Annotated in this window: 57 protein-coding genes, 3 tRNA genes and 1 pseudogene (1 of these 61 running past the window's edge); 40 read left to right on the top strand and 21 right to left on the bottom strand. The window is 75.0% G+C overall.

Features of this window, described 5'->3' with window-relative positions; translation table 11 throughout:
* Window positions 1-317: 317 nt before the first annotated feature.
* Window positions 318-1,196 (bottom strand): FAD:protein FMN transferase, encoded by an 879-nt coding sequence (locus tag LPU43_RS07095; protein ID WP_229399449.1) that lies wholly within the window; start codon window positions 1,194-1,196, stop codon window positions 318-320.
* Window positions 1,197-1,418: 222 nt separating this feature from the next.
* Here LPU43_RS07095 and LPU43_RS07090 point away from each other — a divergent pair, with 222 nt between their 5' ends.
* Both LPU43_RS07090 and LPU43_RS07085 read left to right on the top strand, forming a co-directional pair.
* On the top strand, window positions 1,419-2,450 hold the full coding sequence (locus tag LPU43_RS07090; RefSeq protein WP_229399448.1) for a 3-isopropylmalate dehydrogenase: 1,032 nt from the start codon (window positions 1,419-1,421) through the stop codon (window positions 2,448-2,450).
* Between the two features lie 157 nt (window positions 2,451-2,607).
* Window positions 2,608-3,705, top strand: a complete 1,098-nt coding sequence (locus LPU43_RS07085) for a branched-chain amino acid aminotransferase (protein ID WP_229399447.1) — start codon at window positions 2,608-2,610, stop codon at window positions 3,703-3,705.
* Window positions 3,706-3,717: 12 nt separating this feature from the next.
* Here the strand turns inward: LPU43_RS07085 and LPU43_RS07080 are convergent, their stop codons facing one another.
* The 4 genes from LPU43_RS07080 to LPU43_RS07065 form a co-directional block, all read right to left on the bottom strand.
* Complete coding sequence (locus LPU43_RS07080) at window positions 3,718-4,461, bottom strand: tyrosine-protein phosphatase (protein WP_229399446.1); 744 nt, start codon at window positions 4,459-4,461, stop codon at window positions 3,718-3,720.
* Between the two features lie 66 nt (window positions 4,462-4,527).
* A complete protein-coding gene (locus LPU43_RS07075) occupies window positions 4,528-4,983 on the bottom strand; it encodes a PRC-barrel domain-containing protein (RefSeq protein ID WP_229399445.1) in 456 nt (151 codons plus the stop codon).
* 92 nt (window positions 4,984-5,075) lie between these two features.
* Window positions 5,076-5,606 carry an alkylhydroperoxidase, AhpD family gene (gene ahpD / locus LPU43_RS07070; RefSeq protein ID WP_229399444.1) on the bottom strand — a complete coding sequence of 177 codons (531 nt, stop codon included), beginning with the start codon at window positions 5,604-5,606 and terminating at the stop codon, window positions 5,076-5,078.
* Window positions 5,607-5,608: 2 nt separating this feature from the next.
* Window positions 5,609-6,169, bottom strand: a complete 561-nt coding sequence (locus LPU43_RS07065; RefSeq protein ID WP_229399443.1) for a peroxiredoxin — start codon at window positions 6,167-6,169, stop codon at window positions 5,609-5,611.
* 374 nt (window positions 6,170-6,543) lie between these two features.
* Between LPU43_RS07065 and cimA the strand changes: the two genes are divergently transcribed.
* Window positions 6,544-8,127 carry a citramalate synthase gene (gene cimA, locus LPU43_RS07060; protein ID WP_229399442.1) on the top strand — a complete coding sequence of 528 codons (1,584 nt, stop codon included), beginning with the start codon at window positions 6,544-6,546 and terminating at the stop codon, window positions 8,125-8,127.
* Window positions 8,128-8,172: 45 nt separating this feature from the next.
* Here the strand turns inward: cimA and LPU43_RS07055 are convergent, their stop codons facing one another.
* Window positions 8,173-9,219 carry an endonuclease/exonuclease/phosphatase family protein gene (locus tag LPU43_RS07055; RefSeq protein WP_229399441.1) on the bottom strand — a complete coding sequence of 349 codons (1,047 nt, stop codon included), beginning with the start codon at window positions 9,217-9,219 and terminating at the stop codon, window positions 8,173-8,175.
* 343 nt (window positions 9,220-9,562) lie between these two features.
* Between LPU43_RS07055 and LPU43_RS07050 the strand changes: the two genes are divergently transcribed.
* The 8 genes from LPU43_RS07050 to LPU43_RS07015 all read left to right on the top strand — a co-directional run bounded on the left by LPU43_RS07050 (window position 9,563) and on the right by LPU43_RS07015 (window position 16,596).
* Window positions 9,563-10,093 carry a hypothetical protein gene (locus tag LPU43_RS07050; protein WP_229399440.1) on the top strand — a complete coding sequence of 177 codons (531 nt, stop codon included), beginning with the start codon at window positions 9,563-9,565 and terminating at the stop codon, window positions 10,091-10,093.
* 176 nt (window positions 10,094-10,269) lie between these two features.
* Window positions 10,270-11,319, top strand: a complete 1,050-nt coding sequence (locus tag LPU43_RS07045) for an AAA family ATPase (RefSeq protein WP_229399439.1) — start codon at window positions 10,270-10,272, stop codon at window positions 11,317-11,319.
* The gene (locus LPU43_RS07040; protein WP_229399438.1) at window positions 11,316-12,356 is read left to right on the top strand and encodes a DUF58 domain-containing protein; all 1,041 of its coding nucleotides are present in this window, start codon (window positions 11,316-11,318) and stop codon (window positions 12,354-12,356) included. Before LPU43_RS07045 ends, LPU43_RS07040 begins: the two co-directional genes overlap by 4 nt.
* Window positions 12,353-13,312: a VWA domain-containing protein gene (locus LPU43_RS07035; protein ID WP_229399437.1), complete on the top strand. Its 960-nt coding sequence runs from the start codon at window positions 12,353-12,355 to the stop codon at window positions 13,310-13,312. Before LPU43_RS07040 ends, LPU43_RS07035 begins: the two co-directional genes overlap by 4 nt.
* 33 nt (window positions 13,313-13,345) lie before the next feature.
* A complete protein-coding gene (locus LPU43_RS07030; RefSeq protein WP_229399436.1) occupies window positions 13,346-14,206 on the top strand; it encodes a S1C family serine protease in 861 nt (286 codons plus the stop codon).
* 102 nt (window positions 14,207-14,308) lie between these two features.
* Window positions 14,309-14,734, top strand: coding sequence for an alternative ribosome rescue aminoacyl-tRNA hydrolase ArfB (gene arfB / locus LPU43_RS07025; RefSeq protein ID WP_229399435.1), 426 nt, complete (start codon window positions 14,309-14,311; stop codon window positions 14,732-14,734).
* Between the two features lie 63 nt (window positions 14,735-14,797).
* The gene (locus LPU43_RS07020; protein ID WP_229399434.1) at window positions 14,798-15,367 is read left to right on the top strand and encodes a GNAT family N-acetyltransferase; all 570 of its coding nucleotides are present in this window, start codon (window positions 14,798-14,800) and stop codon (window positions 15,365-15,367) included.
* An 89-nt stretch (window positions 15,368-15,456) separates the two neighbouring features.
* Window positions 15,457-16,596: a cellulose binding domain-containing protein gene (locus tag LPU43_RS07015; RefSeq protein WP_229399433.1), complete on the top strand. Its 1,140-nt coding sequence runs from the start codon at window positions 15,457-15,459 to the stop codon at window positions 16,594-16,596.
* Between the two features lie 10 nt (window positions 16,597-16,606).
* Here LPU43_RS07015 and LPU43_RS07010 read toward each other — a convergent pair whose 3' ends face one another.
* The gene (locus LPU43_RS07010) at window positions 16,607-17,479 is read right to left on the bottom strand and encodes a 3-methyladenine DNA glycosylase (RefSeq protein ID WP_229399432.1); all 873 of its coding nucleotides are present in this window, start codon (window positions 17,477-17,479) and stop codon (window positions 16,607-16,609) included.
* Window positions 17,480-17,525: 46 nt separating this feature from the next.
* A complete protein-coding gene (locus LPU43_RS07005) occupies window positions 17,526-18,947 on the bottom strand; it encodes a hypothetical protein (protein WP_229399431.1) in 1,422 nt (473 codons plus the stop codon).
* A 192-nt stretch (window positions 18,948-19,139) separates the two neighbouring features.
* Between LPU43_RS07005 and LPU43_RS07000 the strand changes: the two genes are divergently transcribed.
* From LPU43_RS07000 to LPU43_RS06985, 4 genes are all read left to right on the top strand, one after another.
* Window positions 19,140-19,943, top strand: a complete 804-nt coding sequence (locus tag LPU43_RS07000) for a fumarylacetoacetate hydrolase family protein (protein ID WP_229399430.1) — start codon at window positions 19,140-19,142, stop codon at window positions 19,941-19,943.
* A 126-nt stretch (window positions 19,944-20,069) separates the two neighbouring features.
* Window positions 20,070-20,141, top strand: a tRNA-Gln gene (locus LPU43_RS06995).
* A 126-nt stretch (window positions 20,142-20,267) separates the two neighbouring features.
* Window positions 20,268-20,340: transfer RNA gene (locus LPU43_RS06990), tRNA-Glu, on the top strand.
* A gap of 253 nt (window positions 20,341-20,593) precedes the next feature.
* A tRNA-Glu gene (locus LPU43_RS06985) sits at window positions 20,594-20,666 on the top strand.
* Window positions 20,667-20,853: 187 nt separating this feature from the next.
* Here LPU43_RS06985 and LPU43_RS06980 read toward each other — a convergent pair.
* Window positions 20,854-21,540, bottom strand: a complete 687-nt coding sequence (locus LPU43_RS06980; RefSeq protein WP_091671614.1) for an IclR family transcriptional regulator — start codon at window positions 21,538-21,540, stop codon at window positions 20,854-20,856.
* Window positions 21,541-21,589: 49 nt separating this feature from the next.
* Between LPU43_RS06980 and leuC the strand changes: the two genes are divergently transcribed.
* From leuC to LPU43_RS06965, 3 genes are all read left to right on the top strand, one after another.
* Window positions 21,590-23,032, top strand: a complete 1,443-nt coding sequence (gene leuC / locus LPU43_RS06975; protein WP_229399429.1) for a 3-isopropylmalate dehydratase large subunit — start codon at window positions 21,590-21,592, stop codon at window positions 23,030-23,032.
* Between the two features lie 17 nt (window positions 23,033-23,049).
* Window positions 23,050-23,637 (top strand): 3-isopropylmalate dehydratase small subunit, encoded by a 588-nt coding sequence (gene leuD / locus LPU43_RS06970; protein WP_229399428.1) that lies wholly within the window; start codon window positions 23,050-23,052, stop codon window positions 23,635-23,637.
* Between the two features lie 173 nt (window positions 23,638-23,810).
* Complete coding sequence (locus LPU43_RS06965; RefSeq protein ID WP_229399875.1) at window positions 23,811-24,503, top strand: HU family DNA-binding protein; 693 nt, start codon at window positions 23,811-23,813, stop codon at window positions 24,501-24,503.
* 319 nt (window positions 24,504-24,822) lie between these two features.
* Here LPU43_RS06965 and LPU43_RS06960 read toward each other — a convergent pair whose 3' ends face one another.
* From LPU43_RS06960 to cofC, 4 genes are all read right to left on the bottom strand, one after another.
* Complete coding sequence (locus tag LPU43_RS06960) at window positions 24,823-25,701, bottom strand: NUDIX hydrolase (protein ID WP_229399427.1); 879 nt, start codon at window positions 25,699-25,701, stop codon at window positions 24,823-24,825.
* Window positions 25,702-25,716: 15 nt separating this feature from the next.
* Window positions 25,717-27,984 (bottom strand): RNA degradosome polyphosphate kinase, encoded by a 2,268-nt coding sequence (locus LPU43_RS06955; protein WP_373321666.1) that lies wholly within the window; start codon window positions 27,982-27,984, stop codon window positions 25,717-25,719.
* A gap of 51 nt (window positions 27,985-28,035) precedes the next feature.
* Entirely contained in the window at window positions 28,036-28,233 is a 198-nt protein-coding gene (locus LPU43_RS06950; protein WP_229399426.1) for a cold-shock protein, read from the bottom strand.
* A gap of 78 nt (window positions 28,234-28,311) precedes the next feature.
* Window positions 28,312-28,968 (bottom strand): 2-phospho-L-lactate guanylyltransferase, encoded by a 657-nt coding sequence (cofC, locus tag LPU43_RS06945; RefSeq protein WP_308444909.1) that lies wholly within the window; start codon window positions 28,966-28,968, stop codon window positions 28,312-28,314.
* Between the two features lie 120 nt (window positions 28,969-29,088).
* Here cofC and LPU43_RS06940 point away from each other — a divergent pair, with 120 nt between their 5' ends.
* From LPU43_RS06940 to LPU43_RS06925, 4 genes are all read left to right on the top strand, one after another.
* Window positions 29,089-29,835, top strand: a complete 747-nt coding sequence (locus tag LPU43_RS06940; protein WP_229399424.1) for a lysophospholipid acyltransferase family protein — start codon at window positions 29,089-29,091, stop codon at window positions 29,833-29,835.
* Entirely contained in the window at window positions 29,832-30,839 is a 1,008-nt protein-coding gene (locus LPU43_RS06935) for an NAD(P)H-dependent glycerol-3-phosphate dehydrogenase (RefSeq protein ID WP_229399423.1), read from the top strand. Before LPU43_RS06940 ends, LPU43_RS06935 begins: the two co-directional genes overlap by 4 nt.
* A 7-nt stretch (window positions 30,840-30,846) precedes the next feature.
* Complete coding sequence (locus LPU43_RS06930; RefSeq protein WP_229399422.1) at window positions 30,847-31,959, top strand: cystathionine gamma-lyase; 1,113 nt, start codon at window positions 30,847-30,849, stop codon at window positions 31,957-31,959.
* A 299-nt stretch (window positions 31,960-32,258) separates the two neighbouring features.
* Complete coding sequence (locus LPU43_RS06925; protein ID WP_229399421.1) at window positions 32,259-33,050, top strand: putative protein N(5)-glutamine methyltransferase; 792 nt, start codon at window positions 32,259-32,261, stop codon at window positions 33,048-33,050.
* Between the two features lie 297 nt (window positions 33,051-33,347).
* Here LPU43_RS06925 and LPU43_RS06920 read toward each other — a convergent pair whose 3' ends face one another.
* Entirely contained in the window at window positions 33,348-33,548 is a 201-nt protein-coding gene (locus tag LPU43_RS06920; RefSeq protein ID WP_229399420.1) for a DUF397 domain-containing protein, read from the bottom strand.
* Between the two features lie 4 nt (window positions 33,549-33,552).
* Complete coding sequence (locus LPU43_RS06915) at window positions 33,553-34,398, bottom strand: helix-turn-helix domain-containing protein (protein WP_229399419.1); 846 nt, start codon at window positions 34,396-34,398, stop codon at window positions 33,553-33,555.
* Window positions 34,399-34,626: 228 nt separating this feature from the next.
* On the opposite strand from LPU43_RS06915, the gene LPU43_RS06910 reads away from it, so the two are divergent.
* The 3 genes from LPU43_RS06910 (at window position 34,627) to LPU43_RS06900 (ending at window position 36,390) form a co-directional block, all read left to right on the top strand.
* Complete coding sequence (locus tag LPU43_RS06910) at window positions 34,627-34,917, top strand: hypothetical protein (protein ID WP_229399418.1); 291 nt, start codon at window positions 34,627-34,629, stop codon at window positions 34,915-34,917.
* Window positions 34,914-35,129, top strand: a complete 216-nt coding sequence (locus tag LPU43_RS06905) for a hypothetical protein (RefSeq protein ID WP_229399417.1) — start codon at window positions 34,914-34,916, stop codon at window positions 35,127-35,129. The genes LPU43_RS06910 and LPU43_RS06905 overlap by 4 nt, the downstream gene beginning before the upstream one ends.
* A 163-nt stretch (window positions 35,130-35,292) precedes the next feature.
* Window positions 35,293-36,390, top strand: coding sequence for a D-alanine--D-alanine ligase family protein (locus LPU43_RS06900; protein ID WP_229399416.1), 1,098 nt, complete (start codon window positions 35,293-35,295; stop codon window positions 36,388-36,390).
* Between the two features lie 46 nt (window positions 36,391-36,436).
* Here the strand turns inward: LPU43_RS06900 and LPU43_RS06895 are convergent, their stop codons facing one another.
* Window positions 36,437-37,078, bottom strand: coding sequence for a DUF3515 family protein (locus LPU43_RS06895; protein WP_373321665.1), 642 nt, complete (start codon window positions 37,076-37,078; stop codon window positions 36,437-36,439).
* Window positions 37,079-37,312 (bottom strand): Lrp/AsnC ligand binding domain-containing protein, encoded by a 234-nt coding sequence (locus LPU43_RS06890; RefSeq protein WP_013732068.1) that lies wholly within the window; start codon window positions 37,310-37,312, stop codon window positions 37,079-37,081.
* Between the two features lie 173 nt (window positions 37,313-37,485).
* Between LPU43_RS06890 and LPU43_RS06885 the strand changes: the two genes are divergently transcribed.
* A complete protein-coding gene (locus LPU43_RS06885; RefSeq protein WP_229399415.1) occupies window positions 37,486-38,424 on the top strand; it encodes a thiamine-phosphate kinase in 939 nt (312 codons plus the stop codon).
* 28 nt (window positions 38,425-38,452) lie between these two features.
* Entirely contained in the window at window positions 38,453-38,920 is a 468-nt protein-coding gene (locus LPU43_RS06880) for a GNAT family N-acetyltransferase (RefSeq protein WP_229399414.1), read from the top strand.
* Between the two features lie 57 nt (window positions 38,921-38,977).
* Here LPU43_RS06880 and LPU43_RS06875 read toward each other — a convergent pair whose 3' ends face one another.
* Together LPU43_RS06875 and rpmB are read right to left on the bottom strand one after the other, a co-directional pair.
* A complete protein-coding gene (locus LPU43_RS06875; protein ID WP_229399413.1) occupies window positions 38,978-40,234 on the bottom strand; it encodes an ATP-grasp domain-containing protein in 1,257 nt (418 codons plus the stop codon).
* A 93-nt stretch (window positions 40,235-40,327) separates the two neighbouring features.
* Window positions 40,328-40,519 (bottom strand): 50S ribosomal protein L28, encoded by a 192-nt coding sequence (gene rpmB, locus LPU43_RS06870; protein ID WP_011905179.1) that lies wholly within the window; start codon window positions 40,517-40,519, stop codon window positions 40,328-40,330.
* A 199-nt stretch (window positions 40,520-40,718) separates the two neighbouring features.
* Between rpmB and fakA the strand changes: the two genes are divergently transcribed.
* The 11 genes from fakA to mutM all read left to right on the top strand — a co-directional run bounded on the left by fakA (window position 40,719) and on the right by mutM (window position 51,233).
* A complete protein-coding gene (gene fakA, locus LPU43_RS06865) occupies window positions 40,719-42,350 on the top strand; it encodes a DAK2 domain-containing protein (protein ID WP_229399412.1) in 1,632 nt (543 codons plus the stop codon).
* Entirely contained in the window at window positions 42,347-44,554 is a 2,208-nt protein-coding gene (recG, locus tag LPU43_RS06860; RefSeq protein ID WP_229399411.1) for an ATP-dependent DNA helicase RecG, read from the top strand. The genes fakA and recG overlap by 4 nt, the downstream gene beginning before the upstream one ends.
* Before the next feature lie 40 nt (window positions 44,555-44,594).
* Window positions 44,595-45,533 (top strand): serine hydrolase domain-containing protein, encoded by a 939-nt coding sequence (locus LPU43_RS06855; protein WP_229399410.1) that lies wholly within the window; start codon window positions 44,595-44,597, stop codon window positions 45,531-45,533.
* 216 nt (window positions 45,534-45,749) lie between these two features.
* Window positions 45,750-46,313 carry a 16S rRNA (guanine(966)-N(2))-methyltransferase RsmD gene (rsmD, locus tag LPU43_RS06850; protein WP_229399409.1) on the top strand — a complete coding sequence of 188 codons (564 nt, stop codon included), beginning with the start codon at window positions 45,750-45,752 and terminating at the stop codon, window positions 46,311-46,313.
* A complete protein-coding gene (coaD, locus tag LPU43_RS06845; RefSeq protein WP_229399408.1) occupies window positions 46,310-46,798 on the top strand; it encodes a pantetheine-phosphate adenylyltransferase in 489 nt (162 codons plus the stop codon). The genes rsmD and coaD overlap by 4 nt, the downstream gene beginning before the upstream one ends.
* Window positions 46,799-47,018: 220 nt before the next feature.
* The gene (locus LPU43_RS06840; protein ID WP_229399407.1) at window positions 47,019-47,516 is read left to right on the top strand and encodes an SPFH domain-containing protein; all 498 of its coding nucleotides are present in this window, start codon (window positions 47,019-47,021) and stop codon (window positions 47,514-47,516) included.
* Window positions 47,517-47,625: 109 nt separating this feature from the next.
* Entirely contained in the window at window positions 47,626-48,189 is a 564-nt protein-coding gene (locus tag LPU43_RS06835) for a YceD family protein (protein ID WP_229399406.1), read from the top strand.
* Window positions 48,190-48,194: 5 nt separating this feature from the next.
* Window positions 48,195-48,368, top strand: coding sequence for a 50S ribosomal protein L32 (gene rpmF / locus LPU43_RS06830; protein ID WP_229399405.1), 174 nt, complete (start codon window positions 48,195-48,197; stop codon window positions 48,366-48,368).
* A 135-nt stretch (window positions 48,369-48,503) separates the two neighbouring features.
* Window positions 48,504-49,457, top strand: coding sequence for a phosphate acyltransferase PlsX (locus LPU43_RS06825; RefSeq protein WP_229399873.1), 954 nt, complete (start codon window positions 48,504-48,506; stop codon window positions 49,455-49,457).
* Window positions 49,454-50,335 (top strand): ribonuclease III, encoded by an 882-nt coding sequence (gene rnc, locus LPU43_RS06820; protein WP_229399404.1) that lies wholly within the window; start codon window positions 49,454-49,456, stop codon window positions 50,333-50,335. Before LPU43_RS06825 ends, rnc begins: the two co-directional genes overlap by 4 nt.
* Window positions 50,328-51,233 (top strand): bifunctional DNA-formamidopyrimidine glycosylase/DNA-(apurinic or apyrimidinic site) lyase, encoded by a 906-nt coding sequence (mutM, locus tag LPU43_RS06815; protein WP_229399403.1) that lies wholly within the window; start codon window positions 50,328-50,330, stop codon window positions 51,231-51,233. The genes rnc and mutM overlap by 8 nt, the downstream gene beginning before the upstream one ends.
* 39 nt (window positions 51,234-51,272) lie before the next feature.
* Here the strand turns inward: mutM and LPU43_RS06810 are convergent, their stop codons facing one another.
* Together LPU43_RS06810 and LPU43_RS06805 are read right to left on the bottom strand one after the other, a co-directional pair.
* On the bottom strand, window positions 51,273-52,163 hold the full coding sequence (locus tag LPU43_RS06810; protein ID WP_229399402.1) for an endo alpha-1,4 polygalactosaminidase: 891 nt from the start codon (window positions 52,161-52,163) through the stop codon (window positions 51,273-51,275).
* A gap of 134 nt (window positions 52,164-52,297) precedes the next feature.
* The gene (locus LPU43_RS06805; protein ID WP_229399401.1) at window positions 52,298-53,647 is read right to left on the bottom strand and encodes a CAP domain-containing protein; all 1,350 of its coding nucleotides are present in this window, start codon (window positions 53,645-53,647) and stop codon (window positions 52,298-52,300) included.
* Between the two features lie 389 nt (window positions 53,648-54,036).
* On the opposite strand from LPU43_RS06805, the gene LPU43_RS06800 reads away from it, so the two are divergent.
* Together LPU43_RS06800 and smc are read left to right on the top strand one after the other, a co-directional pair.
* Window positions 54,037-54,231, top strand: coding sequence for a hypothetical protein (locus LPU43_RS06800; protein ID WP_229399400.1), 195 nt, complete (start codon window positions 54,037-54,039; stop codon window positions 54,229-54,231).
* A gap of 311 nt (window positions 54,232-54,542) precedes the next feature.
* Window positions 54,543-55,063, top strand: a pseudogene (gene smc / locus LPU43_RS06795) (chromosome segregation protein SMC); its annotated part runs 3,061 nt beyond the window's last position; the annotation flags it as partial.

The following is a 55,063-nucleotide window of genomic DNA, read 5'->3' as shown; positions in this document are numbered from 1 at the left end:
GACAGCGTGCCATCCCGGGGTGCGGGAAGTCACCGCGACCCCGCCCGTGGGCCGGGAGCGCGGCGGCGGACCGTCCTTCGGCGACGGTCCGGTGTGGAGACCCTTGCGTCGAGTTGCGTCGATTCGCTAGCGTACTCGTGCGGTTACTGGCTGAGTTCGGTCGTCGACCCGTCTTCGGGTGGCGAGGTCCGACTGCCCGCCCGGCCGGTCCGCACCCCTCGATTGCGCGAGCCACGCGCACTCGTCGCTGACCGGCCCCCACGATCGTTGCCGAGACCGTGGGGGCCGATCGCGGGTCACCCCGGAGCGGTCGGCGCTCAGCGCCGGCGGTGGGCGAAGAGCGCCCGGTAGTCGGAGCCGTCGCGGAACCAGGCCAGCCCGGCCGGGCCGGCGGCGTAGAGCGCGGTGGCGTAGGCGTCGGCCACGGCCAGGTCCGGCCCGACGACGGTGGCCGCGTCGAGCTGGCGGGCCGGCTCCCCGGTGTGCGGGTCGACCACGTGCCCCCGCCGCCCGGTCACCCCGGAGGTGCCCACCGCGCCGGCCGTCATCTCCAGCACCAGCGGGGCCCGGCGCGCGTCGGTCGGGTGGTGCACCGCGACCCGCCACGGGCCGCCGTGCGCGGCGTGGCCGCGCACCACGAGGTCGGCCCCGGCGAGCACGGCGTAGTCGTTGATGCCGGCGGCGCGCAGCCGGGCCGCCGCCCGCTCCACCGCCCAGCCGCCGAGCAGGCCGCCCGGGTCGAAGCCGCCGGGCACCGCCCACGCGTCGAACCAGCCGTCGGTGGCCGCGCGCATCGCGGCGCACCGGTCCACCAGGTCGGCCAGCGGAGGGTACGACTCGGGGCTGATCTCCTCCCGGCGCAGCCGGGAGACGAGGCTGTCGGGGCGGTTCGGGCTGTAGGTGAGGTCGATGGCGCGCAGCTCGGCGACGGCGTCGGCCAGCGCCGCGCCGACCGCCCGCCGGCCCAGCCGCTCGGGGGCGTTGAGCAGCAGGGTGTACTCGCCGCTGCTGGTGGCCACGGTGTGCCGTACGGCGATCCGGTCGGCGGGGGCGCTCGCGGCCGGGTCGGGGCGGTGGCTGCGGGAACCCAGGCGCAGGTCGGGACGGCGGCGGCCGGCGAAGGCCGACTGGTCGACCCAGCGGGTGCGCGGCTGCTCGTCGGCCCACCGGTGCCGGGGCTGTTGGTCGATGCGCATCTCGGCCGTTCCCTCCTGACGGCGCCGCAGCGCCGCGGCGTCTGCCGGTCCGGGCCCCCGTGACCCGGTCCTCATGGACCCTAGGCAGGGAAGTTGACCGCAGCATGAATCCTGCCTGGGAGCCTGCTGTGATTCCGCTTTCCCGAAATGTGGAAGGCTTGTACCGGGAGGCGGGACGTGGTCGTACGGTTGGGGGGACGACGAGGCAAGGGAGCTGAGGACGTGGCGCGCATCGCGGTGGTGGCCGGGGACGGGATCGGACCGGAGGTGGTCGCGGAGGCCCTCAAGGTCGTCGATGTCGTGCTCCCCGGGGTGGAGACCACCGCGTACGACCTCGGCGCGGCCCGCTACCACCGCACCGGCGAGGTGCTGCCGGAGTCCGTCCTCGACGAGCTGGCCGGGCACGACGCGATCCTGCTCGGCGCGGTCGGCGACCCGAGCGTCCCGCCGGGCGTGCTGGAGCGGGGCCTGCTGCTCCGGCTCCGGTTCGCCTTCGACCAGTACGTCAACCTCCGCCCGTCGCGGCTGTGGCCCGGCGTGGCCGGCCCGCTGGCCAACGTCAAGCCCGGCGAGGTCGACCTCGTCGTGGTCCGGGAGGGCACCGAGGGGCTCTACGCCGGGGCGGGCGGCAGCCTGCACCGGGACACCCCGGCCGAGGTCGCCACCGAGGAGAGCCTGAACACCCGGCACGGGGTGGAGCGGGTGATCCGCGACGCGTTCGCCCGGGCGGCCCGCCGCGAGCGGCGCAAGGTCACCCTCGTGCACAAGACCAACGTGCTGACCCACGCCGGGTCGCTGTGGGCCCGCGCCTTCGCCGCCGTGGCCGCCGAGCACCCCGACGTCGCCACGGAGTACCAGCACGTCGACGCCGCCGCCATGTTCCTGGTCACCCAGCCCCAGCGGTACGACGTGGTGGTCACCGACAACCTCTTCGGCGACATCCTCACCGACATCGCCGCCGCCGTCACCGGCGGCATCGGGCTGGCCGCCAGCGGCTGCATCAACCCCACCGGCGCGTACCCGTCGATGTTCGAGCCGGTGCACGGCTCCGCGCCGGACATCGCCGGCCAGGGCGTCGCCGACCCGGTCGCCGCCGTCCTCTCCGCCGCCCTGCTGCTCGACCAGCTCGGCCACGCCGACGCCGCCGCCCGGGTGACCGCCGCCGTCGGCGCGGAGCTGGCCGGGCGCGCCCCGGGCGCGTCGCTGCGCACCGCCGAGGTCGGCGACCGGCTCGCCGGGCACGCGGCGGCCTGACCCGACCCGCCCGCGCGGCGCGCCCGACGTCGGGCGCGCCGCAGGCCACACCCCGCCGGGTGGCGCTATCGGCCGCACAACGGTTGGGGGTAAGTTTCTCGCACTACCAACCGGCGTGCGCTCCCGCGCGCCGTCGTTCCGCAGGGAGGTCCGCGCGATGAGCGGTGGTGACATGCTCGACTTCGAGATCCGTCCGAATCCCGCGCCGGTATCCCCCGCCGACCGGGCCGCCCTGCTGGCCAACCCGGGCTTCGGCCGGGTCTTCACCGACCACATGGTCACCATCCGGTACGCCGACGGCAAGGGCTGGTACGACGCCCGCGTCGAGGCGCGCGCGCCGATCCCGATGGACCCGGCTGCCGCCGTGCTGCACTACGCGCAGGAGATCTTCGAGGGCCTGAAGGCGTACCGCACCGGTGACGGGTCGGTGACGCTGTTCCGCCCCGAGGCCAACGCCGCCCGGTTCGCCGCCTCTGCCCGTCGGCTGGCGATGGCGGAGCTGCCGCAGGAGACGTTCGTCGAATCGCTGCGCAAGCTCGTCGAGATCGACCGGGACTGGGTGCCCGAGGGCGACGAGGGCAGCCTCTACCTGCGCCCCTTCATGATTGCCAGCGAGGTCTTCCTCGGCGTCCGCCCGGCCAACGAATACCTCTACGTCGTCATCGCCTCGCCCGCGGGGGCGTACTTCTCCGGCGGGGTCAAGCCGGTGACGGTCTGGGTCTCGCCGGACTACACCCGCGCGGCCCCGGGCGGCACCGGCGCGGCGAAGTGCGGCGGCAACTACGCCGCCTCGCTGGCGGCCCAGGCCGAGGCGATCCAGGCCGGCTGCGACCAGGTCGTCTTCCTCGACGCGGTGGAGCGCCGCTTCGTCGACGAGCTGGGCGGGATGAACCTCTTCTTCGTCTACGACGACGACACCCTGGTCACCCCGCCGCTGACCGGCACGATCCTGCCCGGCATCACCCGCGACGCGGTGCTCACCCTGGCCGCCGAGGCCGGGCACCGGGTCGAGGAGCGGCCGGTGAGCTTCGCCGACTGGCAGGCCGACGCGGCGAGCGGCCGGCTGCGCGAGGTCTTCGCGTGCGGCACCGCGGCGGTGATCACGCCGGTCGGCGGGGTGCGCTTCCCCGACGGCGAGTTCCTGATCGGCGGCGGCGAGCCGGGCCGGGTCACGATGGCGGTGCGCCAGCAGCTCGTGGACATCCAGCGCGGCCGGGCCGCCGACCCGCACGGCTGGGTGACCCGCGTCCTGTAGGGACGGGCGGGGTCACCCGAGCAGGTGGTCGCGGAGCCCGGCGAGCTGGGCGTCGCTGACGCCCGCGTGCCGCAGGTAGCCCTCCGCCGAGCCGTGCCCCTCGCGCAGCTCGGCCAGGAACAGCGTCATCGCCTCGGCCGGGGACGCCAGGAACGGCGGGGGCACCTCCTCGGCGTCGGGCAGGGTGGCGGCCAGCCAGGCGGTGAACCGCGCCGACGCCCCGGTGCTGAGCGCGTAGTCGGCGGCGATGTCGGCGTCGCTCACCCCGAGCGCCGACAGGGTCAGCGCGCAGACGACGCCCGTGCGGTCCTTGCCGGCGACGCAGTGCACGACCACCGGGGCGGCGGCGCTGTCGGCGATCAGCCCGACCGCCTCGGCCAGCCCGGCGGTGCCCGTGCCGGCCAGGTCGGCGTACCGGTCGGCGAGGAAGCGGGCCAGGCTCATGCCGGGGGTGTACTGCGCCTCCGCCCAGGCCGCGTGCTCCGGGTGGATGTGCCGGTAGGCGAGCCCGGCCAGCTCCGGCACCCGGCCGTCGCGCGCCACCTCGGACGGGCGGCGCAGGTCGATCACGGTGCGGATGCCGAGGGCGGTGAAGGCGGCCTCGTCGGCCTCGGTGATCCGGTGCAGCGAGTCGGAGCGGTAGAGCCGGCCCGTGCGCACCCGCCGCCCGTCGTGGCCGGTCAGGCCGCCGACGTCGCGGAAGTTGAACAGGGCGGGGAAGGGGCCGGGGGCAGGGGTGTCGATGCCGTCGTCCACCCGGAAACGGTAACGGCCGGCGGGGCATTCCCGATGCCCCGCCGGCCGCCTACGTGCCGTCCTCCGTTACCGGGCGGTGCCGGGCGGGATCGACGCGTACGTGTCGTCGTAGTACCCGCCCAGCTTCTCCCGGTACGCCGGGTCGGTGCTGGTCTCGTCGTACTCGGGCGCGGCCTTGATCTGGTCCTTGTCCCGGTCGACGTAGACCTTCCGCTCGTCGTGGTCGACGTGGTTGACGGTGCCGGCCGGCAGCATGACCTTCTTGCCGAAGATCCACGGCCCGGTGTCCACCACGAGGTAGCTGGAGTTCACCTCGTGGCTGGCCCGGTCCACCTTGCCGATGCCGCCGTCCGTCGCCTCCACCTTGTAGCCCACCAGGTCGGTGTCGGTGACCCCGGACTCGTGTCGGTAGCTCCACGGGTCGAAGCGCCCGGCAGGCGCGCCGCCCGCGAAGGCGCCCTGACCCCCCTGGGTCAGCGGGTCCGGCGTCCCGTGGGTCGTTCGAGGATCGAGCCGCTCCATGGCGTCCACTCCCTTTCTCGACTGTTGGGGGATTGCCTGTCGGACCCTTTCGTACCCGGTGCGGGAATCGGTACACCTGTGACTCAGGTGACTCAGGCCAGCGCGGCCTCCGCGTCGAGCGTCACCGCGGCGGCGTGCACGACGGCGGCGATGCGCAGCCCCTCGTGCACCTGCTCCCGGGTGAAGCCGGCGGCCCGCAGCGTCTTCTCGTGCGACTCCAGGCAGACGCCGCAGCCGGTGATCGCCGAGACGGCGAGGCACCACAGCTCGAAGTCGCCCTTGTCGACGCCCGGCTTGGCGATGATCTGCATCCGCAGCCGGGCCGGCATCGTGGCGTACTGCTCGTCGCCGATGAGGTGCTTGGCCCGGTAGTAGACGTTGTTCATCGCCATGATCGCGGCGGCGCCCTTGGCCGCCTCGACCGCCTCCGGGGCGAGGTGCCCGGCCGTCTCGGCGGCGATCTCGCGCAGCACCACCGGGTTGCGGGCCGCGACGGCGCAGGCCAGGGCGGTGCCCCAGGCCTGCTCCGGCTTCAGCGTCGAGGTGCCGATGGTGGAGCCGAGGTTGAGCTTGATGTCCTTGGCGTACCCGGGCAGAGCCGCCTTGACCGCGTCGAGACCCATCGTCAGGCCCCGGCGCCCGCGAGCAGCTTGGTGGCGTCGAGGGTGCCGCCGCCCTTGTTCCAGTTGCACGGGCAGAGCTCGTCGGTCTGGAGGGCGTCGAGCACCCGCAGCACCTCGGAGACGTTGCGGCCGACCGAGCCGGCGGTCACCATGGCGAACTGGATCTCGTTGTCCGGGTCGACGATGAAGGTGGCGCGCTGGGCCACGCCGTCCTCGCCGAGCACGCCGCAGTCGATGCTCAGCTCGCGCTTGATGTCGCTGAGCATCGGGAAGGGCAGGTCGCGCAGGTCCGGGTGGTCCTTGCGCCACGCGTAGTGGACGAACTCGTTGTCGACCGACACGCCGAGCACCTGGGCGTCGCGGTCGGCGAACTCGCCGTTGAGCCGGCCGAACTCGGCGATCTCCGTCGGGCAGATGAAGGTGAAGTCCTTCGGCCAGAAGAAGACGACGCGCCACTTGCCCTGGTGCGACTTGTGGTTGATCGACTCGAAGGCCTTCTCGGCGTCGAGGGAGACGCAGGCGGTGAGTTCGTACTCCGGGAAGCGGTCACCGACGGTGAGCACAGAGTCCTCCTTGACAGCGGCGCGAGGCCGATAACTGGATCAATTCCAGATACTTCCCTAGGGGTGTTTTGGCACGACAGCGGCCGGGTGACTTGTGAAGTCGATCACCAGCGGTGTGTTGTCCGCGCGTGGGAGGGCTCGGTGCGGTATCGCCACTCTCCGTCACTATCCCGGCATGTGGATTGCGCCTCCCAGAAACCGGGGGCGGGTGGCAGAGTGGTGATCGTGACCAGCACCGTCGTCATTATCGGCACCTAGCGCGCCCGGCCCACCCCTCGCCGAGCGCGCAGACCTCCCGCATCCGCGGGGGGTCTTTTTGTTGGTCCCCCTCGCCGTCCCGCCCCCTCCCGCCCGTGCCCGAAAGGACTCTCCCCATGACGTTCCAGGTCTACGACACGACGCTGCGCGACGGCGCCCAGCGCGAGGGGCTCACCTACTCGGTGGCCGACAAGCTGGCCGTCGCCCGGCTGCTCGACGAGTTCGGCGTCGGCTTCATCGAGGGCGGCTGGCCGGGCGCGGTGCCCAAGGACACCGAGTTCTTCCGCCGGGCCCGCACCGAGCTGGAGCTGAAGCACGCCCTGCTCGTAGCCTTCGGGGCCACCCGCCGGGCCGGCGTCGCGGTCGCCGACGACCCCCAGGTCCGGGGGCTGCTCGACGCGCAGACCCCGGCCGTCGCGCTCGTCGCCAAGGCCGACCTGCGCCACGTCGAGCGGGCGCTGCGCACCACCCCCGCCGAGAACCTGGCGATGATCCGGGACACCGTGGCCCACCTCGTCGCCGAGGGCCGGCGGGTCTTCGTCGACGGCGAGCACTTCTTCGACGGGTACCGGCACGACCCGGCGTACGGCGCTGCCGTGGCGGAGACCGCGCTGGCCGCCGGCGCGGAGCGGTTCGTGCTCTGCGACACCAACGGCGGGATGCTGCCCTCCCGCGTCACCGCCGCGATCGCCGACCTGACCGCCCGCACCGGCATCGACCCCGGGCGGCTCGGCATGCACGCCCAGAACGACACCGCCTGCGCGGTGGCCAACACCATCGCCGCCGTCGAGGCCGGGGTCCGGCACGTCCAGGGCACCGCCAACGGCTACGGCGAGCGCCCCGGCAACGCCGACATCTTCGCCGTCGCCGCCAACCTCCAGCTCAAGCTCGGGCTGCCCGTCCTACCGGAGGGCTGCCTGGAGCAGATGGTGCGGGTCTCCCACGCCATCGCCGAGATCGCCAACATCGCCCCCGACACCCACCAGGCGTACGCCGGGGCCGCCGCCTTCGCCCACAAGGCGGGGCTGCACGCGAGCGCGATCAAGGTGGATCCGCTGCTCTACAACCACGTGGAGCCCACCGTGGTGGGCAACGACATGCGGATCCTGATCACCGAGATGGCCGGCCGGGCCAGCGTCGAGCTCAAGAGCCGCGAGCTGGGCCTGGACCTGGCCGGCCATCCGGAGACCCTGGCGAGGGTGACCAGCCGGGTGAAGGAGCTGGAGGCGGGGGGCTGGTCCTTCGAGGCCGCCGACGCCTCCTTCGAGCTGCTGGTCCGCTCCGAGCTGCCCGGCGCCGCCCCGGCCCGGCCGTTCGCCCTGGAGTCGTACCGGGTGATGGTCGAGCACCGCGAGGACGGCGCGGTGGTCTCCGAGGCCACCGTGAAGATCCGGGTGCGCGGCGAGCGGGTGATCGCCACGGCCGAGGGCAACGGCCCCGTCAACGCCCTCGACGAGGCGCTGCGCGTCGGCCTGGCCCGGCACTACCCGGAGCTGCGCGGCTTCGAGCTGGCCGACTACAAGGTGCGCATCCTGGAGGGCAGCCACGGCACCGGCGCGGTGACCCGGGTGCTGGTGGAGACCGCCGACGGCGCGGGCCGCGACTGGACCACCGTCGGCGTGCACCCCAACGTGGTCGAGGCGTCCTGGCACGCCCTCGTCGACGCACTGACCTACGGCCTGTCGCGCGCCCGCGTGTAAGGAGGGGCCCCTTCCTAACGCCTGGGGTAGAGAAGGGCTCCCTTCTCACCCACCGGCGGCCCCCGCCCCCGCCCCCGCCCCGTCGGCGTCCGCGCCGGCCGGGGCGGGCAGGCGCAGCTCGGCCAGGACCGCGCGGTGGTCGCTGCCCGGCACCCGGTGCGCCGACACCGACCGGACAGCGATCCGCCGGTCCACCAGCACGTGGTCGATCGTCACCGGCGGGATCGGGTCCCCGTCGTACGGGCCCCAGGTGCCGGTGAGCCCGGCGCCGGTGGCGTCGGCCGCGTCGGCGTACCCGGTGGCCAGCAGCGCGCGCAGCGGGGCGTGGTCGAGCGTGGCGTTGAAGTCCCCGGCGAGGATCGACAGCCCCGCCTCCGGGGTGGCCGCCGGCTGCGCCTCCAGGTCGGTGCGCCACGCGTCGACCTGGTCGACCGCGTACGGGGCGGACGGGTGGGCCGACTCGACCCGCACCGGCGGCCCGCCCGGGGGCGTCACCGTGCCGTACGCCTGGCTGAACCCCCAGCCACCGCGATTGTGCCGGACGCCGCCCCCGTCGATCGGAAAGCGGGCGTAGAGCCCGGAGCCGGTGGTGCCCACCTGCGGGTGGAGCTGTCGATGGGGCAGCAGCGCGGCGAGGCCCAGCCGGTCCAGCTCGGCCGCCGCGTCCGGGGTGAACTCCTGCACCGCCAGCACGTCGACCCGGCGGGCGCGGACGAGGTCGACCAGGGTGGCGGCGTCGGCCGCGCCGGCCAGCAGGTTGGCGGTGAGCAGCCGCAGCTCCGGCCCGCGCGCGGCCGGCTGCGCCGAGGGCAGCGCCCGGGGCACGACCACGCCGAGCAGCGCCATCGCCACCAGGGCCGCGACCGCCGCGGGCAGGCGGCGACGCAGCGCGAGCGCCAGCGCCGCCGGCACGAGCGCCCCGGCGGCGACGTACGGGGTGAAGGCGAGCGCCTGGACCCCGGGCCCCCGTTCGAGGCCGGGCAGGCGGACCGCCGCCCAGGCCAGCCCGGGTGCCACGGCGAGCCAGCACAGGGCCGTCCGGAGCCGCTCCCGGCGGCCGTTCACCGGCCCGGCATCGGTGGACGTGATCATGGCGGCACTCTAGCCGGACGCCGGACCCGCCGGTGGGCCGAAGGAGATCGCGAATTGTCGAGGGCTCACGTTTCGCAATTTCGGCGATGGCGTCGAGCGATTTCGTAACACGCTCAACGCTATTGACCAGCCGCTTTTACCGATGCTAGTTTCCCCTTGGTCCAGGGTCGACACTCTCGGTAGTAATAGCTGCTCAAGCCCGGTTTTGGCTCCCGTTCCCGATCATTGTCGGGCGTTGGGGGAAGGGTATTCCAGCGGGCTGTGCGGTGCGGCCCGGAAACAACCCGGCTCGTTGTCCGGCGAGCCGGTCGTGTCACAAGGTCACTAAAAAGGGGGACCTGTCATGGGCACTTTCATTTCCCGTAAGGCGGCGGCGGTCACGTTCGGCGTGCTGGCGCTGACGCTGGCCGGCGGCGGAATCGCCGCCGCCCAGCCGACGACGGCGGTCAAGCCCGCCGCCCAGGCCGGCCAGCCGGGCGCACGCCCGGCCGCGCCGTCCGGGCAGCCGGTGCCGACGCGGGCCGAGGCGGCGGCGGCCAGGGCGGCGCTGAAGAAGGGCGTGGGCGCGTCGTACATCGCCGGCTCGACGTCCTTCGCGGTCGTCAGCAGTGCCGGCGGGCTGCTGCGCGCGAACGACGCGGTCTCGGCGACCAGGTACGGCCCCGGCCAGTACCAGGTCGTCTTCAACCGCAGCCTGACCCGGGGCGCCTACGTGGCGACCGTCGGCACCACCACCGACTGCTGCATCCCAGCGGCGGGGGAGATCTCGGTGGCGCCGCGGCTCGGCACGCCGAACGGCGTCTACATCCAGACGTACGACCTGACGGGCGTCCCGACGGACGTGCCCTTCCACCTGGCCGTGTTCACCCCCTGAGCGCCGCCTTCGCGATGCCGGTCCCGCCGGGGCCGGCATCGCCCCGTGCGCGCCGTCCGCGCTGGTTCGCGGCGGGCGTCCCGGTCGGGGGGAAGATCCCGGTTCCGGTGCCGAAGGCCGCCCGAGTGGCGTAATTTCCGACGTTTGTCGGGCCACCCGCCCGGGAAGCAAGGACCGTGACGGACATCTCGGACACCCTGCCCGGCCCGCCCAGCCCGGTCGATCCGGACGCGACGGCCGCGGAGCTGGAACAGACCCTCTTCGAGGTCAAGCGCGTGATCGTCGGGCAGGATCGACTCGTCGAGCGCCTGCTCACCGCGCTGCTCGCCGACGGCCACTGCCTGCTGGAGGGCGTGCCCGGCGTGGCGAAGACCCTCGCCGCGCAGACCCTCGCCACCGTCGTCGGCGGCACCTTCTCCCGCATCCAGTTCACCCCGGACCTGGTCCCCTCCGACATCGTCGGCACCCGCATCTACCGGGCCTCGGCGGAGAACTTCGACGTCGAACTCGGCCCGATCATGGCCAACCTGGTGCTCGCCGACGAGATCAACCGGGCCCCCGCCAAGGTGCAGTCCGCGCTGCTGGAGGCGATGGCCGAGCGCCAGGTCTCCATCGGCGGGCGGAGCTGGCGGGTCCCCGAGCCGTTCCTGGTGCTGGCCACCCAGAACCCGATCGAGTCCGAGGGGGTCTACCAGCTCCCCGAGGCGCAGCGCGACCGGTTCCTCATGAGGATCGTCGTCGACTACCCGGGCGACGCCGACGAGCTGGCCATCCTGTACCGGATGAGCAGCGACCGGCCGACCCCCCGCCCGGTCCTCGACCCCGGCCGGCTGCGCGCGCTCCAGCGGCGGGCCGCCGACGTCTTCGTGCACCACGCCGTCGCCGAGTACGTCGTCCGGCTGATCGTGGCCACCCGGGACCCGGGCCGGTTCGGGCTGCCCGAGATCGCGCCGCTGCTGGCGTACGGGGCGAGCCCCCGGGCCACCCTCGGCCTGGTGGCCGCCGCCCGTGCCCAGGCGATGCTGCGCGGCCGGGAGTACGTGCTGCCCGAGGACGTGCGGGAGCTGGCGGTCGACGTCCTCGCCCACCGGCTGGTGCTCTCCTTGGACGCGGTCGCCGACGGCGTCACCGCCGAGTCGGTGGTCCACCGGCTGGTCGAGGCCGTGCCGCCGCCCCGGGTCGCCGCCCGGCACCCCGGGCAGCCGGCCGACCTGGCGGCGGCGTGAGGGGCCGCGCCGCGCCGACCCCGGCGGCCGACCCCACCCTGGCCGACCTGGCTCCCGACCGGCGGCTGCGCCGGCTGGAGCTGACCGTCGCCCGCCGCCTCGACGGGCTGCTGCACGGCCAGTACCGCGGGCTGCTGCCGGGCCCGGGCAGCGAGGCCGCCGGCAGCCGCGAGTACCGCCCGGGGGAGGACGAGGTGCGCCGGATGGACTGGGCCGTCACCGCCCGGACCGCCGTCCCGCACGTCCGCGAGGTCGACGCCGACCGGGAGCTGACCACCTGGCTGCTGGTCGACGCCAGCCCCAGCATGGAGTACGGCACCGCCGACCTGGACAAGCGCGAGCTGGCGGTGGCCGCCGTCGCGGCGATCGGCTTCCTGACCGCCGGCACCGGCAACCGCCTCGGCGCGCAGGTGCTCGGGCCGGACGGGCTGCGCCGCTTTCCCGCCCGGGGCGGGCGTACCCACCTGCTCGGGCTGCTGCGGGCCCTGCTGTCCGCCCCCCGGACCGCCGGCCGCGACGACCCCGGGGCCGCGCCCCCGCCCACCCTGACCGAGGGGCTGGCCGCCGTGAGCCGGGTCGCCACCCGGCGCGGCCTGGTCGTGGTGGTCTCCGACCTCCTCGACGGGCTGCCGGACGACCCGGCGGACCCGCCGCCCTGGGAGCCGGCGCTGCGCCGGCTCGCCGTCCGGCACCGGGTGCTCGTCGTGGAGGTCACCGACCCGCGCGAGCTGGAGCTGCCAGACGTCGGCCTGATCACCCTGGCCGACCCGGAGACCGGCCGGCGGCGCGAGGTCTGGACCGGCGACCGGCGGCTGCGCGAGCGGTACGCGGCGGCGTCCGCCGCCCAACGCGACCAGGTCCGCCAGGTCCTGCGCCGGTGCGGGGCGACCCACCTGCCGCTGCGCACCGACCGGGACTGGTGCGCCGACATCGTGCGGCACGTGCACGCCCAGCGCCGGCTCGCCCTGGCCCCGGCTGCCGGCGGCGGCGCGGGCCCGACGCCGCACCCCGGCGCGGCGCGGGGAGGTGCCCGGTGAACTGGCAGTCACCCGCCCGCCTCTGGCTGCTGCTCGGCGTCGTCGCCGTCGCGGTGGCCTACCTGCTGGCCCAGCGCCGCCGCAGCCGCTACGCCGTGCGCTTCACCAACCTGCGACTGCTCGACCGGGTCGCCCCGGACCGCCCCGCCTGGCGTCGGCACGTGCCGGCCGGCCTCTTCCTGGCCATGCTGGCGCTGCTGGTGGTGGGATTCGCCCGGCCCAGCGCCGAGGTCCGGGTGCCCCGGGAACGGGCCACGGTGATGGTCGCGGTGGACGTCTCCACCTCGATGCTCGCCTCCGACGTGGAACCGGACCGGCTCAGCGCGGCCAAGCAGGCCGCCGGGCGGTTCGTCGACGGCCTGCCCGACGAGTTCAACGTGGGGCTGGTGGCGTTCGCCGGCAGCGCGGCCGTGGTGGTGCCGCCCGGCACGGACCGGGAGAACCTGCACGAGGGGATCGAGCGCCTCGCCGAGGGCACCACCGGCGTGCAGGGCACCGCCATCGGGGAGGCCATCAGCACCTCCCTCGGGGCGGTGAAGGGGCTGGACAGCCAGGCGGCGAAGGAGCCGCCGCCGGCCCGCATCATCCTGCTCTCGGACGGGGCGAACACCTCCGGCATGGACCCGATGGAGGCCGCCGCCGAGGCGGTCGAGGCCGAGGTGCCGGTGCACACGATCTCGTTCGGCACCCCGTCCGGCTTCGTCGACCGGGGCGGACGCCCCATCCAGGTGCCGGTGGACGGGCAGACCCTCCGGGCGGTCGCCGACTCCACGGGGGGCCGCTTCCACGAGGCGACCAGCAGCGACGAGCTGCGCGCGGTCTACGACGACATCGGCACCTCGGTCGGCTACCGCAAGGAACGGCAGGACATCTCCGCCCGGTTCATCGGGCTCGGGCTGGTCCTGGCGATGGGGGCTGCGGCGGGCTCGATGCGGTGGTTCTCCCGGCTGCCCTGACCAGGCGGTGACGCAGACGTGAGGAGCGGACGGATGGCAGTGCAGACCGGACTGGGCGAGCCGCGCGGGCCGTGGTTCATCTCGCCCGACCTGGGCCCCGACGGGCGCGGCCGGTGGGACGTACCCGGTGGGGGAGCGGACGGCCGGCGGAGCTGGCGGGGCCGGCTGCTGGCCGCCGCCGGGGTGGTGGCGCTCTCCACCCTCTCCGGCGCGGCGGCCGGTGCCTGGGTCGCCGACCAGACCGGCGCGCCGGGACCGGCCGCCGCCGCGGCGGCCCCGGTGCCGGCGGAGCTGGTGACCGCCGCCGAGCGGACGGTGCCCGGGGTGGTGTCGGTGCTCGTCGGGGGGCGCTCCGGCGCCTCGGCCACCGGCTCCGGGTTCGCCGTCGACGACCAGCAGCACCTGATCACCAACGACCACATCCTCGCGAAGGGCGGTGAGGGGTCGGTCACCGTGGAGCTGCCCGACGGCCGGCGCTTCCCCGCCGAGGTCGTCGGCCGGGAACCGGGCAGCGACCTGGCGGTGCTCCGGGTGCCGCCCTCCGCCGGCCTGGCCCCGCTGCCGCTGGCCAAGCCGGGAGCCACGCGGGTCGGCGAGCCGGTGCTGGCGGTCGGCTCCCCGCTCGGGCTCGCCGGCACCGTCACCGCCGGCATCGTCAGCGCGCTCGACCGCCAGGTGCGGCTCGGCGCCAACCGGCACCGGGCCGTGCAGACCGACGCCTCCATCAACCCGGGCAACTCCGGCGGCCCGCTGGTCAACGCCCGGGGCGAGGTGGTGGGGGTGAACACCGCCATCGCCACCATCGACGGCAACGGCTCGATCGGCATCGGCTTCGCCATCCCGATCGACCGGGTGCGGCAGACCGCCGACACCATCATCGGCAAGGGCGGGTGAGCTGCGCGAACCCGCCGGACCGGGGGAGAGCGCGGGGGCCACCGCCCCCCGGTGACCCCGACCGCCACCCGCGCACCCGGTGCCGGGCGCTAGCCTCGGGGCGTGGACGACGGACTGCGGGTGACCGACCGGCTGGTCGTGCCGGCCGCCGAGCTGCGCGAGCGGTTCTCCCGCTCGTCGGGCCCCGGCGGGCAGGGCGTCAACACCACCGACTCGCGGGTGGAGCTGAGCTTCGACCTGGCCAACTCGCCGAGCCTGCCGGAGTCGCTGCGCGCCCGCGCCCTGCACCGGCTGGCCGGCCGGCTGGTCGACGGGGTGCTCACGATCGCCGCGAGCGAGCACCGGGCGCAGCTCGCCAACCGGGAGGCGGCCCGGCAGCGGATGGCCGCGCTGCTGCGCGAGGCGCTCGCCCCGCCGCCCCCGCCGCGCCGCCCGACCCGCCCGTCCCGGGGGGCCAAGGAACGCCGCCTCGCCGACAAGAAGCGCCAGTCCCAGCGCAAGCGGGACCGCCGCGTCGACGGCGACTGACCGGCCGGTGCGCGGGCGAAACCGGAGGCGGTGGGGCGCGACCCGGCCGTAGGGTGGCCGCTCGTGAGCACCGAACCGGCACCCGACCTCTCCGTCAAGCCCATCCTCACCGGGGAACTGGTGGTCCTGCGCCCGTTCGTCGACGACGACGTGGCGACCTTCCGCGCGGCGCTCGCCGACCCCGAGGTGTGCCGGCTGACCGGCAGCCCGGTCGAGGAGCCCGACGAGCGGCGGCTGCGCGACTGGTACGGCAGCCGCAACGCGCAGACCGACCGGCTCGACCTGGCCGTGGTCGACCGCGCCACCGGCGGCTGCGTCGGCGAGGTCGTCCTCAACCAGTTCGACGAGCGGAACCGGAGCTGCAACTACCGCACCCTGTTCGCCGCGAGCGGCCGGAACCGGGGGCTGGGCACCGAGGCCACCCGGCTGATCGTCGGGTACGGCTTCGAGCGGCTCGGCCTGCACCGGATCGCGCTGGAGGTGTTCGCGTTCAACCCCCGGGCCCGGCGGGCGTACGAGAAGGTGGGCTTCGTCGCCGAGGGGGTGCTGCGCCAGGTGCTGCGCGACGGCGACGACTGGGTCGACGCCACCGTCATGTCGATCCTCGCCCCCGAGTGGCCCGGAGGCCGTTGAGCGGAACGCGGAGATCTGGTGGAATGACCCCGGGAGCACAACGGGCCGTCACCGACCACTTCACGTCACGTGACAGGAGTCCCTCCACCATGCTCCGAAATCCCTTCCTCTCCGCCCTCCTCGCCGGCCTCGCGGCCGTCCCCCTCACCCTGCTGGTCGGGCTGGTCGCCGCCGAGCCCGCCCGGCCGGCCGCCGCCGAGCCGGTGCGGATCATGCCGCTCGGCGACTCCATCACCGGCTCGCCCGGCTGCTGGCGCTCGATCCTGTGGAACCGGCTCCGGTCCGCCGGCCACACCGACGTCGACTTCGTGGGCACCCTCGGCCCGCAGGGCTGCGGCCAGCCGTACGACGGCGACAACGAGGGCCACGGCGGCTACCTGGTGACCAACGTCGCCAACCAGAACCTGCTGCCCGGCTGGCTGGCGGCCACCGACCCCGACGTGGTGCTCATGCACTTCGGCACCAACGACGTGTGGAGCAACATCGCGCCGGCCACGATCCTGGCGGCCTACTCGAAGCTGGTGGACCAGATGCGGGCCGGCAACCCGGCGATGCGGGTGATCGTCGCGAAGATCATCCCGATGGCCCCCGCGACGTGCGGCGAGTGCGGGCAGCGGGTGGTGGCGCTCAACAGCGCGATCGACGGCTGGGCGGCGGGGAAGGGCACGGCCACCTCCCCGATCGTGGTCGTCGACCAGTGGACCGGGTTCAGCACCGCCTCCGACACCTACGACGGGGTGCATCCCAACGGCGCGGGCGACCAGAAGATGGCCGACCGCTGGTTCCCGGCCGTGGTCGCCGCCCTCTCCGGCGTGACGCCGACCGCCAACCCGACGGGAACGCCGACGGCCTCGCCGACCGCCTCCCCGAGCCGGACGCCGACGCCGGGCCCCACCACCACCCCCGACACCAGCCCGGGGCCGGGCGCGGGCTGCGCGGCGGCCTACCGGATCGTCAACCAGTGGCAGGGCGGCTTCCAGGGCGAGGTGACCGTCCGCAACACCGGCCGGGTGGCGCTGGGCGGGTGGACCGTCCGCTTCGCCTTCGCCGACGGCCAGCGGATCACGCAGGCGTGGAACGCCGACGTGACGCAGAGCGGGACCGCCGTCACCGCGCGGAACCTGGGCTGGAACGGGACGCTCGCCCCGGGCGCCGAGGCGACCTTCGGTTTCCTCGCCGGCGCTGGCAGCGTCAACCCCGTCCCGCAGGCGGCCTGCGCCGCCGGGTGACCGGGCCGGGTCAGCCGTCGCCCAGCGCGGCGAGCAGGCGGGCGCGCAGCACGGCGGCGCGCTCGGCGAAGTCGCGCTGGGCGGCGGCGTACTCGGCGCGCCCCTGCGCCGTCTCCACCCGCACCGGCGGGTAGCCGAGCGCGGCCAGATCGTACGGGCTGGCCCGCATGTCCAGCGTGCGGATCTCGCGGGCCAGCGCGAACGCGTCGGCCACCAGCTCGCCGGGCACCAGCGGCGAGAGCCTGTACGCCCACTTGTAGAGGTCCATGTTTGCGTGCAGGCAGCCGGGCTGCTCCAGCTCGTGCTGGCGCTCCCGGGTCGGGGCGAGCACGTTCAGCGGACGGGCCGGCGCGGTGAAGAACCGGAACGCGTCGAAGTGGCTGCACCGCACGCCCCGCTCCTCGACCACCTCGGCGGTCCGCGCCGGGCTGAGCCGCAGCGGCCACGCGTTGTGGCGCACCTCCTCCTGGGTCTGCCGGTAGACCATCGCCCACTCGTGCATCCCGAAGCAGCCCAGGTGCGCCGGGCGGGCGGCGGTGGCCGCGAGCAGGGCCCGGATCCAGTCGACCGATTCGGCCCGCCGGGCGCGTACCGCCCCGGTGTCGAGGGTGAGCCCGGCGGCCGTGGCCCGATAGTCCCGGCCGAACTCGGCCGGGTCCGCGCCGCGCAGCACCATCCCCGCGCCCGGGTGCCAGCGGCGCAACTGGGCGGGGCGGTGCGAGTAGTAGGTGAAGAGGAAGTCCTCCACCGGGTGCTTCGCGCCGGTGCGGCGGCGGGCCAGGTGCGGGGCCAGCCAGGCGTCGACCCGCTCCTCGTGGGCCCGCCGCCGGGCCTGCCAGTCGGCCAGGTCGAGCGGGGCGGCGGGGGCGAGGGCGGCGGTCACCGATCCAGCGTACGACCGCCGCCCGCCCGATCCGTCGGGCCCCGCGTCAGGGCACGTCCACCCGCACCCCGGCGGAGAAGACGCCGCTGCGCAGCTCCAACTGCTCCGGCCGGTCCCGGCCGTCGACGGTGAACACCAGCGGCAGCACCAGCCGAGTGCCCGCGGCCAGGGGCTGGGCGAACACGTCCCGCCCCTGGTTGGCCAGCCGGGTCGCGGGCTCGTCGGTGCTGACCCAGGCGCCGCCCGGCAGGTACGCCCGCTGCATCTGCCCGTGCCACGTCTGCTGCTGGGGCGTGAGGTTGCGCACCCCGACGGTGGCGTGGCACTGCCGGCCGGCCGGGGGCGGGGTCGACGGTTCCGACTGAGCCGACGGGTCCGACGGGGCCGCCGGGGTGGACGGGGTCGCCGGGGTCGCCGGGGTGGACGGGGTGGACGGGGAGGCTGGGGTGGCCGGGGTCGACGGGCAGTTCACCCGGTAGACGGTGAACTCCAGCGCCTGCTCCCGCAGCGGCACGCCGACCGCCCCGGTCGTGCTGCTGCCCACCCACGCGCCGCTCGTCGGCTGGCTGTCGGTCTCGATCGCGGACACCCGCCGGGTGGCGGTCAGGGTCGCGGCGGCGACCACGCCGGCCAGCACCGCGAAGGCCGCGCCGACCAGCAGCCACACCGGCGGCCTGCGCCGACGGCGGACCCCGGGGACCGGCGCGGCGGACCTCGGCGGCGACGGGCGGGCGGGGCCCGCGCCCGCGAGCCGGGCGGCCGGGTCGACGCCGGTGGCGACGGCCCCCGTACCGGCCCCGTCGCCGGGGCGGGCGCGGCGGCGGCGCTGCCACCACCAGAGCCCGCCGAGCGTGAGCAGGAGCACCACCGCCAGCGCGGCCAACAGCACCGGGGGCCGCTGCCACGCCGGGGCGTCGGTCGCCTCGGCCGCCGGCACCGGGCTGCCGCTCCAGGTCGCCGTCGCACAGTCGTACGGCCGGTTGCCGTCGCTGGCGAAGGCGCAGGCCGGCGCGGTCACGGCCCGGCCCGGCGCGGTCGCGTTCAGCGCGGTGTGCAGGGTCGTGGTGCTCCGGGCCGGGAGCATGAGCTGCCAGGTCACCTCCGTGCTGTCGGCGGACCGGGCGGCCCGCCCGCCGGGCGTGACCCAGGACGCCGACGTCCCGGCCGGCAACTCCTGCCGCACGGTGGTGGCCACGGGCCGGTCGTCGGTGTTGCGGACCTGGACCTGGTAGCCCGGCGCGGGCGTGCCGGCCGGGGTGACCGCCACCGTCACCGGCGACGGCGCGCCCCGGGTCGGCACCACCACCGACGGGGAGACCAGCGGCGGCGGCGCGGGCGCCGCCGGGGTGGCCTCGGGCGTCGGGGTCGGTGCTGCCGCCGCCGGGCGGGCCGGCGCGGCTGCCGCCTCCGGGGCCGCCGTGGGCAGTGCCGGCACGGCGGCGAGAACGCCGAGGCAGTGTACGAACACTGCGAGGGCCCTGTGGTGTCGTGTCGATGCAGGCATACGAACGAACCTCCGGTAGCCGACGCTAGGGGCGCGGGCCCGTCGTGCGGGTACGAAGCGACGAAACCGGCCCGAGGCGGTGGGCGGCGCAGTAGGCTGCCCGCCGCCCGTGGCGTCTCCGGGGCATGGCGGGCCGGCCGGGGCTAGATTGGCCTGGTGCGTATCGCTCGTTTCGCTCATGCCAAGGGAATGTCGTTCGGGGTCGTCGAGGGTGATCCGGGGGTGGGCCTCGCGGGCCTGACCGTCGCCGAGATCGACGGACACCCGTTCGGGCAGATCCAGTTCAGCGGCGCCCGGTGGGCGCTCTCCGACGTCCGGTTGCTCTCCCCGATCCTGCCCAGCAAGGTGGTCTGCGTCGGCCGCAACTACGCCGAGCACGCCGCCGAGCAGGGCAGCGACGTGCCCAAGGAGCCGTTGCTCTTCCTCAAGCCGTCGACGTCGGTGATCGGGCCGCGTGACGCCATCCGGCTCCCGATCTTCAGCAAGCACGTCGAGCACGAGGCGGAGCTGGCCGTGGTGATCGGCGCGCCGGGGGCGCGCCGCGCCGACCGGGCCGCCGCCGAGCGGGCGATCTTCGGCTACACCTGCGCCAACGACGTCACCGCCCGGGACCTCCAGCGCTCCGACGGGCAGTGGACCCGGGCCAAGGGCTTCGACTCGTTCTGCCCCATCGGCCCCTGGATCACCACGGGGCTGGACGTCACCGACCTGGAGATCCGGTGCGAGGTGGGCCGCGACCCGGAGGAGATGGAGGTGCGGCAGCTCGGCCGTACGCGGGACATGGTCTTCGACGTGCCGGCCCTCGTGTCGTACGTCTCGCACGTCATGACGCTGCTCCCCGGCGACGTGGTCCTCACCGGCACCCCGGCGGGGGTTAGCCCCCTCGTGGAGGGGGATACGGTCACCGTGCGCATCGAGGGGATCGGGGAGCTGACCAACCCGGTGGTCCCGGTCGGCTGAGCCCGTCGGGAGCCCGGAACCGCAGCTCGGCGGCGGTTGCGGGCCCCCGATTTGGCCTGTCGGGGTGGGGAGGGTAAAGTTTCTCTCCGGTGCCGCAAGGCACCGAACGGCACCGTGAGGTGCCAATGGGGTATGGGGTAATTGGCAGCCCAACTGATTCTGGTTCAGTTAGTCTAGGTTCGAGTCCTGGTACCCCAGCAACCGACGTCCGTGAGGGTGTCGGCCGCTGGAGAAACGCTCCGGCCCTCCGCGAGGGGGTCGGTTTTGATCTCTGGTAGAGTTCAGCGGCACCGCTCGCGAGGGCGGTGAAGCAGGGAAAGTTCTGGCCCCGTCGTCTAGCGGCCCAGGACGCCGCCCTCTCAAGGCGGTAGCGCCGGTTCGAATCCGGTCGGGGCTACAAGCGTGCACGGCCCGTCTCACTCCGGTGAGGCGGGCCGTTCTGCTTTCCGGCCCTGCCATCCCTGGGGCTGCTATCCCCGTTTTGCCCTGGGGCTGCTGTGGCCCGACGGGCCTGTGAAGCTTCCCGGCTGCGTTGTGGGCTGTGAACTCCCTGGTCGCGGCAACCGGCGACCCTGCACGCGCCCCCGCACGGGCACGCCGCTAGACTACAGCGGCACCGCTCGCGAGGGCGGTGAAGCAGGGAAAGTTCTGGCCCCGTCGTCTAGCGGCCCAGGACGCCGCCCTCTCAAGGCGGTAGCGCCGGTTCGAATCCGGTCGGGGCTACAAAGAAAGGCCCGTCTCACCCAGGTGAGACGGGCCTTTTTCATTCCACCCCACCCCACCCCTGCCCCCACCCCGCCTCGTTGATCAAGAGGGTTGCGTCACGGAACGCGGGTGCTCGGGACGAAAACTTCTTGATCAACGAGGCGGGGGTGGGGGTGGTGGGGCGGGGAGGGTGGGTGGGTGGGGGTCAGAGGCCCGAGAGGCGTTGGCCGGCCCGCACGACGGCCATGGCGTGGCGCTCGCCAGGGCGGCGGCCCAGGCGTTCGATCGGGCCGGAGATGCTGATCGAGGCGATCACCCGGCCCGTGCGGTCACGGATCGGGGCGGAGACGCTCGCCACACCCGCCTCGCGCTCGGCGACGCTCTGCGCCCAGCCGCGCCGGCGGACCTCGGCGAGGGTGCGGCCGGTGAACTTCGACCGGGGCAGCAGCGGCATCACCGCCTCCGGCGGCTCCCACGCCAGCAGGATCTGCGCCGCCGAGCCGGCTGTCATCGGCAGCACGGAGCCCACCGGGACGGTGTCCCGCAGCCCGCTGGCCCGCTCGGCGGCGGCCACGCAGATCCGCTCGTCGGCGCGGCGCAGGTAGAGCTGGGCGCTCTCGCCGGTGGCGTCGCGCAGCGCGGCCAGCAGCGGCTCGGCGGCCGTCAGCAGCACGTCCGGCGCGGCGTTGGCCAGCTCGCCGAGCCGGGGGCCGGGGCGCCAGCGGCCCTGTGTGTCCCGGACCAGCATCCGATGGATCTCCAGCGCCTGTGCCAGCCGGTGCGCGGTGGCCCGGGGCAGCTTGGTGCGTTCAACGAGTTCGGCCAGGCTGGCGCCGTCGACGCAGGCGGCCAGGATGACCACCGCCTTGTCGAGAACGCCGACACCGCTCATACTGTGTCCCACAACCCGAAACATACCTCCCAGAATTTAGGATGTCCAGATGGTGGGAGTCACTCGACCGAGGACCCTGGCCGAGAAGGTCTGGGACGCGCACGTCGTCCGGTCCGCCGATGGCGAACCGGACCTGCTCTACATCGACCTGCACCTGCTGCACGAGGTGACCAGCCCGCAGGCCTTCGACGGGCTGCGGCTCGCCGGCCGCCGCGTGCGCCGCACGGACCTCACGCTCGCGACCGAGGACCACAACACCCCGACCGGGTACGCGGACCCGGCGTTCCAGCAGCGACGCGGCGACCTGCTCACGATCGCGGACCCCACCTCCCGCACCCAGATCGAGACGCTGCGCCGCAACTGCGCCGAGTTCGGCGTGCGGCTGCACCCGCTCGGCGACGCCAACCAGGGCATCGTGCACGTCATCGGCCCGCAGCTCGGCGTCACCCAGCCCGGCATGACGATCGTGTGCGGCGACTCACACACCGCCACGCACGGGGCGTTCGGCGCCCTCGCCTTCGGCATCGGCACCAGCGAGGTCGAGCACGTCCTGGCCACCCAGACGCTGCCGCAGGCCCGCCCGAAGACGATGGCCGTGAACGTCGTCGGCCGGCTCGGCCCCGGGGTCACCGCCAAGGACCTGGTGCTGGCCCTCATCGCCCAGGTCGGCACCGGCGGCGGGCGCGGCCACATCGTGGAGTACCGGGGCGAGGCGATCCGGGCCCTGTCCATGGAGGGGCGGATGACCGTCGCCAACATGTCGATCGAGTGGGGCGCCAAGGCCGGCATGATCGCGCCGGACGAGACCACGTTCGCGTACCTCGAGGGGCGGCCGAACGCCCCCCAGGGGGCCGACTGGGACGCGGCGGTCGAGCACTGGCGGACCCTGCCCACCGACGACGGCGCGACGTTCGACGCCGAGGTGACCCTCGACGCCAGCCGGATCACCCCGTTCGTCACGTGGGGCACCAACCCCGGTCAGGGCGCGCCGCTGGGCGCGACCGTGCCGGACCCGGAGGAGTTCGACACCGACTCCGAGCGGGCCGCCGCCCGCCGGGCCCTGGAGTACATGGACCTCACGCCCGGCACCCCGCTGCGGGACCTCTCCGTCGACGTGGTCTTCGTCGGCTCGTGCACCAACGGCCGGCTGGAGGACCTCCGCGCCGCCGCCGACGTGCTGCGCGGGCAGACGGTCGCCGACGGCGTACGGATGCTCGTGGTCCCCGGCTCCGCGGCCGTCCGGGAGGCCGCCGAGGCCGAGGGGCTGGACAAGGTGTTCACCGACGCGGGGGCCGAGTGGCGGTTCGCCGGCTGCTCCATGTGTCTGGGCATGAACCCGGACACGCTCTCCCCGGGGCAGCGCTCCGCCTCGACCTCCAACCGCAACTTCGAGGGGCGCCAGGGCCGGGGCGGACGTACCCACCTGGTGTCGCCGCCCGTCGCCGCCGCCACCGCCGTGGCCGGCCGGCTGGCCGCCCCCGCCGACCTGTAGAAGGGCTGCTGCGACAGATGGACAAGTTCACCGTGCACACCGGCACCGCCGTGCCGCTGCGCAGATCCAATGTGGACACGGATCAGATCATTCCCGCCGTGTACCTCAAGCGGGTGACCCGGACCGGTTTCGCCGACGGGTTGTTCAGCGCGTGGCGGGAGGACCCCGCATTCGTGTTGAACGATCCCTCCCATTCCGGCGCGTCGATTCTCGTGGCCGGCCCGGAGTTCGGCACGGGGTCGTCCCGGGAGCACGCCGTGTGGGCGCTGCGGGACTGGGGGTTCCGGGCGGTGGTCTCGCCCCGGTTCGGGGACATCTTCCGGGGCAACGCTCTCAAGGAGGGCCTCCTCCCGGTCGAGTTGGAATTGAATGCCGTCGAAGAATTGTGGCGCCTCGTCGAGTCCGACCCGACCACCCCGATCACCGTCGACCTGACCTCCCGCGAGGTCCGGGCCGCCGGCTCCACCTGGTCGTTCCCCCTCGACGACTTCAGCCGCTGGCGGCTGCTGGAGGGGTTGGATGACATTGGACTCACCCTCCGCCACGAGGCCGACATCACCGCCTACGAGGGCGGCCGGCGGCCGTTCCTGCCCTCCGTGGCATAGCCCGTACGCCCGATCCGGCATCGGTTTCCGCCCCCACCGGCCCGCCCGGTGGGGGCGAATCCGTTGCGACACAAGGGGTTTTTTCGGCCGAATGTTTGTGTCCGGGCAGCACAGGGCATACCGTGCGCGCAGAATGGCTCGCGTCGAGTCAGTTGCACAATCGGGAGGAAGTCGTGAACAAGGCCGAGCTCATCGAGGCGCTCGCCGTTCGCCTGGGGGACCGGAAGACGGCGACGGCCGCGCTCGACGCGGTCCTCGCTGAGGTCCAGGCGGCGGTCACCAAGGGCGAGAAGGTGGCGATCACCGGATTCGGAGCGTTCGAGAAGCGCGTCCGGGGAGCACGAACAGCGCGGAACCCGCGGACAGGCGAGGCGGTGAAGGTCAAGAAGACATCGGTCCCGACCTTCCGACCCGGTGCCGGGTTCAAGGAGATGGTGGCCAGCGGCAAGGTGCCGAAGGCCACGGCGGCGGCGAAGAAGACCGCCCCGGCCGCCGCCAAGACGGCGGGCGCCAAGGCGACCGGGGCCAAGGCCACCACCGCGAAGACGGCCGGGGCCAAGGCTGCCGGCGCCAAGGCCACGGGGGCGAAGGCCACCGGTGCGAAGGCCGCAGGCGCGAAGGCGACGGGCACCAAGGCGACGGGCACCAAGGCCACCGCCGCCGCCAAGAAGACCGCCCCGGCGAAGGCGACCAAGACGACGGCGGCGGCGAAGGCCGCCACGAAGAAGGCGACCCCGGCGAAGAGCGCGGCGGTCAGCAAGTCGACCGCGGCGAAGAAGACCACCGCGGCGGCGGCGAACAGCGCGGCGGCCAAGAAGGCGCCCGCGAAGAAGTCGCCGGCCAAGAAAGCGGCCGCCACGCGCTGACCGGTCGAAGACGCACGGTCGGAAGCGAGCGGAAGACGGGCCGAGGGGCGCCCACCCGAGACGGGGGGCGCCCCTCGTCGTACGCCCGCCCGGCTTTACGCCCCAGGCCCCGCCCCTCGTCGTACGCCCGCCTGGCTTCACGCCCCAGGCCCCCGCCGCCTGGCCTTCGTGCCGCTTGGCCTTCGTGCCGCTTGGCCTTCGCGTTGCCCAGCCTTGGTGCCGCCCGGCCTTTGCGTCGCCCGTGCCGGCGCCGTCTGCTCAGGTGGCGCGGTGAGAGGGGGACCCTTCTCTACCGTAGGCGTTAATAAGGTGCCCCTCCTTACAAGCGGGTCGGGGCAAGGAGGCGGTCGGCGGCGAAGGCCAGCAGCCAGCCGCCGCCCTTCGGGGTGGTGAAGTCGCCGGGGCGGCCGGCGAGGCGTTCCAGCGCCCCGGGGATCACCTTGCCCTGGCTGCACACCCCGGCCGTGCCACCGGCGGCGGCCAGCTCGGCGAGGCAGGCGGCGGCGGCCAGCGCCCGCTCGTCCGGGTGCTGGCCGGGCTTGGGCTCGTCCAGCGCCCCGGCCACCTCGATGGGCAGGTCGAGCAGCGCCGCGACCGGGTCGAGGGTCTGCACGCAGCGGCGGGCCGAGGCCGACAGCAGCCGCGCCGGGCGGACCAGGGCGACCAGGGGCGCCAGGGCGTGCGCCTGACCCCAGCCGGTGGCGTCGAGGGGGCGGCCGGTGTCCGGGCCGGACCAGGTGCCGCGCCGACCCGCGTGGCCGTGGCGGACCAGCGCGACCGTGGCGGTCACCGGCGGCAGCGCGGCGAACGCGGCCAGCACCTCGGCGTCGTGCGGGTAGCTGACCAGGCTCAGCGCGTCGGCGACCGGGAGCCAGCGGATCTCGTCGACCTCGGTGTCGGGCTGGAAGCCGCCGGCCTCCACGGCCCGCATCGACCAGTAGTCGACCACCTTCGGCTGCCCCTGGCTGCGGTACCGCACGCGGGGCAGCCGCACCTGTGGCACGGCCCGGACGTCGGCCTCCTCGGCGACCTCGCGCACGGCGGCCAGCAGCGGGTGCTCGCCCGGCTCCAGCTTGCCCTTGGGCAGCGACCAGTCGCCGTACCGGGGGCGGTGCACGAGGCAGACGGAGACGCCACCTTCGGTCGGACGCCACACCACCCCGCCCGCCGCCCGGATCAACCGTTCCCCCTTCGACACCCGCTCAGCCTAGGCTCACCCGGCGGTGCCGCCGACGCGGCGCAGCAGCAGGTCCTGCAGATGGGGCAGCGGTGCCTGCGCCGTGCCGGTCCGCCGGGTCCACGAGCCGTCCCCGGCCAGCTCGAACGCCTCCACGTCGGGGCTGAACGCCGCGCCGAGCAGGTGGTCCAGCTCGGCCCGGGCCACGGGGTCGCTCACCCGCACCAGGGCTTCCACCCGACGGTCCAGGTTGCGGTGCATCAGGTCGGCCGAGCCCATCCAGAACTCGGCGTCCCCGTCGTTGCCGAACCGGAAGATCCGGGAGTGCTCCAGGAACCGGCCGAGGATCGAGCGCACCCGGATGTTCTCCGACAGCCCCGGCACCCCGGGGCGCAGCGTGCACATGCCCCGGATCAGCAGGTCCACGTGCACCCCGGCCCGCGACGCCCGGTACAGCGCGTCGGTCACCTCCTCGTCCACCAGCGAGTTGACCTTGATCTGGACCAGCCCCGGCACGCCGAGCCGGACGTGGGCGATCTCCCGCTCGATCCGCTGGATCAGCCCCCGCCGGATGCCCTGCGGCGCCACCAGCAGCCGCCGGTACTCGGTCTGCCGGCTGTAGCCGCTGAGCACGTTGAACAGGTCGGTCAGGTCCGCGCCGATCTCCGGGTCGGCCGTGAGCATCCCGAAGTCCTCGTACAGCCGGGCGGTCTTCGGGTGGTAGTTGCCGGTGCCGATGTGGCAGTAGCGGCGGATCTGGTTGCCCTCCTGGCGGACCACCAGGGCGGTCTTGCAGTGCGTCTTGAGCCCCACCAGGCCGTACACGACGTGGCAGCCGGCCCGCTCCAGGGTGCGCGCCCAGCCGATGTTGGCCACCTCGTCGAAGCGGGCCTTCAGCTCCACGAGCACGACCACCTGCTTGCCGGCGGCGGCGGCCTCGACCAGCGCGTCGACGATCGGGGAGTCCCCGCTGGTGCGGTAGAGGGTCTGCTTGATGGCCAGCACGTCCGGGTCGGCGGCGGCCTGCTCGACGAAGCGCTGCACGCTGGTGGCGAACGAGTGGTACGGGTGGTGGACCAGCACGTCCCCGTCCCGCAGCGTGGCGAAGACGCTGCGCGGCACCTCGCCCTCGGCGAGCCGGGGGTGGGTGGCGGGCACGAACGGGCGGTCCTTGAGGTCGGGGCGGTCGGCGTCGCCGTAGAGCTGCCAGAGCGCCGACAGGTCGAGCAGGCCCGGCACCCGCAGCGCGTCGTGGCCGTCCATGTCCAGCTCGCGGACCAGCAGCTCCAGCATGTGGTCGGAGATGGAGGCGGCCACCTCCAGCCGTACGGGCGGGCCGAACCGGCGGCGGGCCAGCTCCCGCTCGAGGGCCTGGAGCAGGTCCTCGTCGCGGTCCTCGTCGACCTCCACCTCCGCGTTGCGGGTGACCCGGAACAGGTGGCACTCGACCACCTCCATTCCGGAGAAGAGCTGCCCGAGGTGCACCGAGATCAGTTCCTCGACGGGGAGCACCCGCAGGCCGGGGGAGTCCCGGTCGACCCGGACGAAGCGGGGCACGTTGTTGGGCACCTTGACCCGGGCGAACAGCTCCGATCCGCCATCGGGGTCGCGAACGGCGACGGCCAGGTTCAACGACCGCCCCGAGATGTACGGGAACGGGTGCGCCGGGTCCACCGCGAGCGGGGTGAGCACCGGGAAGACGTGCTCGCGGAAGTAGGTGCGCAGCCGCTCCCGCTCGGGGCCGCCCAGGTCCGACCAGCGCAGGACGCGGATGCCCTCGGCGGCGAGCTTCGGCGCGACGTCGTCGACGAAGCAGGCGGCGTGCCGGCCGACCAGGTCGGCGGTCCTCTCCGCGATCAGTTCGAGCTGGGTACGCAGCGGCAGCCGGTCCCCGCCGCGCACCGGCAACCCGGCGGAGAGGCGGCGCTTGAGGCCCGCCACCCGGACCATGTAGAACTCGTCGAGGTTGCTGGCGAAGATGGCCAGGAACTTGGCCCGCTCCAGCAGCGGGGTGCGCGGGTCCTCGGCCAGGGCGAGCACCCGGGCGTTGAAGTCGAGCCAGGAGAGCTCCCGGTTGAGGAAGCGGTCCTCGGGCAGCGGCTCCGGGGGCGCCGGCTCGTCGTCGGCCTCCGTCGGGGGCTCGGGCCGATCGTCGGGGGCGACCGGGGGCTCGGGCCGCTCCCCGGGGGCGGCCGGGGCCGGCGGCCCGCCGGCCTCGGGGCCCGCGTCGAGCACCTCGTCCAGGCCGGCGGAGGGCGTGTCGCTGGGCGGAACGTCGGCGGGGTGCTCGCGAGGAATGCTCACCCGTTCATGATGTCCAGAATCGGGTGGACGCAAAACGAACTCGGGATGGAGTTACGGCATCGTCGGCAACGTCACCCGGACGACCTCCCCGGCGGCGTCCGTGTCGACGCGGACCCGCTGGCCGAGCCGGAGCAGCCGCAGCCCGGAGGCGTCGAACGCCCGGGCCGGGAAGGCCAGCTCGGTGCCGTCGTCGAGGAGGAGCACGCCGCTGCGCGTCGCCGCGTCGTAGGTGGCCACGGTGCCCTGCATGCCAGCACCGTACACCGGGGGCCCCGGGCGGGCGGCCCGGCCGGGACCGGGCGGCTCCATCCGGCGCGGTCGGGCCGCTCAGCCGGCGCGGCCGGCGGGGGAGTCCGCGCCGGCCAGGGCGGCGGTGCGCGGGCCCAGCCCGAGCCGGGCGGCGGCGGCCAGGTCGTCGGCGGTGTCCACGTCCCGGCGCAGGGTGGGCCACTCCCCGGCCAGCGGCAGCGCGCCGCTGGCCCGGTGCGCGTCGGCCGAGCCGACCCCGAAGCGGGGCTCCAGCGGCACGCCGGGCGGCGCGGCGAGCAGCACGGTCCCGGTCCCCGGGGCGTCGGCCACGAAGCGGCGTACCCCCGCCGGCCCGGCGGCGACGGCGTCCAGCGCGGCGGCCAGCTCGGCCGGGCGCAGCGCCGGCAGGTCCGCCGTGAGCCCGGCCACCCAGGCCCCGCCGCCGGCGGTCGCGACCCGCGCGCCGTGCGCGAACGCGGCGTTCAGGCCGGCGTCGGGCGCGTCCGGCACCGCCCGCGCGCCCGCCGCGCGGACCGCCGCCGCGACCCGTGGGTCGTCGGTCACCACCACCACCGCGGCGACCGCCGGGCACGCCCGCACCGCCGCGACCGTGTCGGCCGCCAGCGCCAGCGCCAGCTCCTCGTGGGGTACGGCCGCCAGCGCCCCCCGCAGCCGGGTCTTCGCCGCGCCGAGGCGCTTCACCGGCACCACCACCGTCCAGGTTCGCCGCCGCACGGGACAATCCTGCCAGTCGGGCATCGGCACCCGCGCTGGCCGTACCCAGGGCGAGCAGGCATGATTTCGCTGCGGGCGGCGCGGGCCGGTGTCCCCGGGGCGGGGCTACGAGGAGGCAGGGTGGGGCGGCGGAGGCTGGGGTTCTGGCAACGGTTCGCCGTGGGGCTGGTGAAGCCCCTGATGACAGTCTGGACCCGGCGCACCTGGCTGGGCATGGAGCACCTGCGCGGCGACGGCGGCGTCATCCTCGTGGCGAACCACATCTCCCACGCCGATCCACTGGTCTCCGCGCACTTCATCTACGACGCCGGGCGCTGGCCCCGGTACCTCGGCAAGGCCAGCGTCTTCCGGGTGCCGGTGGTGGGCTGGCTCCTGCACCGGTGCCGGCAGATCCCCGTGGAGCGGAACACGGTCGACGCGGTGCGTTCCCTCGACGCCCTCGTCGAGGCGCTCGACGAGGGGGGCGCGGTCGTGATCTACCCGGAGGGCACCATCACCCGCGAGCCCGACCTGTGGCCGATGAAGGGCAAGACCGGGGCGGCCCGGCTGGCGCTGGCCACCGGCGCGCCCGTGATCCCCGTCGTCATGTGGGGCCCCGAGCGGCTCTTCGACCCCCGCACCAACCGGTTCGACCTGCGGCCCCGCATCCCCGTGACCGTGGTCGCCGGCCCGCCCGTCGACCTGGGCCGCTGGGCCGGCTCGACGCCCACCAAGGCAACCCTGGAAGAGATGACCGACGCCATCATGCTGCGCCTGCGCGACCAACTCGCCGAGATCCGGGGCGGAACCCCGCCGCCGCTGTGGGAACGACCGCCCCGGACCGCCGTCGCCGACCGCCCGCGTCCGAACCGGAAGGGCGCGGCGTGAGCGGCCACGTGGCGGTGCTGGGTGCCGGGTCCTGGGGGACCGCCTTCGCCAAGATCCTCGCCGACGCGGGCCGGGACGTGACGATCTGGGCCCGCCGGCAGCCGGTGGCCGAGGCGATCCGGCTGCGCCGGCACAACCCGGAGTACCTGCCGGACCTGCGGCTGCCCGAGCGGGTCACCGCGACCGGCAGCGCCGCCGAGGCGATCACCGGGGCGGAGATCGTGGTGCTCGCGGTGCCCTCCCAGACGCTGCGCGGCAACCTCGCCGGGTGGGTCGGCGACCTGCACCCCGACGCGACGCTCGTGTCCCTGATGAAGGGCATCGAGCTGGGCACCACCAAGCGCATGAGCGAGGTCATCGTGGAGACCGCCCGGGTCACCCCCGACCGGGTCGTGGTCGTCTCCGGCCCCAACCTCGCCCCCGAGATCGCCGCCGAGCAGCCCGCCGCCACCGTGGTCGCCGGCACCGACGACCGGCGGACCCAGCTCGTCCAGGCGTCGATCCGCACGCCGTACTTCCGTCCGTACACCAACGACGACGTGATCGGCTGCGAGCTGGGCGGGGCGGTCAAGAACGTGATCGCCCTGTCGTACGGCATCGCCACCGCGATGGGCTTCGGCGACAACACCCGGGCCATGCTGATGACCCGGGGGCTCGCCGAGACCGCCCGCCTGGGGGTGGCGCTCGGCGCGGACCCGATCACCTTCGCCGGCCTGGCCGGGATGGGTGACCTCGTGGCGTCCTGCTCCTCGCCGCTGGCCCGCAACCGCACCTTCGGCGAGCACCTCGGCCGGGGGGAGACCCTCGAACAGGCCCAGGCCGCCACCCGGCAGACCGCCGAGGGCGTCAAGAGCTGCCTGGCGATCCGCGACCTGGCCCGGGCGCACGGGGTGGAGATGCCGATCACCGAGCAGATCGAGCGGATCTGCCACGAGGGGATGGACCCCCGGCTCGCCGTCGACACGTTGATGAGCCGCACCGCAAAGCCCGAGTCGTACGAGTGAGGCCCGCATGAGCACGCCCGAGAACGCCGGCGACGGCACCCGCTGCTCGCACGCCGGGCTGCCCGAGGCCGTGCCCGGCCAGCCGTTCCTGCCGGGGCCCGTCTTCGCCGCGCCCTACCACCTCGACCCGTGGCAGGGGCCGGGGGCGACCCCGAACGGGTACGGCCGGCCCGACAACCCGACCCGCCGGCTGCTGGAGGCGGCCATCGGCGAGCTGGAGGGCGGCCAGGTCCGGGTCTTCGCCAGCGGGCAGGCGGCGATCACCGGCGTGCTGCTGACGCTGCTGCGCCCCGGCGACGCCGTGGTGCTCCCCTCCGACGGGTACTACCCGATGCGGGCGTTCGCCACCGACACCCTCGCCGGGATCGGCGTGCGGGTGCTGTTCGCGCCGACCGCCGGGCCGTACCCCTCGTTCGACGGGGTCAGGCTGGTGCTGCTGGAGACCCCGTCGAACCCCGGCCTGGACGTCGCCGACATCGCCGCGCTGTCCCGGGACGCGCACGCCGCCGGGGCCCTCGTCGCGGTGGACAACACCACCGCCACCCCGCTCGGCCAGCGCCCGCTGGACCTCGGCGCGGACCTGGTGGTGGCCTCCGGCACCAAGGCCCTGACCGGCCACTCCGACCTGCTGCTCGGCTACGTCGCCACCCGTACGCCGGAGCTGCTGGACCCGGTCACCGCCTGGCGCACCGCCACCGGCGGGGTGCCCGGGGCGTTCGACGCCTGGCTGGCGCACCGCTCGCTGGCCACCCTCGACCTGCGGCTGGCCCGACAGTCCGCCAACGCCGAGGCGCTGGCCCGGCTGCTCGCCGACCGGCCCGACGTGACCGGCGTGCGCTGGCCGGGCCTGCCCGGCGACCCCGCGTACCCGGTGGCGGCGGCGCAGATGCGCCGGCTGCCCGGGGTGCTCGGGTTCGACCTGGGCGACGCCGAACGGGTCGCCCGGTTCCTCAGCGCGTCCCGGCTGGTGGCGGCGGCCACCTCGTTCGGCGGCCTGCACACCTCGGCGGACCGGCGGGCGCAGTGGGGCGACGACACGTCGCCCGGCTTCGTCCGGCTCTCCTGCGGCGTGGAGGACACGGCCGACCTGCTGGCCGACGTCACGGCCGCCCTCGCCTGAGGTGTAAGGAAGGGCCCCCTGTTAACGCCTGCGGTAGAGAGGGGTTCCCTTCTCACGCCCCGGGCGGCGGGCGGTAGGGAGGGCGGACGACGGCCGGCGGTGGGCGGTGGGCAGCGGGCGGCGGGCGCTGAACGGCCGGTGGATCGGCTATCGTGAGCACGCCCGCCGTGGGCCCCGACCGGAGGAGGTGAGTCCGATCCACCAGCAAGCAGGACCGGCGCTCCGTCCCGGGCCCGTGCCACCGCGACGGTAGGCCGCCCAGGGGAGAGCCGACGAGAGCGTTCTCCGGAGGCATCCCCATGACATCCACCGAGTTCCACCCCGACCGTGGCCCGCTCGTGGCCCGGCTGCGCGCGGCCGGCTGCGTCTTCGCCGAGGAGGAGGCGGAGCTGCTCGTCGCCGCCGCCGACTCGCCCGAGCGGCTCGCCGACCTGGTCGGCCGGCGGGTCGCCGGGCTGCCGCTGGAGCACCTGCTCGGCTGGGCCGAGTTCTGCGGCCTGCGGGTGGGCGTCGACCCCGGCGTCTTCGTGCCCCGGGCGCGTACCGCGCTGCTCGTCTCGGCCGCGGCGGCGGTCACCCGGCGCGGCGCCGCCGTGCTGGACCTGTGCTGCGGGACCGGGGCCGCCGCCCTGGTGCTCGCCGGGCGGCTCGCCCCCCGCTGGCTGGCCGCCGCGGACCTGGACCCGGCCGCCGTGGCCTGCGCCCGCCGCAACCTCGCGCCCCTCGGCGCGCCGGTCTACCAGGGCGACCTGTACGAGCCGGTGCCGGCACGGTGGCGGGGCCGGCTCGACCTCGTCGTGGCCAACGCCCCGTACGTGCCGACGGGGGAGGTGGCGCTGATGCCGCCCGAGGCGCGGCTGCACGAGGCGGCGGTGGCGCTCGACGGCGGTCCGGACGGGCTGGCCGTGCTGCACCGGGTGGCCGAGGGGGCGGCGGACTGGCTCGCTCCGGGCGGGCACCTGGCCGTGGAGGTCGGCACCGGGCAGGTCGAGGCGCTGTGCGCGGCGCTGACCGGCCTCGGGCTGACGCCGCACGTCGTGCGTGACGAGGAGATCGAGGGCACGGCGGTGGTTGCCCGCCGGCCCGGCTGAGACCACCGACGGCGACGTGACCGCCCCCCGGCGGGCGCGCGGACGGCCGCGCCCCAGGTCGCCGTGCGCCCCTGCCCCGGGGCGGCGACGCGGGGGCCCGGCCGCGATGGCGACGCGGGAGGGCCCCGGTGGCGGCCCCCGGGTCAGGGCCGCCACCGGGGCGGGGAGGTGGCCCACCCGCCGGGCCGGCGGTGCGGACCGGGCGGCGGGTGGACCACGATCAGGGCCGGTACGGCCGGACGTCCGGGCTGCGGACGGCCACGCCGACGAGGGCCGGGGGCGGGATCGGGGGTGCGGTCAGCGGCGGGGCGGGGCGGCGGCGAAGGCGGCCCAGGCGGCCGGCGGGAAGAGCAGCGCCGGACCGGCCTGGTCCTTGGAGTCGCGGACCGCGACCGCGCCGGACACCCTCGCCATCTCCACGCACGCGCCCTCGTCTCCGCTGCGGCTGCTCTTGCGCCACACCGCCGCGGCCAGCGCCGCGCTCGTCGTCGGGGTCATGGTCCTACCGTCCCTTCAGGATTCGGAGGAGCTGGTCCCGGGAGGCCGCGGGGCTGAGCGCGACCGACCTCAGGTGCTCCATGATCTTGGTGCAGGTACGCAGGTCGCCCGGCCGGTCGAGGACCATCTGCCCGGCGACCGTCTCCACCGACGCGATGATCGGGTCTTCCGGGTCGGGGAACTCCAGGATGTGCAGGGAACCGCGGGTGCCCCGGTGGTAGCCGGCGGACAGCGGGATCACCTGGACGGTGACGTTGGGCAGCTCGGCCATCTTGAGCAGGTGGTGGAGCTGTGCCTCCATGACGCTCTGGCCGCCCACCGGGCGCAGCAGGGCGCCCTCGTCGATGATCGCGTCGAGGATCGGCGGGCTCGCCTCGGTGAGCCGCTGCTGCCGGTCGAGTCGCACGTGGACCCGCTGCTCGACGTGGTCGTCGGTGAGGGTGTGCGGGCCGCCGCGCATCACCGCCCGGATGTAGTCGGCCGTCTGGAGCAGGCCGGGCACCACCGACGGCTCGAAGTTGGCGATGGCGGTGGCCTCCGCCTCGAGCGCGATGAAGTCGATGGTCCGCCGGTCCAGCAGGTACGAGTAGGACACCCACCAGCCGGGCTTGCGGGCGTCCTTGGCGAGCTGGACGGCGGCGGCGAGCTCGTCCGCGCCGACCCCGTACAGGGTGAGCAGGGCGCGCACCGTGGCGGGGCTGATCAGGGTCTGGGCGTTCTCGTACCGGGACAGGGTGCTCCGGGTGCTGTTGATCTCGTCGGCGGCGGCCTCGAGGGTGAGGCCGGCCGCCTCCCGGTGGTGGCGCAGGGCGATGCCGAGCCGGCGGGCTCGTGCGGTCTTCGGAGCCATGCATCGATGGTGGCACACATCGGCGGGAAGGTGTGCATGAGAGAGCGTCGATGAGAGTTGCATTCACGCATGTCCACATGTGAGCCTGTGAGCAGTTCCTCACCGCCGGTTGTCGTGGCGACGCCGGTGGTGAGTGACCGGAGGGGATGGGGCGCGTGGCGATCGGGTTTTCTCCCCCGTACCCGATCGCCGCGTGCCGCCACTGCCGACGCACCGGAAGGGACGCGCATGACGGTCACCGCCTGCTGGCCCCGGGTGTCGCGGTGCCGCTGGTGCGCGCACCCGGTGCTGCGCGACAACGACGGCGCGTGGATCCACGCGCACCTGGCCTACGTCTGCCGGGACCCCTCCGGCGGCCTGGCGGCGACCACGGCGGAGCCGGAGGGCGCATACGCCGCACCCCGGGGTGCGCGCGCCGAGACGGGAGGCGCGCACGCCGGATCGGGAGGCGCGCACGCCAGTCCCGGGGGCGGGCGCGCCGGGCCCGAGCGGGGCGCGGGGGCCGGGGGGCGGCGATGACCCGCTTCCTGGTGGTACTGACCGACGTGCGGCCCGTGGATCGGGCCAGCCGCGACGAGCGGCGCGCCCCGGAACGGCGACGCCAGGTGGTCGGGGCGAGCAGCCGCGAGGCCGCCGACCGCATCGCCGGGGCGTTCATGGCGCTGGGCATGGTCCGCGCCGGCCGGCAGCGCGTGAAGGTGATCGCCGTCGGTCGCCGCTACGGCGTCTGACGGTCCCACCTCCCCTGCGTCGTCACGTAGCGTATATGCTTCGTTGACCGGATTCGAGGGCCGCCGCTTCTCCCCGGGTATCGGCTTCGGTGCCTCGCCACCCACAGTAAGGTCAACCGGGTGAGCGCCACCGGCGAGCAGACCCGAACGAAAGGGTGACCGAGTGACCACCCCAGGCAAGACCCGTGTGGCCCTCGTCTTCGGCGGCCGCAGCCCGGAGCACGGCATCTCCTGCGTCAGCGCCGGCAGCGTGCTCGCCGCGCTCGACCCCGACGAGTTCGAGGTGGTCCCCGTGGGCATCACCCGCGCGGGCCGGTGGGTGCTGACCAGCGGCGACCCGGGGGCACTGGCGATCAGCGCCCGGCGGCTGCCGGAGATCACCGCCGAGGCCGGCGCCGACGTCGTGCTCCGCGCCGACCCGACCGCCAACGGGCTCATGGTGCTCGACCCGGCCGAGGGCCCGCGCGCGCTCGCCGGCGTCGACGTGGTCTTCCCCGTGCTGCACGGCGCGTACGGCGAGGACGGCACCATCCAGGGGATGCTGGAGATGGCCGGCGTGCCGTACGTCGGGGCGAACGTCTTCGCCTCCGCCGCCGCCATGGACAAGGAGTTCACCAAGAAGCTCTGCGCCGTCGAGGGCATCCCGGTCGGGCCGTACGCGGTGCTGCGCAGCGGCGTGACGCTCTCCGAGGCGGAGAAGCAGCGCCTCGGGCTGCCGGTCTTCGTGAAGCCGTCCCGGGCCGGCTCGTCGTTCGGCATCACGAAGGTCGACGACTGGGCCGACCTGGAGGCCGCCGTCGCCGCGGCCCGCCAGATCGACCCGAAGGTGCTGGTCGAGGCCGCCGTCGTGGGCCGGGAGATCGAGTGCGGCGTGCTGGAGGGGGAGGCCGGGGGCGCGGCCGAGGCGTCCGTCCTGGCCGAGGTCCGCGCCGGCGGCGACCACGACTGGTACGACTTCGAGGCGAAGTACCTCTCCGAGCCGGAGTACGACATCCCGGCCGACCTGCCCGAGCACGTCACCCGGCAGGTCCAGGAGTACGCGGTGCGGGCCTTCGCCGCGCTGGACTGCGCCGGGCTGGCCCGGGTCGACTTCTTCGTCACCCCGGACCTGGACGTCTACCTCAACGAGATCAACACGATGCCGGGGTTCACCCCGACGTCGATGTTTCCGCTGATGTGGGCCGCCTCCGGGCTGGAGTACCCGAAGCTGGTCAACCGCCTGATCCGCACCGCCCAGCGGCGCGGCGTCGGCCTGCACTGAGCGCGCGGCACCCCGGACGGGCCGGTGCGGCCCGTCCGGGCGGCGTTCAGCGCGTGCAGCCCGAGGGGGCGTCGCCGCCGGAGGGCACCGAGGCGACCACCACGTCGGAGATGGGGCTCACCCACTGCAACGCCGGCTCGTACGTGCGGGGGATGGTCACCCGCACGGGGGTCTCCCGGTCCAGGGTGGTCAGCACGGTCGCGTCCGGCCCGTCGACGGCGTACCAGCAGACCCTGTTGACGGTCCAGACGTCGGCGGTCTGCTCCGGCACGGGCTCGGTGCCGCCGCAGGCGATGGTGAGCGCCGGGTCGCCGTACGCGGCGTTCTGCTCGGGGCCGGCGGTGACGGGCCGCTGCCGCAGGTCGCGCACGGTCGACGGGAGCTGCGAGGTCAGCGCGCGGCACACCGTCTCCGGCCGCTCGGCCAGCTTCGGGGCGGCCATCTCGACGGGCGTGGCCGACTGCGGCCGGGCGCTGGTCGCCGACGGGCCCGGCTCCGCCGCCGGGGTGTCCGGGGAGAGCTTGACGAAGGCGAACCCGGCCACGGCCAGGGCGACCGGCACGGCGACCAGGGTGGCCAGCAGCGCCGCGCTCCGGGTGGTCCGGTCCCGGTCGGGCGGGCCCGGGGTCTTTCCGTCGGCCGCGTCGGGCCGGTCGGTCCCAGGGGGGGAGGAAGTGATCTCGTCCACTTACAGGCGCACCACCGAACAGGTGAGGGTGCGGGTGATGCCCGGCACCATCTGCACGTTGCTGACAATCAGTTTACCCAGCTCGTCGACGGTGTTCGCCTCGGTGAGCACGACCACGTCGTACGGCCCGGTGACGGCGTCGACCCGGACCACGCCGGGAAGGTCCGCGATCAGACCGGCCACGTCACGCGCCCGACCGACCTCGGTCTGGATGAGGATGTACGCCTGTACCACGACTCGACCTCCGTCCGTCGCCGCCCGTGAGCGGCCCGAAGGGTGAAACTACCTTACGGACCAGGTCTTATCCCTATCGGTGGTCAAGGAGAAGCGGTGAGCGAGCGCGGCGGGCGCGACGGCGGTTGGAACGCGGCACGGGCGACCGGGTCCGGGCACGGCGGGGAGCGGGCATGAGCGTGACGGGGATCGGCGAGTTCGGGCTGATCGACCGGGTGACCGCCCGGCTGCCCCAGGGGCGGGCCTGCCTGCTCGGCCCCGGCGACGACGGGGCGGTGCTGGCCACGCCGGACGCCCGGGTCGTCGCGTCGACCGACGTGCTGGTGGAGGGGCGGCACTTCCGGCGGGACTGGTCGGGCGCCCGGGACGTGGGGCACCGGGCGGCGGCGGCCAACCTGGCCGACATCGCGGCGATGGGCGCCACCCCCACCGCCCTGCTGGTGGCGCTCTGCCTGCCGGCGGAGCTGGACCCGACCTGGGCGGAGGAGCTGGCCGACGGGCTCGCCGCCGAGGCCGCCACCGTGGGCGCGGGGGTGGTCGGCGGCGACATGTCCGGCAGCCCGACGCTGACGATCGCGGTCACCGCCCTCGGCGACCTGGGCGGCCTCGCCCCGGTGCGCCGCTCGGGGGCCCGCCCCGGTGACGTCCTGGCCCTGGCCGGGCGTCTCGGGTACGCCGGCGCCGGGTACACGGTGCTCTCCCGGGGGTTCCGCACCCCGAAGCTGCTGGTGGAGGCGTACCGGCGGCCCGAGGTGCCGTACGCGGCCGGGCCGCACGCCGCCCGCCTCGGCGCCACCGCCATGATCGACGTCTCGGACGGGCTGGTCGCCGACCTCGGGCACGTCGCCCGGGCCAGCGGAGTCGGCATCGACGTGCGCCGGGACGCCTTCGAGGTGCCCCGGCAGATGGGCGACGCCGCCCAGGCGCTCGGGGTCGACCCGTACGTGTGGATCCTCGGCGGCGGCGAGGACCACGCCCTGGCCGCCACCTTCCCCCCGGCGGTCGCGCTGCCGCCGCCGTGGCGGGCGATCGGGCGGGTCGTCGAGGGGGCGGGCGTGACCGTCGACGGCGAGCCGTACGAGGGCCCGGCCGGCTGGGACCACTTCCGGTAGGCGCAGCTCAGCGACGTACCCTCGACCGGTGAGTGAGATCGAGATCCGTCCGGCCCGCTTCGACTCGCCGGAGGCGCAGCGGCTGATCCGCGCCGCCCTGACGGACCTGGCCCAGCGGTACGGGGGCAGCGGCGACGACACCCCGGTCGACGCCGCCGAGTTCGTGCCGCCGGCCGGGGAGTTCCTCGTCGCGTACCTGGGTGGGGAGCCGGTCGGCTGCGGGGGCTGGCGCAGCCACGGCGACGTGGGGGACACCGCCGAGCTGAAGCGGATGTACACCAGCCCGGCGGCGCGGGGCCGGGGCGTGGCGCGGTCGGTCCTCGCGGCCGTCGAGCGGTCGGCCCGCGAGCACGGCCGCAGGCGGCTGCTCCTGGAGTGCGGCGACCAGCAGCCCGAGGCCATCGCCATGTACGCCTCGGCCGGGTACGAGCAGATCCCCAACTTCGGCTTCTACCGGGACGCCCCGGGCTGCGTCTCCTTCGGCCGCACCCTCTGACGCGCCGGGCGGCCCGGCCGCCCCGGGCTCAGGCGACGGTGACCCGGCCGCCCCGGCTCAGGCGACGGTGATGCGGATCTCGTCGGCGGCGGCGCGGGCGGCCTGCTCGGCCTCGGCCGGGTCGGCGCCCCAGACCAGGACGTGCCCGCTGCGCTGGCCGGACGACGTGACCTGCGCGACGGTCGCGCCGACGGCGGTGTCGAGCTGCACCTCCAGCACCCCGGGCACCCGGCGGGCCGGCCGCAGCCCCTCGATGCCGGTGACGGTGCCCGGCTCGGCGAGCAGGAACTCCACCGCCGCCGCCCCGGTGGGCCGGGCCGGCAGCGTCGGCCGCTCGCCACGCAGCACCCGCAGGTACGCGTCGATGAAGCCGGACTCGTAGGCGATCGAGATCAGCGCGGTGATCATGTCGCCGGGCAGCCGGGCGGCGCACTCCACCAGGTGCGGCACGCCGTCGACGACGATCCACTCGCTGTGCAGCACGCCGGTGCGGAACCCGGCGGCGGCGCAGAGCCGCCCCGCCGCGTCGAGCAGGTCGCGGCGGGCCGCCTCGGGCAGGGCCGAGGGGACGGTGTGCCCCGTCTCGACCGGCAGGGGACCGGCGAGCAGCCGCTTGTCGGTGACGTTGCCGAAGATCACCTCGCCGTCGGCGACGAGCAGCTCGACGCTGTGCTCCCGACCGTCGAGGCGCTGCTCGGCGAGCACCTCCGTGGGCAGCCCACGGTCGGTTGCCTCCGGCGGGGCCTCGGGGGACGCGGTGGCCGCCCAGGCGGCCGGGATCTCGGCCGGGTCGGCGACCAGCCGCACCCCGAGGCTCCCCGAGCGCCGGGTGGGCTTGAGCACGCAGCGACCGCCGTGTCGGCGCGCGAACGCCATCGCCTCCTCCGCCCCGCCCACCAGCTCGTACGCCGGGTTCGCCAGCCCGGCGTCGGCGGCCAGCAGGCGCATCCGGTGCTTGTCGGAGAAGATGTCGGCGGCCCGCGCCCCGGCGCCGGGCAGGCCGAGGCGGTCGGCGAGTCGGGCGGCGGCGCCGACGGCGTACTCCAGGCCCGGCACGACCAGGCGGGCCTTCGCCAGCTCGGGCTCGCGGGCGAGCAGCGCATCGGTGTCGAGACCCGTCTGGTACTCGGCCGGCACGACCCGGGACAGGACCGACAGGCTCCCGACCAGCCGGTCGATGCCGCGCCGGCTGATCACGTCGGGCTCCTCGACGACGACCACGCTGCCCGCCGGCAGCTCCTCGTCGAACCAGCGCAGGGTGCCCAGCGAGGCCCCGACGACGATCATCTCGGCGTGGCCCAGGTCCAGGTCCAACGTTTCCTCCGTGCTGCATGCGCGTACACCACAAGCCGGCGGGCTCGGGGCCCGCCGGCTTGTGGACGAAAGGGTGAGGTCGGCGCTACCGCGTCAGGCGCGGGTGACCTTGCCGGCCTTGATGCAGGAGGTGCAGACCTTCAACTTCTTGGTGTTGCCGCCACCGGCCGGGGTGCGCACCGACTGGATGTTCGGGTTCCAGCGGCGGTTGGTCCGCCGGTGCGAGTGGGACACGTTGTGGCCGAAGCCCGGCCCCTTGCCACAGACGTCGCACACGCTAGCCACGGAATACTCCTGGGATTGATACGTTCACGGGGTCGCCGCCAGGCGCAGCCCGGGCAACCTGGCCAGGTTACCCGATGGTCCCGCCGCAGCCCAACCGGGCCCCTGGTGACGCCGGGGAGCGGGGTGTTCCGGGCACCGTCGGCCGACATCGTAGCGTCGAGCCGGGCGGGTGTCGGCGCGCGCCAGTAGGCTTCTTGCCGTGCTGGACACCCTCGACGCCGCCGCGGTGCGCCGCTGGTGCGCGAGCGGGCTGGCCGCGCTGCGCCGCCACCAGGGCGAGATCGACGACCTCAACGTCTACCCGGTCCCCGACGGCGACACCGGCACCAACCTGGTGCTCACCCTCACCTCCGCCCAGCAGGCCCTCGCGATGGACCTGGACACGATCGGCGACGGCGACTCCACCGCGCACGGGCACGCGCTGCGGCTGATGGCGCGCGGCGCGCTGCTCGGCGCCCGGGGCAACTCCGGGGTGATCCTGTCGCAGATCCTGCGCGGCCTCGCCGACGCCCTGGCCGCCGTGCCGGTGGTCCGTGGCCGGCAGCTGGCCGCCGCGCTGCGCGGGGCCACCGCCGCCGCGTACGCCGCCGTGGCCCGCCCCGTCGAGGGCACCCTGCTCAGCGTCGTCGCGGCGGCGGCCGGCGCGGCCGAGGCGGCGGGGAGCGACGACCTGCGCGCCGTGGCGCGGGAGGCGGCCGGCGCGGCGGCCCTCGCCCTCGCCCGCACCCCCGAGCAGTTGCCCGCGCTGGCCCGCGCCGGGGTGGTCGACGCCGGCGGGCGGGGGCTCTGCCTGCTGCTCGACGCACTGGTCGAGGTGGTCACGGGGGAGAGCCCGCACCGGCCCTCGCCCGCGCCCCGCCCGGTTCGCCCGCCGGCCACCGCCCCCCGCGAGGCCGGCTCGACGGAGTACGCCTACGAGGTGCAGTTCCTCCTCGACGCCGACGCCGGGGCGGTCACCCGGATGCGGGAAACCCTGGCCGGGCTCGGCGACTCGCTGGTGGTGGTCGGCGACGGGGCCACCGACGCCGCGTCCGCCACCTGGAACGTGCACGTGCACGTCAACGACGTCGGGGCGGCCATCGAGGCGGGCGTGGTGGCCGGCCGGCCGTACCGGATCTCGGTGACCCGCTTCGCCGACCAGCCGGAGGCGGCCCCGCCCGCTGTGCCCCCGCCGGCCGGCGGGGGCCGGGCAGCCGTGGTGGTCGCGGCCGGCGCGGGCATCGCCGAGCTGTTCGCGGGCGAGGGGGCGACGGTGGTGCCGGGCAACCCGTCCACCGGGGAGCTGCTCGACGCCGTCCGGGCCACCGGCGCGGCCCGCGTGGTGGTGCTGCCGAACAGCCCCAACACGCAGGCCGCCGCGAGCGCCGCCGCGCGGGAGGCGCACGCGCTGGGGGTGAAGGTCAGCGTGGTGCCGACCCGCTCGCCCGTGCAGGCGCTCGCCGCCCTGGCCGTGCGCGACCCGGCGCGCCGCTTCACCGACGACGTGATCGCGATGGCCGAGGCCGCGGGCGCGTGCCGGTACGCCGAGGTCTGCCGGGCCAGCCGGGAGGCGGTGACCGTCGCCGGCCCGTGCCGCCCCGGCGACGTGCTCGCCCTGGTCGAGGGGGAGGTCCACCTGATCGGCGCGGACCTCGCCGACACCTGCGCCGCCGTCGTCGACCTGATGCTCGGCGGCGGCGGCGAGCTGGTCACCCTGCTCTCCGGCGCGGACGCCCCCGACGGGCTGGCCGACGCCCTCGCCGCGCACGTCGCCCGGCGCTGGCCGTTCGTGCAGGTCAACGCCTACCGGGGCGGCCAGCCGCACTATCCGCTCCTGGTGGGGGTCGAATGACCACGTCCGAGCCGACCACGGTCGACACGCCGTTGAAGAAGCTGGTCGGGGAGAAGACGGCCAAGGCCCTGGCCGCCCACCTCGACCTGCACACCGCCGGCGACCTGGTCTACCACTTCCCCCGCCGCTACGACGAGCGCGGCGAGCACACCGACATCCGCTCGCTGGACGTGGGCGAGCAGGTCACCGTGCTGGCCCAGGTGCAGAAGACGGCCGTGCGGCCGATGCGCCAGCGCCGGGGGAACCTGCTGGAGGTGACCGTCGGCGACGACTCCGGCGGGGTGCTCACCCTGACCTTCTTCGGCAACCAGGCGTGGCGGGAGCGGGAGCTGCGCCCCGGCCGGTGGGGGCTGTTCGCCGGCAAGGTCACCGAGTTCCGGGGCAAGCGGCAGCTCAACGGCCCCGAGTACGTGATGCTCGGCGACGGCGCGGCCGACGGCGAGGCGGCGGTCGGCGAGGAGGTCGAGGAGTTCGCCGGGGCCCTGATCCCGGTCTACCCGGCCGCGGCGGCCGTGCCGACCTGGGTGATCGCCCGCTGCGTGCGGGTGGTGCTGGACACCTTCACCCCGCCGGAGGACCCGCTGCCGACGGACGTGCGCTCCACCCGCAACCTGGTCGGCATCGGCCCCGCGCTGCACGAGATCCACCGGCCGTCGAGCAAGGAGGCCCTGTACCGGGCGCGCCGCCGGCTCAAGTGGGACGAGGCGTTCGCCGTGCAGCTCACCCTCGTGCAGCGCAAGCACCGGGCCGCCGCCTGGCCGGCGAAGGCCCGGCCGCCGCGCCCGGGCGGGCTGCTGGAGGCGTTCGACGCCCGGCTGCCGTACGAGCTGACCTCCGGCCAGCGGACGGTCGGTGCGGAGATCGCCACCGACCTGGCCACCGCGCACCCGATGCACCGGCTGCTCCAGGGCGAGGTCGGCTCCGGCAAGACGGTCGTGGCGCTGCGGGCGATGCTCCAGGTGGTCGACGCCGGGGGCCAGGCCGCCCTGCTCGCCCCGACTGAGGTGCTCGCCGCCCAGCACCACCGGGGCATCCTCGACCTGCTCGGCCCGCTCGGCCGGGCCGGGGAGCTGGGCGCGGCCGACGACGCCACCCGGGTCGAGCTGGTCACCGGCTCGCTCGGCGCGGCGGCCCGCCGCCGGGCCCTCGGCGAGGTGGCCGCCGGCCGGGCCGGGATCGTGCTCGGCACCCACGCCCTGCTCTACGAGGGCGTCGACTTCGCCGACCTGGGCCTCGTCGTGGTCGACGAGCAGCACCGCTTCGGCGTGGAGCAGCGCGACGCGCTGCGCGCGAAGGCCGACCAGCCGCCGCACGTGCTGGTGATGACGGCCACCCCGATCCCGCGCACGGTGGCGATGACCGTCTACGGCGACCTGGAGGTCTCCGCGCTCACCCAGCTCCCGCAGGGGCGCTCGCCGATCGCCTCGCACGTCGTGCCGGCCGCCGAGAAGCCCGCCTTCCTCGACCGGGCCTGGCGTCGGCTGCGCGAGGAGGTCGCCGCCGGCCACCAGGCGTACGTGGTCTGCCCCCGGATCGGCGAGGGCCCGGCGTCGGAGGAGGAGCCGCCCCGGGAGGACGACAACGGCCGACGCCCTCCGCTCGCGGTGACCGAGGTCGCCCCGCTGCTCGCCGACGGGCCGCTGCACGGGCTGCGCATCGGCGTGCTGCACGGCAAGCTGCCCGCCGACGAGAAGGACGCGGTGATGCGCGCCTTCGCCGCCGGCGACCTGGACGTGCTGGTCGCCACCACGGTCGTCGAGGTCGGCGTCAACGTGCCCAACGCCACCGTGATGATCGTGCTGGACGCCGACCGGTTCGGCGTCTCCCAGCTCCACCAGCTCCGGGGGCGGGTGGGGCGGGGCGAGGCGGCCGGGCTCTGCCTGCTGGTCAGCGAGGCGGCCGAGGGCTCGTCGGCCCGGGAGCGCCTCGACGCGGTCGCGTCCACCACCGACGGCTTCAAGCTCGCCGAGCTGGACCTGGAGCAGCGCCGAGAGGGCGACGTGCTCGGCGCCACCCAGTCCGGCCGGCGCTCGCACCTGCGGCTGCTGTCGCTGCTCCGCGACGCCGACCTGATCCGCGACGCCCGCGCCGAGGCGATCGCCCTGGTGGACGACGACCCGGAGCTGGCCCGGCACCCGGCGCTGGCCGCCTCGGTCGCCGCCCTGGTGGACGAGGAACGCGCGGAGTACCTGGAGAAGGGCTGAGCCCCTTCCACGCCCGTGCCGTCCGCCCTAGCCTCGACCGATGTCCACCTCATCCGTCACCCGGGGCGCGGTCCTGCTGGCCGAGGGCGACCGGCTGGTCGTCACCCGGTACGCCGGCCTCGCCGACGCCGCCTCCGGGGAGCCCAGTTCCGCCCGGACCCGCTTCCAGATCGCCTCGATCAGCAAGAACATGACCGCCACGGCCGTCCTGCTCCTGGCGGGGCGGGGCGCGCTCGACGTGACCGACCCGGTCGACCGCTGGGTGCCGGGCTGCCCGCCGGCCTGGCGGTCGATCACCCTGCACCACCTGCTCACCCACACCTCCGGGCTGGGCCACTGGGAGGACCATCCGGGGGTCGACCTGGCGGCCCCCGCCGACCCGGACGATCTGGTGGCGGCCTTCGCCGCGGTCCCGCCGCTGTTCGCCCCCGGGACCGCCTGGCGCTACAGCAGCCCCGGCTACGTGCTGCTGGCGCGGGCCGTCGAGCGGGCGGCCGACCGGCCGTACCGGGAGTTCCTGGCGGAGGAGGTGTTCGCGCCGCACGGCATGACCGGCAGCTTCGCCGGCTCCGGCGCGGGGCACGACGACGTGGCGGTGGGGCACTCCGGCGACCGCCCGGTGCCCTCGTGGGACCTGGACACGGTGAGCATGGGCACCGGCGACGTCTGGTGCACCGCCGGTGACCTGCTGGCCTGGCTCGACGGGTGGCGGGACGCCCGGCTGCTCGACCCCGCCCTGCTCGCCCGGATGACCACCGCGCACGCACCGACCGGCTCGGCGGCGACCGGGTACGGGTACGGCTGCTTCGTCGGGCCGCTGGCGGGGGAGCGGGCGGTCCACCACTCGGGGCACAACGCGGGCTTCAAGGCGTTCGCCGCCTGGCTGCCGGACTCCGGCCGGCGGCTGGTCCTGCTCACGAACGACGACGAGTACCCGGTCGACTCCGCCGGGATGGAACGCCTGCTCACCACCGACTGACACCGCCCCCGAGCACCGCTCCACCGGCTTCCGGGGGCGGCCTGCCTCGCTACCCCGAGATCCGCGCAACTTCAGGGAAGGTGCATCCCTTTCGCGCCGGCAGACCCCACTTTCCGTGAAGTTGTGCGGATCTTGACCGTGCCTGAGCGGGGCGGGACGGGGCGTGTGGGGCGGGCGGCGGGGCGGGTAGCGTCGGGGGGTGAGCAGGAGCAGGCGGTGACCCGGATCGTGGCCGGGACGCTCGGCGGCCGGCGCATCGCCGCGCCGCCCGGCGCCGGCACCCGACCCACCTCCGACCGGGTGCGGGAGGCGCTGTTCAGCGCGGTGCAGGCCGACGTCGACCTGACCGGGGCGCGCTTCGCCGACCTGTACGCCGGCTCCGGCGCGGTCGGGCTGGAGGCGCTGTCCCGGGGGGCGGCGCACGTGCTGCTGGTCGAGTCGGACGCGCGGGCCGCCCGGGTGGCCCGGGAGAACATCGCCACCCTGCGGGCCGCCCCGGCCGTCCGGCTGGTCACCGGGAAGGTCGCCACGGTGCTGGCGGCCGGCCCGGACGGCGGGCCGTACGACGTGGTCTTCGCCGACCCGCCCTACGCCGTGCCCGGCGAGGAGATCACCGCGATGCTGACCGCGCTGGTCGGCGGCGGCTGGCTGGCGGCGGACGCCCTGGTGGTGGTCGAGCGCTCCAGCCGGACGGGCCCGGTCGAGTGGGTGGAGGGCGTCACCGCCGAACGCAGCAGGCGTTACGGCGAGACCACTATTTGGTACGGTCGCCGATCATGAGACGTGCGGTGTGTCCCGGCTCGTTCGACCCGGTCACCAATGGACACCTCGACATCATCGGGCGGGCCGCCCGGTTGTTCGACGAGGTGATCGTCGGAGTGCTGATCAATCAGTCGAAGAGCGGCCTGTTCAGCGTCGAGGAGCGGATCGACATGCTCCGCGAGGTCACCTCCTCGTACGACAACGTGCGGGTGGCGTCCTTCCGCGGCCTGCTGGTCGACTTCTGCCGGGCGCAGCAGGCCAGCGTCCTGATCAAGGGCCTGCGGGCGGTCAGCGACTTCGACTACGAGCTCCAGATGGCCCAGATGAACATCGGCCTGGCCGGCGTCGAGACGCTCTTCATGCCGACCAACCCGCTCTACTCCTTCCTCTCCTCCAGCCTGGTCAAGGACGTGGCGAAGTGGGGCGGCGACGTCTCCGCCCACGTCCCCGACCTGGTCCGCGAGGCCCTGCGGGCCCGGCTGGGCCCGGCACCGCGCGCCTGACCGCCCCGGGGCCGGGTCAGGTGCGCGGCCGGACCTTCCGGGGCCGGGCAGGGTGCGCGACCGCCGGGGGCCAGCCCCGTGCCGCGCCCGCCGCGACACGACGCGCCGGGCGGGGCGGATCACCGGGCGGTGGCCCGGGCGAGACATGATGGGTCGGCGGGAACCCGGCCGCAGCCCGCATCATGTAGGTCGGCCGACGAACGACAGGAGTGAGGTGCCGGTGGACTCGCTCGATCGCATCGACGAACTGATCGCCATGGTGGAGCAGGCCCGCTCCGTGCCCATGTCCCGGAACAACTGCATGGTCGACCGCGGCGAGATGATCGCCGCCCTCGACGAGCTGCGCGCCGAGCTCCCCGCAGACCTGCGCCGGGCCGCCGTCCTGCTGGCCGAGCGGGACAAGATCATGGAGGCCGGCAAGCGCGAGGCGGACCGGATCATCAGCGAGGGTGAGGCGGAACACGCCCGCCTCGTGTCGATGAACGAGATCACCGTCTCCGCCGAGCACGAGGGGGCCCGGATCATCGCGGAGGCCCGCGCGGAGGCGCAGCGCCTCCGCGAGGAGGTCGACGACTACGTCGACACGGCGCTGGCCAACTTCGAGCAGTTCCTCACCCGGGCGCTGGCCTCGATCGAGCGCGGCCGGGACAAGATGCACGCGCTGCGGGAGATCGGCACGTTCGGTGGGGAGGAGCCGGAACGCCCGCTATCCTTCTGAGCGGCACCTCAGCAGCCGACAGACGGGGCGTGCGTCGCCCCCGGTTCGACGGTCGGGCGGCCGTCCAGGTAACCTCTTTTGTCGGCCTCTCACCGGCCGGAGTCTGACTATGCCCAAACACTCGCCTTCATCACTCAACCCCAAGGCGCCGCTGGTCCTCGACACGAGGGACCTGCCGCGTCGCCCTGGCGCGTTGCGTACCGTCAAGCGGGTCGTCCCGGCACCGGCGGACCTCGGCGTGGAGTTGATCGGCGTGCCGGAGGGCGCGGACCTCGACCTCGACCTGAGGTTGGAGTCGGTGTCCGAGGGCGTGCTCGTCTCCGGGACCGTCAGCGGTTCCGTCCGGGGCGAGTGCGGCCGGTGCCTGCGCGAGATCAACGACTCGGTGGCCGTGCCCGTCCAGGAGCTGTACGCGTACGAGAACAGCACCACGGACGTCACGACCGACGAGGACGAGGTGGGCCGGATGCAGGACGATCTGATCGACCTGGAGCCGGCGCTGCGGGACGCGGTGGTGCTCACACTGCCGACCAACCCGCTCTGCCGGGAGGACTGCCCAGGCTTGTGCCCCGAATGCGGGGTGCAGTGGGACGATCTGCCGGCCGACCACAGTCACCAGCAGATCGACCCGCGTTGGGCGGGCCTGTCGCAACTGAACCGTACAGAGGAGTAGGAACCGTGGCCGTCCCGAAGCGCAAGATGTCGCGCAGCAACACCCGGTCCCGCCGGGCGAACTGGAAGGCGGCCGTGGTGGCGACCGTGGCCTGCCCGCAGTGCAAGTCCCCGAAGCTGCCGCACGCGGCGTGCTCCGTCTGCGGCACGTACAACGGCCGCCAGGTCATCGACGTCTGACCTGGACGCCGAGTGACGCTCCCGACCCCCGGTCGGGTGGCGCGCGCTTCCTGGCGATCGCCCGGTGTCCCGGCTCCCGCCGACGCCGACCGGCCCGTTCCGGCCGGCGTCCCGGCGGAGCCGGGCACCGCGCGGATCGCCGTTGACCTCCTCGGCGGGGACGATGCTCCCGCCGTCGTGGTTGACGGCGCTCTGCGGGCCCTGCGCGCCGACCCGGACCTGCACCTTCTGCTCGCCGGCCCCGTCGAGGTCGCCGACGTGCTGATCGGTGCCCTCGACCCGGCGCGCCGCGCCCGGGTCACGGTCCGGCCGGTGCGCGCCGCCGTCGGCATGGCCGACCACCCCGTCGCCGCCCGCGCCGACAGCACCGTGCGCACGGCCGTCACCGCCGTCCGCGACGGCCTGGCCGACGCGGTCGTCTCGGCGGGCTCCACCGGCGCCACCGTCACCGCCGCCGCCCTCGGCCTCGGCCGCTGGCCGCACGTACGCCGGCCGGCCCTGGCCGCCACCCTGCCGGCGGTCGCCGGGCCGGTGGTGCTGCTGGACGTCGGTGGCTCCCTGGAGCCCGGCCCGGCCACCCTCACCCGACACGCCGTGCTCGGCGCGGCGTACGCGGCGGTGGCGCACTCGGTCGCCGCGCCCCGGGTCGGGCTGCTCTCGGTGGGCACCGAGGCCGGCAAGGGGGACCGGCTGCGCCGGGCCGCCGACCCGATCCTCGCCGCCGCGCCGCTGCCCTGCGGCGCGCGCTACGTCGGCCTGGTGGAGGGGTTCGACATCGCCGCCGGCACCCGCGCCGATGTGGTTGTCACCGACGGCTTCACCGGCAACATCCTGCTCAAGGCGATCGAGGGCGCGTACGCGATGGCGGGCGGCCCGCCGGCCAGCGGCGGCGCGCCCCGGGCCGCCGCCCTGCTCGGGGTGGCCGGCACCGTCGTGGTCTGCCACGGCGCCGCGCGCGGCGAGGACGTCGCCTCCGGCATCGCGCTGGCCGCCCACCTGTGGCGCCGACGGGCCGCCGACACCGTCTCCGCGCTGCTCGGCGGCGCCCCGGAGACCCCAGTCGTGAACGGAGAGGTAACCGCACCATGAGCATCGACAAGCGGCGGCGAGCGCCGATCGGGCACCTGGAGGCCGCGTTCGGGGTCTCGCTCGATCCGGAGCTGCTCGAACGGGCGCTGACCCACCGCTCGTACGCGTACGAGAACGGCGGCCTGCCCACCAACGAGCGGCTGGAGTTCCTCGGCGACTCGGTGCTCGGCGTGGTGATCACCACCGCGCTGTTCCGCAACCACCCCGACCTGCCGGAGGGGCAGCTCGCCAAGCTGCGGGCGAGCGTGGTCAACATGCGGGCGCTCGCCGACGTGGCGCGCGGCCTGGGCCCGGACGGGCTCGGCGCGTACCTGCTGCTGGGCAAGGGCGAGGAGACCACCGGGGGCCGGGACAAGGCGAGCATCCTCGCCGACACCCTGGAGGCGCTGCTCGGCGCGATCTACCTCCAGTACGGCCTCGACACCGCCGCCCTCGTGATCCACCGGCTGTTCGACTCGCTGATGGCCGAGTCGGCGGGGCGGGGCGCGGCGCTGGACTGGAAGACCAGCCTCCAGGAGCTGACCGCCGCCCTCGCCCTGGGCGTCCCCGAGTACCGCATCGAGGGCACCGGGCCGGACCACCTCAAGACGTTCACCGCCTGGGTGGTGGTCGCCGGCAACCGCTACGGCGGGGCGGAGGGGCGCAGCAAGAAGGAGGCCGAGCAGCGGGCCGCCGAGTCGGCCTGGCGGGAGCTGACCGCGCAGGCCGAGCGGGAGCAGGCCGAACTGGCGGCGGCCGAGGCGGGGTCGGCGGCCGAGGGCGAACCGGCGGCCGGGGCGGGTTCGTCGGCCGGGGCCGGGGTGGCGGCCCGGCCGGAGTCGACGGACGGGCCGCTGCCGGGGTTGGCCGAGCCGCAGCCGGCGGCGGACCGTGCCTGAGCTGCCCGAGGTCGAGACGGTCCGGCAGGGCCTCGCCCAGTGGGTGACCGGCCGCCGGATCGCCTCCACGGAGGTCCGTCACCCCCGGGCGGTCCGCCGGCACCTGCCCGGGCCGGCGCACTTCGCCGACGTGCTCGCCGGGCGCACGGTGCGCGACGTGCGGCGGCGCGGCAAGTACCTCTGGCTCCCGCTGGACAGCGGCGACGCGATCGTCGGCCACCTGGGGATGTCCGGCCAACTGCTGCTCCAGCCCGCCACGGCGGCGGACGAGCTGCACCTGCGGGTCCGGTTCCGGTTCGCCGACGACGGCCCCGAGCTGCGCTTCGTCGACCAGCGCACGTTCGGCGGGCTGTCGGTCTCGGCCGGCGGGGCCGAGCTGCCCTCCGAGATCGCGCACATCGCCCGGGACCCGATGGACCCGGAGTTCTCCGACGACGCCTTCGTCGCCGCCCTGCGCCGCCGGCGCACCGAGGTCAAGCGGGCCCTGCTCGACCAGACCCTCGTCTCCGGGGTGGGCAACATCTACGCCGACGAGGCGCTGTGGCGGGCGGGGCTGCACGGCGCCCGGCCCACCGACGCGCTGACCCGACCGGCCGCGCTGCGCCTGCTCGGCCACGTCCGGGACGTCCTCGGCGAGGCGATCTCCGAGGGCGGCACCAGCTTCGACGCCCTCTACGTCGACGTCAACGGCAACAGCGGCTACTTCGACCGGGCGCTCAACGCGTACGGGCGGGAGGGCGAGCCGTGCCGGCGGTGCGGCACTCCGCTGCGCCGGGAGGCGTTCATGAACCGCTCCTCGTACAGTTGCCCGCGCTGCCAGCCCCGGCCCCGGACCGCCGCGCCCCGGACCGCCGCGCCCAGGACCGCCACGCCCCGGGCCACCCCGCCCCGGGGCTGACCGGGCCCCGGGGGCCGACCGGGCTCCCGGGCGGCCCGCTCAGGGAGCGTCCGGGCAGGCGTCGCGCCACGCGTCCAGCTCCCGGTGCTTGCGCATCGAGGCGAAGCCGTACCCCATCGTGGTGACGCAGAAGTCGTCGGCGTCGCCCGCGTACTCGACGTGGAACACCGGCTTCCCGGCGTCGACGAACGGCAGCAGCCTGCCGCACCGGCGCAGCCGGACGCACTCCTCGTCGACGGCGAAGTCGAAGTCGGGCGCCAGCGCGGCGACCTGCGGCACGTCGCCGAGCAGGCCGGGGGAGAGGTCGAGCGAGCGGGCCAGGGTGGCGACCCGCCGGTTGAACAGCAGTTGGTCGTCGAAGTCGAGCGGGAAGCCGTTGCGGTGGGCGTACCCGTCGGCGTCGGCGAGCGCCACCGCGCCGAAGCCCTTGCCCCGGCACAGCCGGAACCGGTCGGCCAGGATCGGCTCCAGCGCGTCCCACCACCGCACGTCGACCCACCGGGTGCCCGGGCGCGGGCCGGCCGCGCCGCGCGCCGCCGCCGGGTAGCGGTCCGCGTCGGGGTCCGTCGCCGCGTACGCGCCGACGGCCACCTGGCAGACCAGCCGGCGGTCCCGGGCGCGCAGCGCCGTGGTCTCGGCGGCGGTGGTACGCACCGGGTCGAGCAGGAACACGTCCGCGTCGACGCCCGTGTCGAGCGGGCCGGTGAGCTGCCACTGCCAGCGCCAGTACCGGGCCGACTCGGCCGGCCACGGGGTGGGCGCGCCCGGCGGGGTCAGCTCGCCCCGGCAGCCGTACGCGGCGGTGAGCAGCGCCAGCGCGACGAGCGCCCGCAGCGCCCGGGACACCCGGCGTGACCGCAGCGTCCGGGGTGTCCGCAGCGTCCGGCGCGGGCCGCGCGGGGCGCCGGGCGGCGGCAGCCGGATCCGCATCGGCAGCTCCCGGGTCGCGGGCGGCGTCCGGCCGCCCGAATCGGGTGCGCCGGGTACGCCCCGGCGCGCCTCACCCGGTCAAACGAGCGTGACCCCCGGGGCGACTCGCCGCCGGGGTCACGCCGGGAGTCCGGTCAGCGCGGGGTACCGAAGTTCTGCGTCCAGTACGGCCCGTTGCTCGTGGCGACGCCCACCCCGATCTGGGTGAAGGAGCAGTTCAGGATGTTGGCCCGGTGCCCGGAGCTGTTCATCCAGGCGTTCATCACCGCCGCCGGGGTCTGCTGGTTCCAGGCGACGTTCTCGCCGTACGCCCGCCACGCGTACCCGACCCGGTCGAGCCGCTCGCCGACGTCGCTGCCGTCGCTGCCGGTGTGCGACATCTTCCGGTTGTCGGCCTGGTCCTGGCTGTGCGCCTGGGCGGCCTTCATCAGCTTGTCGTTGATCTTCAGCGCGCCGCAGCCGGCCTTGGCCCGCTCCGCGTTCACCAGGTTGACGACCTCCGCCGCCTGGGTGCTGACGCCCGGGGCGACGACGACCTTGGGGGTGGGGGCGGTGCTGCGCTGGCTACCCCGCGACGCGGCGGTGCTCCGGCTGGGCCTCGGGGTCGACCTGACCGTCCGGCTCGCCCTCGGCGACGGGCTGGCGCTGGCGCTGGCGGGCGAGGCACTCGGCCGCGGCGAGGCCGAGCCCGTCGCGGAGGGGCTGGCCGACGGCGGGGGCAGGGCGTCGCCGGGGTCGGCGGGCGCGGCGGCGACCGGGGCGTCGACCGCGGCCGGATCGGTCCGCGGCTCGTCGCCGCCGGGCAGCGCGAGCGCGCCGACGCCGAGGCTGACGACCAGCGTGGCCGCTGCGGCGGCACCGCCGACCAGCAGCGGGCGCGGCAGGCGGCGGCGCGGGCGGTGCCGCCCCTCGCCGTCGCCCGGGGCCTCGGCGGCCGGTCCCCCGAGGCGGACCGGCTGCCCGCCGCCGGCCGGCCCGACGACCGGGATCGCCAGGGTCGGCTCCTCCGGCCACGCGTGCGGCCCGGCTGCCGGCGCCCCGGGACGCCACGGCTCGGGAGCGGGCCGGGACGCCTCGGCGTCGGTCCGCCACCGCGCGGTGGGCTGCTCCGCCCACGACGGCTCGTACGGGTTCGGCCGCGCGTGCGTCTCGGTCCGGTCGTGCGCGTCCGGGCGGTCGTACGTCTCGGCCCGCTCGTGCCTGCCCGCCTGCTCGTGCGTGGTCGGCGGCTCGTGCCTGCCCGCCCGCTCGTGCGTGGTCGGCGGCTCGTGCCTGCCCGCCCGGTCGTCCGTGTCCGGTCGGCCGTGCGACCCCGGGCGGGTGGGCCCGTTGTGCCGTTCGTCACTCGGCAGGTCCGGCGCGTCCCCGAACAGGTACGCCGACCTCGGCTCCGGGCGGTCGCTCAGCCAGGCCGGCCCGTCGGTCGGGTCGTCCTGGCGGAAGTGGTTGCCCTCCGGGTCGTTGGGGTCGGTCCAGCCGTACACGCCTGTCGCCTCCATGGGTCGGTTGCGGGCCGGGGTGAACGTACGGTTGGGGCGTGGGCTGCGGCAACGCCGCTAAGAAAGAGTTAAGGCGAAAGCAGTTCGCCTGAGGGTCGTTCCGGCGCTTTCGGGGCGTACAGTTATCGTGTCCGGACAGAGAGTGTCCGCGCCTCGTGGCAGCCCTCGCCGAGCAACCCCTCGCCAAGCGGACAGGCCGACGCAGAGATGATCTATGGCCTGCGGGAACTTGACGGAGGAGGGGTTATCGGCTCAATATGTAGGTGTCGCCAGTCGCGCCCGCTCATGCCCAGAATTCGCTGGGAAGTGAGAGCCGCGTACGAGTGGGCGCGCGTTGGTCCGGCCTTTCCGGCAGCGCATATCAAGGAGTCAGCATGGCGAAGGCCCTCTACGGCCACGTAGGTGCAGCGTCCGACCGGCGTCTGCTCGACGAGGTCACCCGACTGCGATCCAGGGTTCAGGCGCTCGAGTTCGAGATCACGCGCCTGCGCGCCGAGAATGATCGGCTTGCGGCGGCTGCGGCGGAGGCGGACGACATCCTCCGTCTGGCCGAGCCCGCGCTGACCTGATCTCTGATCGCCTGACAACTGAATCGCAATACGCGAAATCGCGCGCCGACACGGATGTGCCGGCGCGCAGTCATGTCCGGGGACGTTTTCCGGTCACCATTTCCTGATCTTGGATAATTGATCATTCCTCGGCCCGGTGATCGGCTTCGGCGCGTACCGGAAAGGGCTTCGAGCACGGCGTGGAGTCGGCGGCCGGCGGCGGCCCGGGGCGGGTCGCGTGCCCGGCCCCCGGCCGCACCGGGTTACTCTGCGGGTTCACCAGGTCCGCGCAGCCCACGATGCTCGGCGGCCACCGGACGAGGATCGAGAAGGTGTATCTCAAGAGCCTGACGGTGAAGGGGTTCAAGTCCTTCGCCTCCGCGACGACGCTGAAGCTGGAGCCCGGGATCACCTGCGTGGTCGGCCCGAACGGCTCCGGCAAGTCCAACGTCGTCGACGCCATCGCCTGGGTGCTCGGCGAGCAGGGCGCCAAGGCGCTGCGCGGCGGCAAGATGGAGGACGTCATCTTCGCCGGCACCGCCGGACGGGCGCCGCTGGGCCGGGCCGAGGTCACCCTCACCATCGACAACACCGACGGCGCGCTGCCGATCGAGTACACCGAGGTCTCCATCACCCGCCGGATGTTCCGCTCGGGCGAGAGCGAGTACGAGATCAACGGCGACTCCTGCCGCCTGCTCGACATCCAGGAGCTGCTGTCGGACTCCGGCATCGGCCGGGAGATGCACATCATCGTCGGGCAGGGTCGGCTCGACGGCATGCTGCACGCCAAGCCCGAGGACCGGCGGGCGTTCATCGAGGAGGCGGCGGGCGTCCTCAAGCACCGCAAGCGCAA

It is taken from the genome of Micromonospora okii (assembly GCF_020884795.1).
GTDB classification, from domain to species: domain Bacteria; phylum Actinomycetota; class Actinomycetes; order Mycobacteriales; family Micromonosporaceae; genus Micromonospora; species Micromonospora okii.
Note: the sequence above shows the minus strand (reverse complement) of the source record. Positions and strands in the feature narration are given on the sequence as shown.

What these genes read in the sequence shown, in the direction of transcription:
- LPU43_RS06905 (WP_229399417.1), top strand. Translation starts at nt 34,914, where the DNA reads ATGACCCGCTTCCTGGTGGTACTGACCGACGTGCGGCCCGTGGATCGG.
- LPU43_RS06810 (WP_229399402.1), bottom strand. Translation starts at nt 52,163, where the DNA reads ATGCGGATCCGGCTGCCGCCGCCCGGCGCCCCGCGCGGCCCGCGCCGG.
- ahpD (WP_229399444.1), bottom strand. Translation starts at nt 5,606, where the DNA reads ATGGGTCTCGACGCGGTCAAGGCGGCTCTGCCCGGGTACGCCAAGGAC.
- LPU43_RS07030 (WP_229399436.1), top strand. Translation starts at nt 13,346, where the DNA reads ATGGCAGTGCAGACCGGACTGGGCGAGCCGCGCGGGCCGTGGTTCATC.
- cimA (WP_229399442.1), top strand. Translation starts at nt 6,544, where the DNA reads ATGACGTTCCAGGTCTACGACACGACGCTGCGCGACGGCGCCCAGCGC.
- rnc (WP_229399404.1), top strand. Translation starts at nt 49,454, where the DNA reads ATGAGCATCGACAAGCGGCGGCGAGCGCCGATCGGGCACCTGGAGGCC.
- LPU43_RS06950 (WP_229399426.1), bottom strand. Translation starts at nt 28,233, where the DNA reads ATGCAGGGCACCGTGGCCACCTACGACGCGGCGACGCGCAGCGGCGTG.
- LPU43_RS07015 (WP_229399433.1), top strand. Translation starts at nt 15,457, where the DNA reads ATGCTCCGAAATCCCTTCCTCTCCGCCCTCCTCGCCGGCCTCGCGGCC.
- LPU43_RS06915 (WP_229399419.1), bottom strand. Translation starts at nt 34,398, where the DNA reads ATGGCTCCGAAGACCGCACGAGCCCGCCGGCTCGGCATCGCCCTGCGC.
- coaD (WP_229399408.1), top strand. Translation starts at nt 46,310, where the DNA reads ATGAGACGTGCGGTGTGTCCCGGCTCGTTCGACCCGGTCACCAATGGA.
- LPU43_RS06925 (WP_229399421.1), top strand. Translation starts at nt 32,259, where the DNA reads ATGACATCCACCGAGTTCCACCCCGACCGTGGCCCGCTCGTGGCCCGG.
- leuD (WP_229399428.1), top strand. Translation starts at nt 23,050, where the DNA reads ATGGACAAGTTCACCGTGCACACCGGCACCGCCGTGCCGCTGCGCAGA.
- LPU43_RS06885 (WP_229399415.1), top strand. Translation starts at nt 37,486, where the DNA reads ATGAGCGTGACGGGGATCGGCGAGTTCGGGCTGATCGACCGGGTGACC.
- LPU43_RS06855 (WP_229399410.1), top strand. Translation starts at nt 44,595, where the DNA reads ATGTCCACCTCATCCGTCACCCGGGGCGCGGTCCTGCTGGCCGAGGGC.
- LPU43_RS06930 (WP_229399422.1), top strand. Translation starts at nt 30,847, where the DNA reads ATGAGCACGCCCGAGAACGCCGGCGACGGCACCCGCTGCTCGCACGCC.
- recG (WP_229399411.1), top strand. Translation starts at nt 42,347, where the DNA reads ATGACCACGTCCGAGCCGACCACGGTCGACACGCCGTTGAAGAAGCTG.
- leuC (WP_229399429.1), top strand. Translation starts at nt 21,590, where the DNA reads ATGGTGGGAGTCACTCGACCGAGGACCCTGGCCGAGAAGGTCTGGGAC.
- LPU43_RS06910 (WP_229399418.1), top strand. Translation starts at nt 34,627, where the DNA reads ATGACGGTCACCGCCTGCTGGCCCCGGGTGTCGCGGTGCCGCTGGTGC.
- LPU43_RS06800 (WP_229399400.1), top strand. Translation starts at nt 54,037, where the DNA reads ATGGCGAAGGCCCTCTACGGCCACGTAGGTGCAGCGTCCGACCGGCGT.
- LPU43_RS07050 (WP_229399440.1), top strand. Translation starts at nt 9,563, where the DNA reads ATGGGCACTTTCATTTCCCGTAAGGCGGCGGCGGTCACGTTCGGCGTG.
- LPU43_RS07055 (WP_229399441.1), bottom strand. Translation starts at nt 9,219, where the DNA reads ATGATCACGTCCACCGATGCCGGGCCGGTGAACGGCCGCCGGGAGCGG.
- LPU43_RS07085 (WP_229399447.1), top strand. Translation starts at nt 2,608, where the DNA reads ATGAGCGGTGGTGACATGCTCGACTTCGAGATCCGTCCGAATCCCGCG.
- LPU43_RS07075 (WP_229399445.1), bottom strand. Translation starts at nt 4,983, where the DNA reads ATGGAGCGGCTCGATCCTCGAACGACCCACGGGACGCCGGACCCGCTG.
- LPU43_RS06980 (WP_091671614.1), bottom strand. Translation starts at nt 21,540, where the DNA reads ATGAGCGGTGTCGGCGTTCTCGACAAGGCGGTGGTCATCCTGGCCGCC.
- LPU43_RS07095 (WP_229399449.1), bottom strand. Translation starts at nt 1,196, where the DNA reads ATGCGCATCGACCAACAGCCCCGGCACCGGTGGGCCGACGAGCAGCCG.
- LPU43_RS06920 (WP_229399420.1), bottom strand. Translation starts at nt 33,548, where the DNA reads ATGACCCCGACGACGAGCGCGGCGCTGGCCGCGGCGGTGTGGCGCAAG.
- LPU43_RS06835 (WP_229399406.1), top strand. Translation starts at nt 47,626, where the DNA reads ATGCCCAAACACTCGCCTTCATCACTCAACCCCAAGGCGCCGCTGGTC.